This window comes from Ruegeria sp. BE1 (assembly GCF_056538885.1).
In genome coordinates this window covers 445,433-501,974 of the sequence record NZ_JBQFTY010000002.1, presented here as the reverse complement: position 1 = coordinate 501,974, position 56,542 = coordinate 445,433, and the positions used below count along the sequence as shown (strand labels likewise).

The 56,542-nt window shown below is 57.2% G+C and carries 56 protein-coding genes and 1 tRNA gene (2 of these 57 cut by a window edge); 26 read left to right on the top strand and 31 right to left on the bottom strand.

The features are described 5' to 3' along the window. Positions 1 to 476 carry the 5' portion of a cysteine hydrolase family protein gene (locus tag ACR0J5_RS08725; RefSeq protein WP_480652370.1) on the bottom strand. The gene continues 25 nt to the left of window position 1, outside the view, so the window shows 476 of its 501 coding nt (coding positions 1-476); the start codon lies at positions 474 to 476; its stop codon lies off the left edge, out of view. A gap of 729 nt (positions 477 to 1,205) precedes the next feature. On the opposite strand from ACR0J5_RS08725, the gene ACR0J5_RS08720 reads away from it, so the two are divergent. After that, a complete protein-coding gene (locus ACR0J5_RS08720; RefSeq protein WP_480652368.1) occupies positions 1,206 to 1,712 on the top strand; it encodes an antirestriction protein ArdA in 507 nt (168 codons plus the stop codon). A gap of 448 nt (positions 1,713 to 2,160) precedes the next feature. Here ACR0J5_RS08720 and ACR0J5_RS08715 read toward each other — a convergent pair whose 3' ends face one another. Then, positions 2,161 to 2,667, bottom strand: coding sequence for a hypothetical protein (locus tag ACR0J5_RS08715; protein ID WP_480652366.1), 507 nt, complete (start codon positions 2,665 to 2,667; stop codon positions 2,161 to 2,163). Positions 2,668 to 2,742: 75 nt separating this feature from the next. Here ACR0J5_RS08715 and ACR0J5_RS08710 point away from each other — a divergent pair, with 75 nt between their 5' ends. Then, complete coding sequence (locus ACR0J5_RS08710) at positions 2,743 to 5,517, top strand: DotA/TraY family protein (RefSeq protein ID WP_480652364.1); 2,775 nt, start codon at positions 2,743 to 2,745, stop codon at positions 5,515 to 5,517. Here ACR0J5_RS08710 and ACR0J5_RS08705 read toward each other — a convergent pair. Then, on the bottom strand, positions 5,514 to 5,972 hold the full coding sequence (locus ACR0J5_RS08705; RefSeq protein WP_480652363.1) for a hypothetical protein: 459 nt from the start codon (positions 5,970 to 5,972) through the stop codon (positions 5,514 to 5,516). The genes ACR0J5_RS08710 and ACR0J5_RS08705 overlap by 4 nt on opposite strands. A gap of 120 nt (positions 5,973 to 6,092) precedes the next feature. Between ACR0J5_RS08705 and ACR0J5_RS08700 the strand changes: the two genes are divergently transcribed. Then, entirely contained in the window at positions 6,093 to 6,836 is a 744-nt protein-coding gene (locus ACR0J5_RS08700) for a recombinase family protein (protein WP_480652361.1), read from the top strand. Here the strand turns inward: ACR0J5_RS08700 and ACR0J5_RS08695 are convergent, their stop codons facing one another. The 5 genes from ACR0J5_RS08695 to ACR0J5_RS08675 form a co-directional block, all read right to left on the bottom strand. After that, complete coding sequence (locus tag ACR0J5_RS08695) at positions 6,837 to 7,148, bottom strand: hypothetical protein (protein WP_480652359.1); 312 nt, start codon at positions 7,146 to 7,148, stop codon at positions 6,837 to 6,839. It lies immediately after the preceding gene. A 39-nt stretch (positions 7,149 to 7,187) separates the two neighbouring features. Further along, complete coding sequence (locus tag ACR0J5_RS08690; protein ID WP_480652357.1) at positions 7,188 to 7,769, bottom strand: DUF7678 domain-containing protein; 582 nt, start codon at positions 7,767 to 7,769, stop codon at positions 7,188 to 7,190. Beyond that, on the bottom strand, positions 7,762 to 9,531 hold the full coding sequence (locus tag ACR0J5_RS08685) for a type IV secretory system conjugative DNA transfer family protein (RefSeq protein ID WP_480652355.1): 1,770 nt from the start codon (positions 9,529 to 9,531) through the stop codon (positions 7,762 to 7,764). Before ACR0J5_RS08685 ends, ACR0J5_RS08690 begins: the two co-directional genes overlap by 8 nt. Positions 9,532 to 9,646: 115 nt before the next feature. Beyond that, entirely contained in the window at positions 9,647 to 10,015 is a 369-nt protein-coding gene (locus ACR0J5_RS08680; RefSeq protein WP_480652353.1) for a hypothetical protein, read from the bottom strand. Positions 10,016 to 10,080: 65 nt separating this feature from the next. Then, positions 10,081 to 10,245, bottom strand: a complete 165-nt coding sequence (locus ACR0J5_RS08675) for a hypothetical protein (protein ID WP_480652351.1) — start codon at positions 10,243 to 10,245, stop codon at positions 10,081 to 10,083. 152 nt (positions 10,246 to 10,397) lie between these two features. Here ACR0J5_RS08675 and ACR0J5_RS08670 point away from each other — a divergent pair, with 152 nt between their 5' ends. Next, positions 10,398 to 11,219, top strand: coding sequence for a hypothetical protein (locus ACR0J5_RS08670; RefSeq protein ID WP_480652349.1), 822 nt, complete (start codon positions 10,398 to 10,400; stop codon positions 11,217 to 11,219). A 33-nt stretch (positions 11,220 to 11,252) separates the two neighbouring features. Continuing rightward, entirely contained in the window at positions 11,253 to 11,555 is a 303-nt protein-coding gene (locus ACR0J5_RS08665) for a hypothetical protein (RefSeq protein ID WP_480652347.1), read from the top strand. A 58-nt stretch (positions 11,556 to 11,613) separates the two neighbouring features. Here ACR0J5_RS08665 and ACR0J5_RS08660 read toward each other — a convergent pair whose 3' ends face one another. Genes ACR0J5_RS08660 through ACR0J5_RS08650 form a run of 3 tightly spaced genes read right to left on the bottom strand, consistent with a single transcriptional unit; the run spans position 11,614 to position 13,528 of the window. Then, on the bottom strand, positions 11,614 to 12,879 hold the full coding sequence (locus ACR0J5_RS08660; protein WP_480652346.1) for a relaxase/mobilization nuclease domain-containing protein: 1,266 nt from the start codon (positions 12,877 to 12,879) through the stop codon (positions 11,614 to 11,616). Continuing rightward, complete coding sequence (locus ACR0J5_RS08655; RefSeq protein ID WP_480652344.1) at positions 12,876 to 13,232, bottom strand: hypothetical protein; 357 nt, start codon at positions 13,230 to 13,232, stop codon at positions 12,876 to 12,878. The genes ACR0J5_RS08660 and ACR0J5_RS08655 overlap by 4 nt, the downstream gene beginning before the upstream one ends. After that, a complete protein-coding gene (locus ACR0J5_RS08650; RefSeq protein ID WP_480652342.1) occupies positions 13,229 to 13,528 on the bottom strand; it encodes a hypothetical protein in 300 nt (99 codons plus the stop codon). The genes ACR0J5_RS08655 and ACR0J5_RS08650 overlap by 4 nt, the downstream gene beginning before the upstream one ends. 42 nt (positions 13,529 to 13,570) lie before the next feature. Between ACR0J5_RS08650 and ACR0J5_RS08645 the strand changes: the two genes are divergently transcribed. Then, positions 13,571 to 13,656 (top strand) — tRNA-Leu (locus ACR0J5_RS08645). A gap of 73 nt (positions 13,657 to 13,729) precedes the next feature. Here ACR0J5_RS08645 and ACR0J5_RS08640 read toward each other — a convergent pair. Both ACR0J5_RS08640 and ACR0J5_RS08635 read right to left on the bottom strand, forming a co-directional pair. Then, positions 13,730 to 14,227, bottom strand: a complete 498-nt coding sequence (locus ACR0J5_RS08640) for a hypothetical protein (protein WP_480652340.1) — start codon at positions 14,225 to 14,227, stop codon at positions 13,730 to 13,732. After that, positions 14,220 to 14,987, bottom strand: a complete 768-nt coding sequence (locus ACR0J5_RS08635) for a helix-turn-helix transcriptional regulator (RefSeq protein ID WP_480652338.1) — start codon at positions 14,985 to 14,987, stop codon at positions 14,220 to 14,222. The genes ACR0J5_RS08640 and ACR0J5_RS08635 overlap by 8 nt, the downstream gene beginning before the upstream one ends. A 604-nt stretch (positions 14,988 to 15,591) precedes the next feature. On the opposite strand from ACR0J5_RS08635, the gene ACR0J5_RS08630 reads away from it, so the two are divergent. The 5 genes from ACR0J5_RS08630 to ACR0J5_RS08610 all read left to right on the top strand — a co-directional run bounded on the left by ACR0J5_RS08630 (position 15,592) and on the right by ACR0J5_RS08610 (position 24,129). Next, positions 15,592 to 17,943, top strand: coding sequence for a hypothetical protein (locus ACR0J5_RS08630; RefSeq protein ID WP_480652336.1), 2,352 nt, complete (start codon positions 15,592 to 15,594; stop codon positions 17,941 to 17,943). A 132-nt stretch (positions 17,944 to 18,075) separates the two neighbouring features. Continuing rightward, positions 18,076 to 20,031 (top strand): type I secretion protein, encoded by a 1,956-nt coding sequence (locus tag ACR0J5_RS08625; protein WP_480652334.1) that lies wholly within the window; start codon positions 18,076 to 18,078, stop codon positions 20,029 to 20,031. Between the two features lie 121 nt (positions 20,032 to 20,152). Further along, positions 20,153 to 22,303: a type I secretion system permease/ATPase gene (locus ACR0J5_RS08620; protein ID WP_480652332.1), complete on the top strand. Its 2,151-nt coding sequence runs from the start codon at positions 20,153 to 20,155 to the stop codon at positions 22,301 to 22,303. 15 nt (positions 22,304 to 22,318) lie between these two features. Further along, positions 22,319 to 23,671 carry an HlyD family type I secretion periplasmic adaptor subunit gene (locus ACR0J5_RS08615; RefSeq protein ID WP_480652330.1) on the top strand — a complete coding sequence of 451 codons (1,353 nt, stop codon included), beginning with the start codon at positions 22,319 to 22,321 and terminating at the stop codon, positions 23,669 to 23,671. An 80-nt stretch (positions 23,672 to 23,751) separates the two neighbouring features. Then, positions 23,752 to 24,129 carry a rhodanese-like domain-containing protein gene (locus ACR0J5_RS08610; RefSeq protein ID WP_480652328.1) on the top strand — a complete coding sequence of 126 codons (378 nt, stop codon included), beginning with the start codon at positions 23,752 to 23,754 and terminating at the stop codon, positions 24,127 to 24,129. Here the strand turns inward: ACR0J5_RS08610 and ACR0J5_RS08605 are convergent. After that, on the bottom strand, positions 24,126 to 24,926 hold the full coding sequence (locus ACR0J5_RS08605) for an alpha/beta fold hydrolase (protein WP_480652326.1): 801 nt from the start codon (positions 24,924 to 24,926) through the stop codon (positions 24,126 to 24,128). The two genes, ACR0J5_RS08610 and ACR0J5_RS08605, sit on opposite strands and share 4 nt — an antisense overlap. A 49-nt stretch (positions 24,927 to 24,975) precedes the next feature. Between ACR0J5_RS08605 and ACR0J5_RS08600 the strand changes: the two genes are divergently transcribed. Next, positions 24,976 to 25,350: a hypothetical protein gene (locus ACR0J5_RS08600; protein ID WP_480652324.1), complete on the top strand. Its 375-nt coding sequence runs from the start codon at positions 24,976 to 24,978 to the stop codon at positions 25,348 to 25,350. A gap of 63 nt (positions 25,351 to 25,413) precedes the next feature. On the opposite strand, the gene glyA is transcribed toward ACR0J5_RS08600, so the two are convergent. Then, a complete protein-coding gene (glyA, locus tag ACR0J5_RS08595) occupies positions 25,414 to 26,709 on the bottom strand; it encodes a serine hydroxymethyltransferase (RefSeq protein WP_480652322.1) in 1,296 nt (431 codons plus the stop codon). A 167-nt stretch (positions 26,710 to 26,876) separates the two neighbouring features. Here glyA and ACR0J5_RS08590 point away from each other — a divergent pair, with 167 nt between their 5' ends. Beyond that, positions 26,877 to 27,638, top strand: a complete 762-nt coding sequence (locus ACR0J5_RS08590) for an NAD kinase (RefSeq protein ID WP_480652320.1) — start codon at positions 26,877 to 26,879, stop codon at positions 27,636 to 27,638. Between the two features lie 260 nt (positions 27,639 to 27,898). Here ACR0J5_RS08590 and ACR0J5_RS08585 read toward each other — a convergent pair whose 3' ends face one another. The 3 genes from ACR0J5_RS08585 to ACR0J5_RS08575 form a co-directional block, all read right to left on the bottom strand. After that, positions 27,899 to 29,335, bottom strand: a complete 1,437-nt coding sequence (locus ACR0J5_RS08585) for an amidase family protein (RefSeq protein WP_480652318.1) — start codon at positions 29,333 to 29,335, stop codon at positions 27,899 to 27,901. A gap of 89 nt (positions 29,336 to 29,424) precedes the next feature. Continuing rightward, entirely contained in the window at positions 29,425 to 31,314 is a 1,890-nt protein-coding gene (gene prpE / locus ACR0J5_RS08580; RefSeq protein WP_480652316.1) for a propionate-CoA ligase PrpE, read from the bottom strand. A gap of 264 nt (positions 31,315 to 31,578) precedes the next feature. Further along, positions 31,579 to 33,852: an NADP-dependent malic enzyme gene (locus ACR0J5_RS08575; protein ID WP_480652314.1), complete on the bottom strand. Its 2,274-nt coding sequence runs from the start codon at positions 33,850 to 33,852 to the stop codon at positions 31,579 to 31,581. A gap of 181 nt (positions 33,853 to 34,033) precedes the next feature. Between ACR0J5_RS08575 and ACR0J5_RS08570 the strand changes: the two genes are divergently transcribed. The 7 genes from ACR0J5_RS08570 to upp all read left to right on the top strand — a co-directional run bounded on the left by ACR0J5_RS08570 (position 34,034) and on the right by upp (position 40,400). After that, the gene (locus tag ACR0J5_RS08570) at positions 34,034 to 34,726 is read left to right on the top strand and encodes a hypothetical protein (protein WP_480652312.1); all 693 of its coding nucleotides are present in this window, start codon (positions 34,034 to 34,036) and stop codon (positions 34,724 to 34,726) included. Then, positions 34,701 to 35,792 carry a cupin domain-containing protein gene (locus ACR0J5_RS08565; protein ID WP_480652310.1) on the top strand — a complete coding sequence of 364 codons (1,092 nt, stop codon included), beginning with the start codon at positions 34,701 to 34,703 and terminating at the stop codon, positions 35,790 to 35,792. Before ACR0J5_RS08570 ends, ACR0J5_RS08565 begins: the two co-directional genes overlap by 26 nt. 89 nt (positions 35,793 to 35,881) lie before the next feature. Beyond that, positions 35,882 to 36,268 carry a cytidine deaminase gene (locus ACR0J5_RS08560; protein ID WP_480652308.1) on the top strand — a complete coding sequence of 129 codons (387 nt, stop codon included), beginning with the start codon at positions 35,882 to 35,884 and terminating at the stop codon, positions 36,266 to 36,268. Between the two features lie 4 nt (positions 36,269 to 36,272). Then, complete coding sequence (locus ACR0J5_RS08555) at positions 36,273 to 37,580, top strand: thymidine phosphorylase (protein WP_480652306.1); 1,308 nt, start codon at positions 36,273 to 36,275, stop codon at positions 37,578 to 37,580. After that, complete coding sequence (locus ACR0J5_RS08550; RefSeq protein WP_480652304.1) at positions 37,577 to 38,788, top strand: phosphopentomutase; 1,212 nt, start codon at positions 37,577 to 37,579, stop codon at positions 38,786 to 38,788. Before ACR0J5_RS08555 ends, ACR0J5_RS08550 begins: the two co-directional genes overlap by 4 nt. After that, entirely contained in the window at positions 38,785 to 39,771 is a 987-nt protein-coding gene (locus ACR0J5_RS08545; protein ID WP_480652302.1) for an adenosine deaminase, read from the top strand. Before ACR0J5_RS08550 ends, ACR0J5_RS08545 begins: the two co-directional genes overlap by 4 nt. Continuing rightward, positions 39,768 to 40,400, top strand: coding sequence for a uracil phosphoribosyltransferase (gene upp, locus ACR0J5_RS08540; protein ID WP_170741068.1), 633 nt, complete (start codon positions 39,768 to 39,770; stop codon positions 40,398 to 40,400). The genes ACR0J5_RS08545 and upp overlap by 4 nt, the downstream gene beginning before the upstream one ends. Before the next feature lies 1 nt (position 40,401). On the opposite strand, the gene ACR0J5_RS08535 is transcribed toward upp, so the two are convergent. Beyond that, on the bottom strand, positions 40,402 to 41,418 hold the full coding sequence (locus tag ACR0J5_RS08535) for a hypothetical protein (RefSeq protein WP_480652300.1): 1,017 nt from the start codon (positions 41,416 to 41,418) through the stop codon (positions 40,402 to 40,404). Between the two features lie 148 nt (positions 41,419 to 41,566). On the opposite strand from ACR0J5_RS08535, the gene ACR0J5_RS08530 reads away from it, so the two are divergent. From ACR0J5_RS08530 to ACR0J5_RS08520, 3 genes are all read left to right on the top strand, one after another. Next, positions 41,567 to 42,484: a DMT family transporter gene (locus tag ACR0J5_RS08530; protein WP_480652299.1), complete on the top strand. Its 918-nt coding sequence runs from the start codon at positions 41,567 to 41,569 to the stop codon at positions 42,482 to 42,484. Continuing rightward, on the top strand, positions 42,481 to 43,143 hold the full coding sequence (locus ACR0J5_RS08525; protein ID WP_480652297.1) for a sulfotransferase family 2 domain-containing protein: 663 nt from the start codon (positions 42,481 to 42,483) through the stop codon (positions 43,141 to 43,143). The genes ACR0J5_RS08530 and ACR0J5_RS08525 overlap by 4 nt, the downstream gene beginning before the upstream one ends. Positions 43,144 to 43,313: 170 nt before the next feature. Next, entirely contained in the window at positions 43,314 to 44,075 is a 762-nt protein-coding gene (locus ACR0J5_RS08520; RefSeq protein WP_480652295.1) for a Hint domain-containing protein, read from the top strand. Positions 44,076 to 44,173: 98 nt separating this feature from the next. Here the strand turns inward: ACR0J5_RS08520 and ACR0J5_RS08515 are convergent, their stop codons facing one another. From ACR0J5_RS08515 to ACR0J5_RS08480, 8 genes are all read right to left on the bottom strand, one after another. Beyond that, positions 44,174 to 46,375 carry a 3-hydroxyacyl-CoA dehydrogenase NAD-binding domain-containing protein gene (locus ACR0J5_RS08515; protein WP_480652293.1) on the bottom strand — a complete coding sequence of 734 codons (2,202 nt, stop codon included), beginning with the start codon at positions 46,373 to 46,375 and terminating at the stop codon, positions 44,174 to 44,176. After that, positions 46,368 to 46,856, bottom strand: a complete 489-nt coding sequence (locus ACR0J5_RS08510) for a cupin domain-containing protein (protein ID WP_480652291.1) — start codon at positions 46,854 to 46,856, stop codon at positions 46,368 to 46,370. The genes ACR0J5_RS08515 and ACR0J5_RS08510 overlap by 8 nt, the downstream gene beginning before the upstream one ends. After that, positions 46,856 to 48,067, bottom strand: a complete 1,212-nt coding sequence (locus ACR0J5_RS08505; RefSeq protein ID WP_480652289.1) for an acetyl-CoA C-acetyltransferase — start codon at positions 48,065 to 48,067, stop codon at positions 46,856 to 46,858. The genes ACR0J5_RS08510 and ACR0J5_RS08505 overlap by 1 nt, the downstream gene beginning before the upstream one ends. An 11-nt stretch (positions 48,068 to 48,078) precedes the next feature. Then, entirely contained in the window at positions 48,079 to 48,717 is a 639-nt protein-coding gene (locus ACR0J5_RS08500; protein ID WP_480652287.1) for a glutathione S-transferase family protein, read from the bottom strand. Between the two features lie 315 nt (positions 48,718 to 49,032). Beyond that, positions 49,033 to 49,245, bottom strand: coding sequence for a hypothetical protein (locus ACR0J5_RS08495; protein WP_480652285.1), 213 nt, complete (start codon positions 49,243 to 49,245; stop codon positions 49,033 to 49,035). A gap of 54 nt (positions 49,246 to 49,299) precedes the next feature. Further along, complete coding sequence (locus ACR0J5_RS08490) at positions 49,300 to 51,081, bottom strand: acyl-CoA dehydrogenase C-terminal domain-containing protein (protein ID WP_480652283.1); 1,782 nt, start codon at positions 51,079 to 51,081, stop codon at positions 49,300 to 49,302. Positions 51,082 to 51,128: 47 nt separating this feature from the next. Further along, positions 51,129 to 51,530 (bottom strand): MerR family transcriptional regulator, encoded by a 402-nt coding sequence (locus ACR0J5_RS08485; RefSeq protein ID WP_068332361.1) that lies wholly within the window; start codon positions 51,528 to 51,530, stop codon positions 51,129 to 51,131. Between the two features lie 249 nt (positions 51,531 to 51,779). Beyond that, the gene (locus ACR0J5_RS08480) at positions 51,780 to 52,148 is read right to left on the bottom strand and encodes a MerR family transcriptional regulator (protein WP_480652281.1); all 369 of its coding nucleotides are present in this window, start codon (positions 52,146 to 52,148) and stop codon (positions 51,780 to 51,782) included. A gap of 113 nt (positions 52,149 to 52,261) precedes the next feature. On the opposite strand from ACR0J5_RS08480, the gene ACR0J5_RS08475 reads away from it, so the two are divergent. The 3 genes from ACR0J5_RS08475 to ACR0J5_RS08465 are packed head-to-tail and all read left to right on the top strand — an operon-like array spanning position 52,262 to position 54,522. After that, positions 52,262 to 52,681 (top strand): PaaI family thioesterase, encoded by a 420-nt coding sequence (locus ACR0J5_RS08475; RefSeq protein ID WP_480652279.1) that lies wholly within the window; start codon positions 52,262 to 52,264, stop codon positions 52,679 to 52,681. After that, a complete protein-coding gene (locus ACR0J5_RS08470; protein WP_480652277.1) occupies positions 52,681 to 53,199 on the top strand; it encodes a PaaI family thioesterase in 519 nt (172 codons plus the stop codon). The genes ACR0J5_RS08475 and ACR0J5_RS08470 overlap by 1 nt, the downstream gene beginning before the upstream one ends. Positions 53,200 to 53,205: 6 nt before the next feature. Next, a complete protein-coding gene (locus ACR0J5_RS08465) occupies positions 53,206 to 54,522 on the top strand; it encodes an MATE family efflux transporter (RefSeq protein ID WP_480652275.1) in 1,317 nt (438 codons plus the stop codon). Here ACR0J5_RS08465 and arsC read toward each other — a convergent pair. The 4 genes in view from arsC to ACR0J5_RS08445 are tightly spaced (each overlapping or abutting the next) and all read right to left on the bottom strand, a layout consistent with a single transcriptional unit that may run on beyond the window. Beyond that, positions 54,519 to 54,860 (bottom strand): arsenate reductase (glutaredoxin), encoded by a 342-nt coding sequence (arsC, locus tag ACR0J5_RS08460; RefSeq protein WP_480652894.1) that lies wholly within the window; start codon positions 54,858 to 54,860, stop codon positions 54,519 to 54,521. The genes ACR0J5_RS08465 and arsC overlap by 4 nt on opposite strands. Beyond that, positions 54,857 to 55,915 (bottom strand): quinone-dependent dihydroorotate dehydrogenase, encoded by a 1,059-nt coding sequence (locus ACR0J5_RS08455; RefSeq protein ID WP_480652273.1) that lies wholly within the window; start codon positions 55,913 to 55,915, stop codon positions 54,857 to 54,859. The genes arsC and ACR0J5_RS08455 overlap by 4 nt, the downstream gene beginning before the upstream one ends. After that, positions 55,912 to 56,343, bottom strand: a complete 432-nt coding sequence (locus tag ACR0J5_RS08450) for a DUF1330 domain-containing protein (RefSeq protein ID WP_480652271.1) — start codon at positions 56,341 to 56,343, stop codon at positions 55,912 to 55,914. Before ACR0J5_RS08450 ends, ACR0J5_RS08455 begins: the two co-directional genes overlap by 4 nt. Then, positions 56,340 to 56,542 carry the 3' portion of a DUF952 domain-containing protein gene (locus tag ACR0J5_RS08445; protein WP_480652269.1) on the bottom strand. The gene runs 136 nt beyond the window's last position, so 203 of the gene's 339 nt are visible here — the last part of the coding sequence; its start codon lies off the right edge, out of view; it ends in the stop codon at positions 56,340 to 56,342. Before ACR0J5_RS08445 ends, ACR0J5_RS08450 begins: the two co-directional genes overlap by 4 nt.

The following is a 56,542-nucleotide window of genomic DNA, read 5'->3' as shown; positions in this document are numbered from 1 at the left end:
AACCTAGCAAGCGTGCGGAGCGCATATTCATGGTGATCTCTACCAGCAGTGCTACCACAATAGTCTTTGAGCACAATTGGCTCGATTCCAGCCTCGAATAAGTCAACGGCGCATTTGGTTACACATATGTCGGTATCTATGCCGCATATATCTATAGTTTCTATCTCGTTCGCAGCTAAGTAGCTTAAGAAATCCTTCCCGACACAGGTGTAGATAGGTTTTTCTACTACAAGTGCATCCTTTCTGAGATCAAATGCTAGGTCGAATTCACCGCTGTCCCTTTGGAGACGATTCCACCCAATAAGCTTCCTGTAGAATGATCCTTCTTCGTTGAAAAACTGAGTGGCAACTACGTATTCGTAGGAATGCTGTAGCTGTTCCACTAGAGTGGGTATGTGCTTAGTCGAGCCGTTGACGAACCCATTCTGTACGTCAACAATCAACAAGGCGTCTGATGTGTTCACTTGGTCATTCATCGGTTGAAGTTTCTCAAATTCTTTGATGAAACTCAACAGCTTATGATACGACCGGCGTCTTGCTGCATGAGACGCCAATTCGAGTTGACTCAACCTCCTTCCGCTTTGTTTTCGACCGTAGTGTGTTCTGGGCCTGAAGTATCAGTGTGCGACTACGATGACCTGCTTTTGCTGTGGTTTATTTGGGCACTATACGGCATTGGTGAATACCGCAAGATGTGTGCGGTAGTACCGCACATCTTGGCAAGGGGGTCCGCTGCGCGCCCCCGTTGCATCCCCCTAGGCCGTGACTGGAGCAGGGCATTGAACCCTAAACCAGTCAGCAAACATATCGATGTTTGATCTCTCGTCGGGGAGAAGTCGTCTCTCCCCAACACCCCATAGATCAACCCTACGCGGATTGAATGCCGCCAGCTTGTCGAAGCTGAGCCCGAGCAGAGAGATTTCACTCTCCCTGCACCCATCGACTTGGGTGGCGTTCCTGCCCCCAAGACCCCAGACCATGTTCATGTAGACCAAACGGTTCATCCCGTTGGATTGCTGTCTTAGGGCTGCCGCCCCCAGCGCGGCACAAAGGGTGGGGCCTCGCCATGCTCGCTTCATGTGCATTGCAGCTGCGCGTGGCTCTGGTCCCGCGTAACCGCGCCTTTGTTCCTTGCACCCCCGCTCCTCGGCGGAAGCCAGACTGTTGCATGCGCAACCCGTCATAAATGAGAGGAGAAAAAGACAATGCCGCAACTATACGCACAACCATACGATATTTCCGCGAATGGGTTTTACTTTGAGAGCTTGGACGAATTCAGGGGGAAGGCGAGAGCAAATAAAAACGGCCACGGCGATGCTGTTGAGGAATATGAAATTCAATTCATTGATGGAGATCATATCGACTGTGATCTGGCTAAGGCATGGGGGATCAATCAGGCTAACATGGGGCCATACTTCGATGTCTGTGACGAATGGGAACCCTACCAGAAAATGATCTTTATCATCGCCGTAGGTGAGGTTGGATACAGCTTTGACCCTGATGACGTACATCCAGAGGAATTTGATGTGGAACTGTATCATGTGGACAGCATGAAGGAGCTAGCAGAACAAATGATGGATGAAGGGCTCTTTGGGGATATTCCGGATCATTTGCAGCGTTACATTGATATGGATGCTGTCGCCCAAGACCTATCCTATGATTACACAGAAACGGAGATTGCTGGGGAAGCTGTGATCTATAGGGCGGCCTAGGGCCGCTCTCACGTATTTATTCGATCAGCAACTTTAATGGACTTCCCTTGATTACGCTTTTCGCCACCCGAACAAACCCTTTATCTCAATTTTAGATCGGAAATCAGCACCACAATTAGTACACAAACTAATTCCGGAATATTCACAGTTCTCGCAGCCTAACATAGCACCATACCTGTTTGAATGGCTTGCAAGAATGCGTCCTCGTTCACAATTTCTGCATTTTCCACAGTTTTCGGGGCCATTAACGTAGTCACAACGTGGGCACTTTGCTCTCCACATCGTATCAAATCTCATTCAAGTATCCTATTCTAACCAAGACCTTACTATCAGATACACAAGCATCACGACCAAACAAAATCAAGATTTTTTGCTGCTTAAACATATAGCCCCTTGGGATTCGTCTTCGAAGCAAAAAACAGTAAGCAGAGCCTGAAGCAGTCCAAATCTACTTTGCACGGTTACGCGCAGCATTATAGAGCCGCAGCTTGTCCTTAAGCCCTTTGTAGTAAGAAGGGTATGGCAACAAATCTCCTTCTTTCACACCCAGCATCGCCAGTTCGCGGGTGTTCAAATCCTTCTTGTTGGGAAGGTCCAGCCAGTCCGGTAACTCGTTCTTGCGCAACCAGTTGTGCAACGCATGGTACAATCCGTGGTCCAGATGGCGCAGGTGGTGTCGACCCAACCCATTGCCAAGCCATGTGTGGTAGACCCGCGCTATGAACGCGACGCATGTTTCTTTGCGATCTTGCCGATCCTGATACAGCTCAGGTGCCTTGTCCGGTAAAGACACCGAATAAAGCTGATCAGGCCGCGCTTCGGGTAATAATAAATGCGTCAGACCCAATTCCTTTCCAAGGCAGGCATAAATATCTGCTTTTTCTGCCCCATTTACGTTGTTTGGCAGAGCCTCTAATAATTCATCAACTATTGCGTAAAGTTCATTTTCAGTCATAATCGGAATCCATTATTAACGAATTATTATAAAATTTATAGTAAATTAAAATAAAAAGCATTTAATGAGGGTGAATTGAGCACGCAAACAGAGCAGCGCAAAATAGGATTTAATTCAAACACGGCCAAGGCGGTTATGCGTTATGCAATGCTGCCTGATATTATTCCAAGAATACGTGCCTTGGGCTTTCATTTTGGTCACTTTGCGTACTTGATAGCACTGGTACTCCGCTCAGCTCGCCTCATCCCCGAAAATCACCTCGCACTGAACCCGGCCAATATAGGTCAGTTTGGTGTTCGACAGGTTCTGGCGATAGCTGCCAACAATATCACTTGGTCAACGCGCAATATCGATCAGATTGCTATTTTCACGGCAATTGTCTCCGGCCTGATCATGATCGCCATCCAAGCCGTGCTGATTGCTTTCTACGCGTTTTTAGGGGTCGCCCATGCTCAAGCACCGGGAGGTGCATCAGGTTTCTTTACGACACCAACAGCGAACGTACCAACAGATGCGGCGTTAGTAATGCTGGAACAAGTATTCGGGGCCAATCTGAACGTTTTTGGAGCCGCCTCTCAGCCAACCGGAACACCCGTATATCAAGGTCTACAAGCTGTGCTTGGTTTTTATAGTATGGCAATGATGGTCATCGCGGTGATCATTGTCCTCTACTACATCATGACGGTTGTTGGTGAAGCTGCCAAAACTGGCACGCCTTTTGGTAGACGCTTTGACTCTTTGTGGGCACCCATCAGACTGGTCATTGCGCTTGGCCTTCTTGTGCCGTTGGGGAGCGGGTTGAACTCAGCGCAATACATCACCCTTTGGGTGGCAAAGATGGGGTCAGGACTGGGAACACAGGTTTGGACGGTGTTCGTCGGAGAATTTACGGCGGCTTCCAACATCGTTACTCGCCCCGAGAACAAGAGTACCATTGAACTGGTACGACGCATTTTCTTGAACGAAGTTTGTGCGGCCTCATTTAATCAAATAAATGCAAACACGCCCCGCATTCAAATCTTACAAAAGCTTGGAAATTCATCGCAAGTAGCAGATTTCTCCAGCGTTCCGAACATGATTGCCATCGCTGGAATCGCAGGTGAAACATCCGTCGACATCTCTTGGAGTAACGCCAATCCGGGTGATCAAGCCGATGATTACACCTGTGGGCAGGTTTCTGTAAGTCTTGCAGAGTTCGATCTGCACACGAATGGACAATTGGTAAACACGACCAACCCCGGGTTTTGGAGTTTTGTGTTTGGTGGTCCAAATGTTGCCAATAGAATTGGGCAACTCCACACGGACATCAAAGCCGCATATGTTGCTGAGATTGAAACGATAGCAAACGCGGTGAGACCAGCCGCCGAAGCCATCGCCAGAGTAAAAATTTCGGTTGGCGCAGCGCCAGAATACGGAGATTTTACAACACTGACCTTCATCCCCGCTTTGTTGAGGCAGGTCGCCGAAGCCTCAAACCAGCGCGTCAATCTGGAAATTGACACAAGCTTTCAAAGTCTCTCCGGTTCGACGTTTGCGCGCTCTACGGTAAGCGACGACATGACACGACGCGGATGGGCTGCTGCCGGTCTTTGGTATGCAAATATTGGGAAGATAAATCAGAAGTTTAACGATGCGATTTCCGCCGCCGCGCCAACACTCGATTCATTGTTTAGTGCAGAAGAAATGACGCAGGATAACCGTAGCGCATGGGCAAGATTATGGAACAACCGATTTGGTGGGTCTGCCGCATCAGCAAATGAGATTACAGGTGCAATCATATTTGCAAGCGATGAGTATGGTGATCATATCGCCTCTGGGGTGCCTCAGAACAGTCCACTTTATCAAGATGCCAGAGACCAAGAGGCCGCGTCGAATTCAACAAACAGATTTTCGCGGTTCGTTTTCAGAATTTTTGGTGCCAAAGAACTCTATGACCTGAGCAATACACCAAACCTTGACCCGATGTCGCGAATGGTCAGCGCGGGCCACAATATGGTGACAAGCTCAATGATCGCATTTGGTGTCGGAGGCGTGTCCAAAGTTGCATCCTTCTTTGTTGCTGAGGATGTCTTGAAGCCGCTGGCAACACTGGCATTTACGATTGGGATTGTTGGGTTCGTTGCTGGTGTGTTTTTGGCTTACGTATTGCCGTTGTTGCCGTTTATTTACTTCTCATTCGCGGTTATTGGCTGGGTTCTTGAGATTTTTGAAGCCATTGTGGCGATGCCGCTTTGGGCACTGGCACACTTGCGGATTGACGGAGATGGCATGCCAGGGCCGATGGCCATTCAAGGTTATCAGCTACTTCTTATGATTTTGATCCGTCCTGCCTTGATCATTATGGGGCTTATCGGTGGCTACATCGTATTCGGGGCGGCGATGTACTACTTCATCTCATTGTTCGGATCAGCAGTGTCGATAACACGAGCCGACTATGTGGGGGATTCAACCGGCTTCGTTGGAGTTATTGTTTACACAGTCATCTTTGTGTTCTTGGCTTACAACATTGCCCTGATGTGCTTCAAATTGATCGATGATGTGCCCAAAGGCATATTAAGATGGATGGGAAGTAGCGCGCAGCCGTTCAGTGACAGTAGAGGCGATCCAATCAATGGGTCTCGTGAAGCCGTTATTGGAGCAGTTGCGGGGGGTGGAAAGCTTGCTGCTGCCGGAGGTGGTGCGGTTGATGGCCTTGCAAGTGGCATCAGAAGAGTTTCTTCATCCCGAGCAGCAGCCAGAGGTGGAATGAGCCGAGCTGACGCTCGCAAAATGAAAGACATTGGCGAAGCCGCTGCCAAGCTGGACATTAAGAAAGGCGGTCCAACCAGTGATCTACCTAAGTCAACCTAGCGGCGGATAAACTGAAAGCCTTCGCGATCATCGATATACGCTTTATACAAAGCAAAAGGGATCGCCAAAACAGCCCAAAACGCGGGAAATAGGATCAAAAAACTAATGAGTGCTAGTGGGCCGATATCTACGTCATGATACATGGCTGCGTAGGCAGTTCCCGCGGCGGCACAGACGAGTAAAAAACACCCAAATATCCGAATGCCAGCGCGTCGGTCGGTATTTTGTAGTTTCCAGATAGAAAATGCCAATGCATAGAGCGCAAGAAACCCAACCCCGCTAACAACAACAATTAGCATCAGTGTTGGTAGAGCAAGCTGCAAAATGATGTCGGAAACATGGGCAGCGTGCGCCATTCCAATGCTCTCGCGGTACTCGATGTATCTGGTCCAAACCCACGCAATCGACAGCAGGTTCAGCGAAGCTAAAATGCTAAGAACGTGAATACGTCTCATGGCCTAGACCTTCCGTTTGAACTTTGCGGAGGGCCTGCGGCAAAAGGGGTCCCTTTAGGATAACTTTACCACAAGACGGTTCGAAGAACGCAAGTGGTAGGTTTTCCACAAGTTTTTCCATTGGCCGTAACACGTGAAATCAGCGGTCAGCCTGCCTTGAAAAGGGACCCCTTTAGACAAGGACTTTTTGCCATGAAAACCGCTTGTTCTATGGATTTCACCTGCCACACTGGGGAGGTGAAGCAGCATAAACCGAAGAAAGATGAGTCCAATCAAATAGACGCCCGCGAAGGCCGGAAGATCGGCTATATCCGCGTGTCCGATGCAGACCAATCCGAAGCGTTACAGATAGATGCACTCAAGGATGCGGGGTGCATCAAACTCTACACCGACCACGGCGTTTCAGGCGCAAAAACGGCTCGGCCCGCGCTTGATCAGATGCTCAAAGACTTGAAAGAAGGCGACACGCTCACGGTCTGGAAACTGGACAGACTGGGGCGATCCACAATCCATCTGTTGTCCATAATGGACGACTTATTGGATCGCGGCATCCACTTTCAGGCCATCACTCAAGGCATCGACACGTCAACTGCAGTGGGGCGAATGATCTTTGGCCAACTAGCAGTCTTCGCGGAGTATGAGCGCAGCCTGATCAGCGAACGCACCAAAGCAGGCATGAAGGCTGCCAAAGAGCGCGGTGTGCATGTGGGGCGGCCTAAATTATCTGCTACAATGGAACGCGCCCTTGATGAGTTAGCTAAAATTGATGTTGCATATTCGGTTTCAGACGAAGAGTTGGAACGCCATGTCGATAGGGCGGGATTTACTGCACATTCGCTCACGACCAACAAAACAAAGCACTAGCTAGTCGACGACCCTATGTGGGTTAATAAAAAGTGGCACGTCTTCACCCGCGCGATGACGACGTGCCTCATCCTGAACAAGAGCCATTTCCAGATAGGCTGTGAGACTGATCTTAAATCCCTTGTGGCTGTGGCGCTCGATGTCGAGCGCCTTCAACCATTCGTCCATGTCTTTGTCGTTGGCTTCGAGCCAGTCATAGTGTTTCCAATGCGTGCTTGGCAACGTGACAGGTTCTTCCACACCAAAGGCATTTTTGACCATCCGACCAACCCATTGTTTGTCAGGCACAAAGGTGTCGTTGATAATATTCATGCTGAATTATGTCATAAATACTGACATAATTGCAAGAACTTATCTATCAATATCATGATCTTTGGACTGAGATACCGACCGTTCGACATCAGGTTTTTCGATCCCATTGTCCAGTTCAATAGCGTCCATGACGGCCTGTTTTTCCAAGAATGTCTCTGGTTCCTTGAGCCATTCACCGTGGTCAAAGTGGGCAAGGATTTCTTCCTTGCCCAGTTCACCTTTGGTTATGGTCATTCGTGATATGTGACCACCGTCAATGCCACGTTCGGACATCTCTTCTTCCCGTTTCACAAGGACGTTCAAGCCTTCGTCTTGATATTCAAGGTTCACGTCAGTGCGATCCAGATTGACTTCGATTAGTTGGTCAGGAGTTTCCTCCGATGTGACGGTAATGTGCACATCGCGGCGACCCTTTACCGCAACCGTGCCAGTGGGAGACATTGATCTGGTGTTGTTGGACATGGTGTTTGCAGGTTTGTATCTCCGCTGGGTACCATCTCGGTCCGCGACCGTTCTCTGACCTTTTTCCTCTGTCGAGGTTTTCCTGAATTGAATCTTGTCGGAGTGGTTTTCACCGCGAAAGTTGACTTTCTTGCCGGGGGTTTTGTCGTCTTTAGACACTCGAAACATCCTTGTTCAAAATATCATCCGCTGAGCGTGGAGTGGCGGTGCTGTCAGGTTCGTGAAGGTTCACGCCGAAATGCTTGAGTTCAGGATCGTCGAACCACGCGACTTTCTTGGCGAGCATCGGGTACATATTGTCGATGAACGCAATTTGTGTGTCACTTTGCAGCCGCATCAATTCATCAGGGAAAGCAAGTTTACGCTGCGTGGGTGCGAGGTTGTCATTGTTTGTTGTCGTCGTTGATGAGGATTCACCTCCTTGACCACTACTTGAGCTAAACGCCCGAGAAAACGCATAGGACAGGTTCCATACAGTTTCCTCACCACACAGGCTCGAAAAGTAGTCTGCCGTCATTTTGTCGGCTGAACCAAAATAATTGATCATGCCTGCGTTGGAGACGAAGCTCTGCCAGCCCTTATCATAAATGCGGTCCAGTTGGTTGAGGTCTTGTACGATACCCCAAAGTTGCATTCCATAGCCCGCCATGAGGCCATAAGCTTGCTCAACCATGCTGAGACGCCCCAACGCCGCAAATTCATCAAGAAGGAACAGCACGGACTTTTCTGGTTTCGTTTCGATGTTTCGAGCATTCACGGTGATGGCTTGTTGGACCAGCAGACGCAACCAACGCCCGAACGTGTTCAACCGATCCGCAGGTAAAACCAGATAGATCGTTGTTGGTTTGGCTTTCAAATCGCCAAACCCAAAGCTGGATGTGATCAGGTTTGATCGCAAGCGCTGACTGTCCAGAAAATGCGTTTGTGCCTGTGCCGATGCGATGACGTTTGAGAGCAGTTTTTCGTCCTTCTGAAGGCAGCGACGGCCCGTACTGGAAATGATGTGATGACCGGACTTGGCCATTCTCTGGAAGGTTTCTTGTTGCTCGGGCCCGCTGCTCACCAGAATATCGCGAACACGACCCAAGTGCCGGTGGCCATCTTCTTCTTTGGCCGAGGCAACATAGAGCAATAACCCTTGAAGCAGTGCCTTTGCCTCTTCTTCCCAAAAGCTGTCCGAATGGCTGTCGCCGACGACCAAGGCGTCTGCCAAGATCATCGAGTTTTCGGTGATGTCTGGATCGTGCTTGTCCAACCAATCCAATGGATTGAAGGATGAGGTCTCAATGCCTTCAACATCCACGATTCCCCAAGGATCGACAATGTGCACGTCTTGTCCCATCTCAGATCTCCGCTTTGCGGTGACTAGGGCGTTCTCACCTTTGGGGTCGATCACCACTGCCGAACCTTCGTAGCACAACAAATTTGGAATAATCTGAGTTGTCCCTTTCCCGGAACGGGTCGGTGCAACCGTCAGAAGGTGGCGATCTCCTTTGTACGAAATTGCCTCATATTGCCCGTTAGCCATCTGGTATTCACCCAGCCGAATTCCAGTCGCGTCAAATAGCTTGTTCTTTTTTAGGTCTTCTTCCTCAGCCCACCGGCTTGAGCCAAATGTTGTTGGCTTTTCGAAGAACCCAGAGGAAATGCCCCGGAACCAAAATCCGATGCCAGCGCAAAACCCGATCAAGGCAACAAGAGCGGCTGCGTTCCACCCGATAAAGTTGTTCAGGAAGATTGCGGCCAAGACTAAAGCACCAGCCAAAACGATCAGGGCGATCTTTCGAAAGCCTGCCGAATGAGGCGAGAACAACCACCCCAGCGCAAAGCCAAGACCTGATGCTACGACGATCAAAACAATGCGTGCCATCATAGACATGAAGGCGTAATCGTAGCCATATCCATAGTTCTGTTCGAACATGAAATTACATTCCTTTTTGTTTAAAGAGAGAGGCTTAAGTTCCGTTTGCGGGTAGGTGTAGTGTCTCGATTTGGCAGTGTTTGGTGCTAGATTGATCAGTGGATTTAAGATTTGATCATTGTGCGGCACCCATGCGGACGCCAAGCCACACGCCGAGGCACGAAATTGCGATCATGATTAGAAGGTCGATGGTTGTGAAGCCGCGTTCCCCGATGATCAAGGCCATCACAATTGGCGACCAAAGACCCATGATCAGAAACGACACGCCAGCGACCACAGGCGTTTGAAAGGCGTAGGCTGCGAACAAGTTACCTAGGCCAGACAGCGGCACGATCACAATCAACATGCGTTGCCACCATTGCGGAAAGGCATCATAGAATCCTGCCAAAAGGTCTTTGGCGAAGTGGCCGCCTATGACTAAGGTTGCCATTTGGAATAGCACGAGAGCCATCGCGACCGACCCGACGGTCATTAGGTGCGGCATTGCGTTCACCAGAGTTGGTAAGGTAGTTTGCGGTGCGGCAGGTAAGCAGCCGCACCATAGTTGGATCACTTCCCGCCGTGGATTTTTCCATCAGAGGTTTGCACTTGGCCATTGCCGATGTTGGTGCCCTGATGGACAGTGCCACCTACATTGACGTAGCCAGTGCCTCCCGTGACGCGAGTTTCACCGTTGTTGACGGGCAGGACAGTGCCAGAACCTTGATTGCTCATTGATTTTACTCCGCTTTGAGCACGCACAATACGTGCCCTTCACGAATCGAATATCGCATGTCAAAAGAGACATGAGGGGACAAAGGCGTGACATTGTATTGCCAAATGGTGTCCGGTTTTGTCCCGCCTATGTCCGTCTTTGGGTGATATCTATGAGCTATACAGGCGTTCCTAAGCAGAGGGAGATGCTCCAGAAGGCTATGCAAGAATTGCACGATGAACGTGGTGTTCGAGATGCCGAAGTCATCCATGCTATCAAGCTTTGGAAGCAAGGTCACAATGATATGTGGCCGGATATGTCTTCCAAAACTTATAGACGTTACAGGGAAACTGGGATCAAGAACTTTGAGAAGGGTAATCTGATTTATACGTTTCTCAGCAAAGGGCCTGCACGTTTCAAAGTAATTTCGTCGGGCCTTTCAGGCAGGCGGGCTTCTACAGAAGATCAGATGTTTGTCGATAGTCTGATGGAGAAGTTTTCTGCCTCTGACGGTGGGTATGAATACGATCAGATAGAGAGCATGAGATTTTCATATGCTCTGTACAGACGTTCTTGGCGTGTTCCAGACGGTGCTCATTTTGTCAGGTCACTGCTTCGAATAGAGAAAGAGGGTGGTGTCTATCGTCTAACTGAGGTGCAAGATTTTGAAGCTAGAGGACGGCACAGATATGAAGTTGATAAGGGTTGGATATTGCCGTACTCAACAAATTTTTTTGGAATGACGAACTCGCCTTATTGTATGAAGTTTTATGACTTCCACGATCTTGATCCCGTTCCAGGGGAAGATGTTGCCGTCGATGATATGGTGGGTAATTTGATTGCCGTTGCGGGTAAGGGACCGCATCCGAGCTTTAGAATTTGGGCGCGTAGATCCCAAACAGGAGCAGTGAATTTAGGCCATTTCCATATCGATGAATTCAAGGATGATGACAGCATGACTGACATTCTCGACTATATAATGAAATTTAGTTGACTAAAATTGTCGGAATTTGATATGCTTCCCTAAATGAAGAAGGAAGCAATAGCACTTTTTGACCTAACACTTACGAAACCTGATCTCGCAACCCTTGTCGAGTTCATAGAAGAGGGTTCTGTTCGCTCAACGGAGGATGTCCCAAACATCTTTGAAGGCATGACGATGAACCAGCTATTCTTCTGTCTATCAAAATCCGAGATAATCGCACCAGAGCATCGTGGAACGTTTGCTGAGATGGCAAAAATTGCCGCCCAAGCGTGCGATGTTGAAGAAGAGTTGGATCACGATACCCGTGAAGCTGTTTCTCGACGCTTGCGGTCAATCCATTTGTAAACTCCGATTTTCCTGAAACTATTGCCACTCACTGTTGATTTTAAAGTGTTACAAAGGCTTATAGAGATAAATTGAGGTGTCGCGCAGTTCCGCGAACATGCTGTGGTGATGTTGAATTCAAATTTCGCGATAGCCTTATGCTAGTAGCAAGAAGTCGCCGTTCATCCGATTGCTTTCGTTGAAGCTTTTGAATTTCGCGCTGTAAGGCACGGTGCTCCTTTGTCTGTTCGAAAACCATGAAGTCACGCTGCTTTTGATCGCGGCGCGCGCAGGTACGCGCATCTTTTTCGTTTTGAGAGCGAATGAATTTGGCTTTGCCCGTTAGGCGATCAAACAGACCGCGCAGCCCCTTGTTGAGCCTATCGGACCGAGTCTTGGTTTCTTCGATCCAGCGTTTCTCTTGACCGTCCCTTAGCTTCTGCCGCTCTTTCTGATGGGCACGTTTGAGGTTCGTTTGTTCATCACCTAGTGCATCAAGTTCGCGGGACTGACGATCTTTGGTTTGAGAGATGAAGTCTCGCATTTGGCTCGTGACTTTGCTTCGAATGTCAGACAGCGTGTCTGCAACTGACGGTAAGCTCTCCGGTGAACCTAGCTTGGCCCGAACCTCTTTGGCTCTGAGACCAGTCCATTTGGGAATGGCGTAGATATTCCCATCGACATCTAACGCGACGAAGCCGCGCCGATCACCTTTGGCCAAGAAGTACCCCCGATCTTCAAGGGCGTTCCTGAAGCCGATCTGGCTATCGCTGCGTTCCCATGCTTGCTGGAACGCTTGCTTGATCTCGCGCGGGTCAAGATTCTGACGTTTGGCCTGTTGCCATTCTTCTAATGTGAAGTTCAGGGGGGACTTGTTTCCATAGGTCGCTTGGCCTTCTGGTAGTTGCCACCCATGATCCAGAAATAGATCGCGAGACACATCTCGCAGTTTGTTTTTGAAATGAGGCAGATTGATCGCCTTCATGTCGTCGGCATCGATGCGCGACCACACCACGTGGGCGTGGCGACGGCCTTCTTTCTCATGGAGGATAATAGCGCGGGGTTGATCACTCAGGCCAAGCTGTTCTTCAGCGCGATCCGCCGCGTCGATAAACGCATCCTCAGTGACGTCATGCCCAGTAGGTGGGTTTAAACTCAGTGAAAACATAAATTGCTTGCATTGGGTTGCTTTAGAAATCGCGTGTGTCTCGGACAAGGCACCATGAAGTTGTTCAGATAGAAATCCCCTCAACTCTAAGCAAAAGACGTGATCATTGTCACGGTCGTTCATCAGATGATCGGCCAGAGCTTTAGCGCCACCGCGTTGGGAGCCTTTGAGGATCAAGACTTGATTCCCAATGCTTCAATCAGCGTGGCCCGCAGCCATGCGACCTCAGCGACGGCGCGTTTGAGGTCAGCTTCTAATTCATCATCAAGAATCAGGGTCCCTTGATTCAGATGTTTGGCGATCTGGTTGAGATTGCTCGACGTGCGAGTCTGACCAAGACGTGCCAGTACCTCAGCCAAGAGCTGTTGCTCTGCAACAGGTGGTTTTTTCCGCCTACGGTATTTGGGGGCCTCGTCGGCAAAAACCACGGACTTGATGTATGACGCCAACGGCATGGAGCCAGCTTGGGATTCCAGTCGCTTGCGCTCATCGTCGGTCAATCTGAGAGAAAATGGTGCAGGGCGTGTCATGGGCGCGGCCCCCGCAGAAACGATTTATCGTGATCTTTCAGGATGTCATGCCAACGCTCTAGCTCGTTGAATATCTCATCCAGATCAGGTGTGTTTACGTCAGCAGAGCAGTTCGAACTCGCTCTTTCCGAGCGCACCATTTCACGACAAATTGGAAGCTTGTCATCTTCGCTGTGTGGCTTGATATGCGGACTCCATGCTTGTGCTAAACCTAGACAGTTAGCGGTGTTTGCTCCGATGTTGAACGCATCAGGTAGACAGTGGCCAAATTCATTCGCAAAGCGCATTGTATTCATTGCCTTGTGCCCTTAGTGATTTCGTCAGGCCCAAAGTGCTTTGCCCGCGTGGTGGAATGGTAGACACAGGAGACTTAAAATCTCCAGGCGGAAACGCCGTGCCGGTTCGAGTCCGGCCGCGGGTACCAAACCTATCTTGTTTGGATGGGGGGCAGCGCCGTCGGGCGGGTAGGGTAGGGCCCTGAAATACCGCCCGCCGTCTTAAACCGGAAAGCCCAGTTTTTTGATCAGGTTCCAGATGTCTCGGTTTGCCGCCGAAAGCTGGGAAACGATGTTCTCAATTTCCTGTATTGCCTGTTCGTCGACGGTATCCTCGCGGCCCAGCTTTATGTCCGTTTTCCGATCCGCGATTCGCATCAGAATGGTCTTTGGATTTCCGCTGTCGGCATCGAAGGAATAGATACAATGGTTGTACCGGTTCCGGATCGACGACAGCTTGCTGAGCCGCTGGGTGTGTTCAAGGATTGGGTCACGAATCTCTGCCGGGCGCCCCTCCATCTTGGCCAGCCGTTCGACCAGATCGATCCGGGCGCGCGTGGTGTTCAGCGTCAGAAAGATGATGACGGCCACATCTTTATTGGTGTTGCTGAGCCCTGCAATCAGGTGGATCAACAGGCTTTCCGTGTTGGTCCACATGTAGTTCAGCCTGCCGACCAGCAGGATGAGACGGTCAAACCGGGTTTCAAGCGTCTCAGTCAACGGTCTGACCCGTCTGTTCGTTTGAGGTGACTTCGAAATAGAACTGCGCCGCCGCCGTTCTGTTGCTGACCCCAATCTTTCCCGCCACATTGTGCATGTGCAGCTTTACCGTGTGTTCGGTAATACCAAGGTTTGACGCTATGATCTTGTTACTTTGCCCTTTCGAGACAAGTTGAAGGACCTGCTTCTCCCGCTTTGTCAGCCGCTCATAGGCCGGATGCGACGCCCTTGGTTCAGATGTCGCGCCAAAGTTGGAGCCGTCGAGCGTGCGCGGTTTGGTCTGCGGGCGCGTGTCGGGCACGCAGTCTGCCAGGAAACTGGGCAGGTACAGCTCTTCGTGCATTAGCAGCCTCAGAATCGAACGCCATACATCCGGCGCCACATTCATCGGTAGGTAGCCGATATCGCCATACAGACGACGGTCCCATGCCTTGAAAAGCGATCGTGCTGCACTGTCTTTGCGATAGGCAAAGGCCAGGCAACCAGCGCCGGCGAGTTCGGAATAGACCTCGGGGCGGGTCAGCAGATCATCCAGCATGATCTGATCGACGACCACGACCTGACCGGCGCCGAATCCCGAGGTGCCCGCCGCTTTCATTTGGGCGATGTCATCAAAGCGATGCGCGGACACGCCAAACTCTGACTGCACACTACGAAGAGTTGGATTTGAAAAGAAGAGTTCCTTGCCGATGAAATTGATCGAGAAATCTTCGGGACTTACATGAATTTGGGCAACACTATCCTGCAGCGGACTGCTCATTACTTCCCCCTATAAACCACACCGCACAAAAAAAGCGGCGAAATCGTAAACAACACGCGGAGCGTAAATTAACGGTAAATTAACTGTTATTGCCTGAGCACTATACCGGAAAGTCTAAATCTCATCAACAATTCGTGTTGTCCTGCCAATTGGAACTAGAACTTTCGGTTAGGTATTTTGCGCCGAATTTGGCAAAAAAGCAGCAATATTATGGCGTTAACAATTTTGCCGAAATCTTGCCTTATTTTTATGGGCCGATCCTGAAAGTTACCAAGATAGTGGTTAATAATTGTTTAAAAACAACAGCATGGCTTGTCTAATGCTTTAGGGCAGCTATTCAGGTCACTTTCCTGCTGCGACCATGATCCTGCTTCAATTTGAGAAGCGTGGTTACTGACTTGCCTGCGAATCGCGAATTAGCGCGTTCATCAAAACCGCAGGCCTCGCATCGGCTTTAGCCGGGAAAGGGAGGTGGGCACGAAGTCACAGAAAACGACCGCGTCATGCGCGTTTTGCGCCTGATCGCAAAAATTTTGTTTCAACCGCGCGAGTAGCCGTTTTGTAGATGAATGACGGTCGAGCGCTTAGTAAGTGGAATTTTCTTATGTCTAGCAGACGCTCTCAACCAAATAATGATATTACAGCAATCGGCGAAGTGAACGTCGACAAGGTCTATGCACCTGTCGATGCCGATGTGAAAGTTGGCTATGCCGACGTCGATATCGATGCTGATGTAAATGAGCAGGATAACGACAACGAGAATAAGAACGACAACGATGTCGACAACGAGAATAAGAACGACAACGAAGTTAAGAATGACAACGACGTCGATAACGACGTTGATAACAAGAACGACAACGACGTTGCTAATATTAACGGTCAGCAGCAGAAGAACGGCGGCGACGACAGCAACGACAACTCCAACTCCAACAAGGTCAACATCGACTTTGGCGGTGGCGAGTGGATCCCGCGCGATGACGATCTGGTAGATGTCGACGTCAGCAAAGGCGGTTCGGTCGAAGACGTTATCACTGTCGGCAACGACTTTGACTACGATCCCGGCGACGACATGAACCTGGATATTTCGCTGAACGGCGAAGGCAATGACATGCTGGCCATCAACAGCCAGCTGGCCGAGCTGAACGACGCGGACCATCTTGGTGACGCAACTGTCCGCAACGACGGTCGTTTTGACCAGTCGGGCGACGCGCGTGGCGGAACCGCAACCTCTGCTGAAGGCATCTCTTCGCAGTCTGTCGGTGGCGACACCGGTGACGGCGGCTACAACTATGGTGGCGACGCAGCAGCTTACACCAAGGGCAGCACAGCAATTGCAGCCGGTGGTGAAGCAGGTGATGCTGACGCCGACGCAGACGCTGGTAACGGCGGTGCTTCGGGCGATGCAACCACGCTTGGCCTGAATGTGGGCAAAGGCTACGCTGACTCGGATGGATCCGGTGACGGTGGCAACAGTGGTCACGCGGACGCGGATTCGGATGCCGACAATGACGGTCATTCCGATGCATCGGACGCCGACAGCAACGGTGGCGACGGCGGCAATGCCGGTTCGATCGGTCTGGGCCTGGGCCTGGGTGTGTCGGGCGCTGGCAATGACGGCGAATCCGAAGGCGGCGACAACGCAAGCATTGCTGCTGCTAAAGGCGGCGCGCTGGCGGACAATGACGCTTCGGCTGACGACGCAAATGGCGGCGACAGCGGCGCTGGCAACATTGGTCTGGCCAAGAACGACGCCGAAAGCGATGCAGACGCTGGTGACACCTCTTCGGGTGGCAACATCGGTCTGGGCAAAGCAGCAAGCGCAGCTGGCGCAGACGCAGATGCTGATGGCGGCCGTGGTGACGGTGGCAACGGTGACGGTGCTCGCGGTGACGGCGCCAAAGGCGTTGGCGGCGACAGCACCGGTGGCGGTGGCGAAGGCGGCGATGCCGGCCAGATCGACACAGCCGTTGCAGGTGCCAAGCAGCTGAATGGCCTGAGCGGTCTGAACCACAACGACGCAGATGCTGATGCTGGCGGATACGACAAAGCCTATGGCGGCGACGTGAACGCTGATGGCGCTGATGGCGGCGACGGTACCGGTGGTAAAGGTATCGGTGGTGACGGCACTGGCGGCAACGGCCCGGGTGGCGACGCTGACGGTGGTCGTGCCGAAGCAGACTCTTCTGCGAAGGGTGTAGGCGATCAGGACGCAACAGGTCCTGAGGTATCGCCGACTGCTGGTGATGTGTACGGTAAAGCCGGCAACGATCAGGATGCAGATTCTGATGGTGGCAACGGTGGAACCAACGACACCGACGGTCATGCTGACGCCGAGGGTACCGGTACTGCGAAAGCAGACGGCTTCGGTGGCGGTGGTGGTGCTGTTGATCAGGATGCAACGTCTGATGCACGTGGCACCGGATCTGCTGACGCCGACAACGATGCCGGAAACGCCGGAGACGCCGAAGTATTCGCAGTGGCTGACACTGACGGCTCTGCCGACAGCTTGGCCCAAGCGATCTCGGGTTATGCTGGCGCAGGGAGCTCGGACAACGATGCGACTGCAACCGGTTACGGTACGTCGCACGGTACGGCTGACTCCGGCTTCGGCGGCGGCGGTGGTGCTGCGATGGCCACAGGTGGCGAGGGTGGTAACGCCCACGGTTACCTGGACATCGGTGACGTCAAAGGCGGCGCTCAGGAAGGCGGAAACGCATCTGGTGCCAACTCGGGCGACGGTGGTAACGGCGGAAACGCGGGTACCTGGGGCGCGAACAATGCTGGTGACAGCATCGTGTCCGGCGAGTCGAACGCATCTGCAGCAGCAGTTGTCGACACCGCGGCCTTCAACCAGTCGATTGTCATGGGCGCCAACGTCCTGGGCAACTCGGTCGACACGACCATGGTTGGTGGCAACATGTCGTCCAGCTACTCGAGCGACGACACCGACACCTAATAGAAGAACCAGAGCCCGCTCTTACGCGGGCTCTGACTCCTTCCAAGACAACTCCGGGGGCGCACAACGTGGCCTCGGTCCAACCGAACCTAAGCCGGAAATTTTAGGCCGGCGCGGGGAAAGGAAACCCAGATGTCGCTTGACAGTATTTCTGAACAGATTGCACATTTTGTTGGTACATTTGCCCTGACCATTGAACAGGCACGCTGGCGCGACCAGTACGAAGAATTCACGGCGTTGCGCCGCAAAGCCGAACTTGAAGAGCTTGAAGATCCTACACGTATTTCTGTGAAAGCCGACCTCAAGCCGATTTCCGGTGAATATGATCCGCTTCCGTATAAATTCGCAGCGCCTCAGGTAAGCTATCCCGCCAACCCCTCGGTACAGGTTCAGCTGAGTGACCCGGAAACCTTCTCGGGTCCGGCAGTCCAAGCCAATATCTACTTGCCTGAAACCCTGGCCACAGGCGCGACGCTGACACAAATTAACATCATCCTTGAACCGGTTTACATCAACGAACTGATTGGCTCAGCCGTTACGCATACGGTTCAGAAGGTCTATCTGAACGACAACGATACTGTTGGCGAAGGCGACTTCCGCGATGTCGAGGTCCTGATGGCGCAGGGCGCGGCCCTCGCTGAAGGCGCGACCCAACTGCACGCGATCTCGACGCTGTCAGTCCATATTCAGGACTATCAGTCCGGCGAAGCGATCGAGATGCTGATCGAACAGATTGAATCGCCGATCAATGTCGAAATCGAAGGTGTGACTGTTTATCAGTTCCACGGCGAGGATGCGACCGGGATGATCGTCAACGGCGAACAAGTCGACGAGATTCCCAATTTTCTGGACCTGCAGCCGGACCATCACCAGGACGACGACGAGGAAGACGGCGAAGAGGATACCTTTGCCGAAGCTCTGCCGGCCGAGTGGGATCAATCAGACGACTATGAGTTCGAAGATGGCCACTCGATCGTTGCAGGTGGAAACCTGGCGATCAACGAAGTGTCGATCAGCGTTGGTTGGGTGGATGCGCCCAACATCGTTGTTGGCGGACAGGCCGTTAACCTGACAGTTGTCAGCCAGGTTGCCATCGTCTCGGATACCGACCAAGGCGAAGACGGCGTGCAGAGCGAAACCAAGGTTGTTCAGGCCGCCGCGATCAATGTGGAAGGCAACGAGGCGGCTTGGGTCGAAGACAACGTTCTGGAAGATCCCGAAACACAGGAAACCTTCGTCACGGTCGACTGGATCAGCGGTGACCTGTTGGTGACCAACTTTATCGAACAAGTTATCGACGCGACGGATATCGACCAGATTTCGACCGATATCACGGCCAGCTCGACAGCCTATACGCTGGGCGACAACACGTTGATCAACGTGACCAATATCATCCAGCTGGGCAGCTTCTATGATGTGATCATCATCGGCGGCGATATGGTTTCCATCGATGTCGTGTCGCAGACCATCGTTCTGCTCGACAATGATGTGGTCCATGGCGCGCAGCCGACCGATGCCGAAGACAATCTGGTGATGAATCAGGTGTCGGTATCGACTCAGGGCGAAGACACCCATGAGGCCCTGAGCGACAATTTGGCCAGCACCGTTGATCTCCAGGAAGTGGACACTGATGCGTTAGAGGACGCATTGTTGAACGATCCTGAATTCGCGGGCGCCGAGTTGATCCGTGTTCTCAAGATCGAAGGCGATTTACTTCAAATTAATGTGATCGATCAGGTCACCATTCTGCAGGACGACGATGATGTGTATGTCGAAGGGCCGGGTGGTGAAGAGACTTCGGCCCTTGGTGCCGGAAATGCCATCCTGAACGCAGCCAACGTCACCAAAATTGGTGTGGATTCGGTCGTAAGGGCACAAGAGGAAGAGTATTCTGACGTGATGTTGCATCAGGCCAGCCTGATCGACAGCCCCGAAGAAGAAAATGCTGAACTGGTAAACGAAGCAATTGCTCTTCTGATGGAAGAAGCCGATGCCGGAAATGACGCTGACGGTATGGCTGGCAACTCGAATCTTACGTCTTCTGAAATGGCCACCATCGACGACGGCCTGCAAACTATGCTAGCATAGTAACCCTGTTTGTTACGAGTGACCTGAAAGTTTTGACATGTCGATTGTTTTTCCGTCTCGTCCGAGGCGATTCCCAAGCCCATTGGATCGCAACGGCGGCGGCGTATCTAAGCCGCCGAAAATGAGCAAGGTAGAAGATAAGCCCAACAAGACCCCCGGATTGCGCCTGAGCGAGGATTTTCGCGTTCGCAATTCGAAAGACGGTGAACAAGAGGCTGTCGCTGATAGCGATGCGAGCGCCAATGAAACCGTGAAAGCGCAACCTGTAAATTCTGATCAGAATGAGGAGCCGCAATTGCGCGCCGGTGCTTCTGCCCGACGCGATCAGCCGCAGCCTGCCGAAGACAGTGACCAACAGGGCAGCGGCGATGGGGTGGCCGATGCCAAGGGGCCCGATCCTGAAACCGTCAACAAAACGAGCGACCGTATACCCCCCGCGTCGCGCTCGAAAGGCGGTGAACGCATGGGCACCACTATCGAGGCCAAGGCGAATGAGCCATTGCTGCGTAGCAACTCAGGCGGCGGCGATGGCAAAGGGCCACCCCAAACTTTCCACAAACGCACTCCGCCCGAAGATTTCCAAAAGACGCTGCGCACCTCGCTGCGGGCGATCTATCGCAATCTGGCCTTTGTGCTGGTGTTGACTTGTGCGACCAATATTCTGGTTCTGGCGATCCCGATCTATCTGTTCCAGATCAGTGACCGCGTTCTGACCAGCCGGTCGCTGGACACGCTGATCATGCTGACGGCTATCGTGGCCGGAGCGGTCGTCTTTCAATCGGCCTTTGACGCGGTCCGTCGCTTTATGCTGATGCGCACCGGGGTCGAGGTTGCCGCGCGTCTGGGCGCGCCGGTGTTAAGTGCGGCGGCGCATGCCTCGCTGCACGGTAACGGGCGCGAGTATCAGACGCTGGGTGATCTGCAGCAAGTGCGCGGATTTCTGGTGTCAGGTACTCTGATCTCTTTCCTTGATGTGCCCTTTGCACCTCTGTTCATCCTGATGATCTTTCTGGTGCATCCACAGCTGGGCATGATCGTGATCGTCACGGCACTGCTGCTGATGCTGATTGCCTTCATCAACCAGCGCATGACCGCCAAACCCTTTGCCGAGGCGAACAAGGCGCAGTCCATGGCGAACATGCACCTGGATTCGATGGCGCGGAACAGCCAGATCATCAACGCGCTGGCCATGATCCCCGAGGCCGTGCGCATCTGGGGTCGCGATACCGCGCAGTCGCTGACCTGGCAGGTCAAGGCGCAGGATCGCAACGTGATCTTTGCCGCCATTTCGCGAGGTGTGCGCCTGCTGACGCAGATCACCATTCTGGGTTGGGGTGCGTTCTTGTCCCTGCAGGGTGAAATCACCGGCGGTATGGTGATTGCGGCCTCGATCATCGCGGGCCGGGCCTTTGCCCCGATCGAAGGTTCAATCGAAGGCTGGAACAGCTTCCTGCTGACCCGGGGTGCCTATGCCCGGATTAATCAGCTACTGTCGAACTCGGCCCTGCAATTCGAAAAACTTCGCCTGCCGCGCCCCGAAGGCCGGCTGGATGTGGAACGCTTGCTTTACGTGCCCGGCGGTACCAAACGTGTTGTACTGAACGGGATCAGCTTTTCACTTAACCCGGGTGAGACGCTGGCGATCATCGGCAACTCTGGCGCGGGCAAGACCACGCTGGGCAAGACGCTGGTGGGGTCAATCCTGCCGACATCGGGCAGCGTGCGGCTGGACCTGATGGATATCCGTAACTGGGACCCGCGTCAGTTCGGCGAAAGCATCGGTTATCTGCCGCAGGACGTGCAGCTGTTCCCGGGCACCATTAAGGACAATATCGGCCGGATGCGTAATGACGCGACGGACGAGCAAATCCATGATGCCGCGGTTCTGGCTGACGTGCACAACATGATCGCGACCCTGCCGCAAGGCTATGAGACGGTGGTGGCCGCCGATGGATCGCCCCTGTCGGGGGGGCAGAAACAGCGTATCGCGCTGGCCCGGGCGTTCTTTGGCAATCCGCGCATGGTGGTGCTGGACGAGCCGAACTCGAACCTGGACGTGGCTGGCGACAAGGCGCTGGCCAAGGCCATCGAACAAGCCAAGGCCAACAAGATTACGGTGGTTGTTATCACGCAAAAGCCAACCCTGTTGAACGCGGTCGACAAGATCATGCTGCTGACGGACGGCCGTGTGGCGCTGTTTGGTCATCGCGAACAGGTATTGCAACAATTGAACGGGCCGCGGAACAACCAGCCCGGCATTCAAAAGCAGTAATTTGGGGGAAGTAAGATGAATGAACTTGTACCCGTTAACAACGATCCCCAGGACCCGGCGGTTTGGTACGCCGAGGTTCCACGCTCGATCAGCCGATTGGTGGTTGTCGGGATGATCATGCTGGTGGTCTGCTTCGGCGGGTTTGGCCTTTGGTCGTTCAGTGCACCGCTGGCTGCCGCGGTCATTGCGCAGGGAAGTTTTGTGGCCACTGGCCGCAACAAGATCGTGCAGCATCTGGAGGGTGGCATCATCCAGGAAATCCAGGTCGCTGAAGGCCAGTCTGTCCAGGCAGGACAGATCATGATGACCCTCGACCAAACCTCGGCCGAAGCAAATGAGCGCGAGCTTTTCATCCGCAAAATCCGTTTGCAGGCGATGTCGGAACGTCTGAACGCAGAATATGATGAAAAGCAGCGGCTGGAGTTTTCGCCCAACCTGCTTGAGGCCTCGGATGACATCGAAGTCCTCAGCATTCTGGACGGTCAAAAGATCACCTTTGATCTGTCCCGCAAGACATTGCTGAACGACATCGCGCTGCTTGAGCGCAACATGGAAGCCCTGCGTATCCGCTCCAGCGGGTTTGAGGCGCAGCTGGACAGCATGAAACGACGGTCAGACATTCTGCAGGAAGAGTTTGAAACCAAACAGACCCTGTTCGAAAAAGGCCTTGTCCGTAAGGGTGAGCTGAATACGATCCGTCGTGTTCAGGCCGAAGCGGAGGGCCAGCAGGCTCGCCTGCAGGCCGAAGCGTCCGAGATCAGCCAGATGCTGCTGAAATTTGACGAACAGATTGATCGCACCCGCGCCGCCTATCGCGAAGCAGCGCTGGATGAGCTGGGCGTGATCGAGGCGGATCTTGAAAGTGTCCGCGAAAAAGCGCGTCAGGCGCGCAGCGTTCTGGACCGCGCGGTTGTGCGGGCCCCGGTGACGGGTACGGTGGTGCGGCTGCATTACCACACGCCCGGCGGTGTGATCGAAACCGGTGAACCCATTGCCGAGATTCTGCCCGCTGACGCCCCTCTGATCATCGAGGCGCAAATCCCCCGGACCGAGATCGACAGTGTTGTGACCGGGCAGGACGCGACCGTCCGTCTGGTGGGCCTGAACCAGCGAACAACGCCCGTGCTGAACGGGCAGGTGTTTTACCTGTCGGCGGATGCGGTGGTCGAGGACACGCATGGCGCCCCGCAAGAGGTCTATCTGGCCCGTATCTCGCTGGAACCAGAAGAGCTGGAACGCGTGCGTGGCTTTATACCAACCCCCGGCATGCCCGCCGAGATCATGATTCAGACCGAAGAGCGCACATTTGCCGCCTATATCGCCAAACCGGTGACCGACAGTATGTCGCGCGCGTTTCGCGAACAATAAACGGGCTGGCCTCTGGGGCCGGTCTACACCTTCCAATTCTCGCATGTTATCCTCCGGTGATCATCACCGGAGGTTCACTTATGGCGCTTAGCGTAAAAGACATGATGGAAGCGGCAAATGCCGTTGTCGAACGTATCGACACCGAGACGGCCAAGGGGCTGCTGGCGCAGGGCGGTTTGCTGCTGGATGTGCGGGATGGCGCAGAAGTGCAGCAAACCGGCACAGCGGAAAACGCCCTGCACATCTCTCGGGGGGTGTTGGAATTCAGCGCCGACGAAGCCCTGAAATCTCATAATCCCGAACTGCGCAAAGATCGGCCGATTGTCTTGTATTGCGCCGCTGGTGGCCGTGCAGCTCTGGCAGGTAAGGTTTTGAAAGATATGGGGTATGCGCAGGTCTATAACCTTGGTGGCTTTGCCGATTGGGTTAATGCAGGCGGTGCCGTTTCCAAAGCTTAGGCATTCAGGAACGTCCGAACCGCGGCCTCAAATTCGCGGGGCTTTTCGGCATGCAGCCAATGCCCCGCACCGGGGATTTTGGCGAATTTAGCGGCCGGAAAAAGCGCGCGGATTTGGGCGCGATGTTCAGGCAGGACATAATCCGACTCGGCGCCCGACAGGAACAGGGTCGGGCCATCCCAATGGCCGCTTATGTCGGGAAAGCCCATGATTCTGGGCATCTCGGCGGCCAGCACATCCAGGTTCAGCAACCAGCGTTGGTCCTGCACATCCAGAGACTGGGTGAAAAAGCTTTGCAGTGTTTTGTCGACCCCCAGCGCGGCCAGCTGTTCGGACGCGTCCGAGCGACGCGTGACCTTTGTCAGATCAACGGCGCGCATCGCCTCGATATACTGAATCTGGCTACGAGAATACGCAACCGGCGCAATGTCAGCCACCACCAGCTTGCGGACCAGATCACCATGCTGCAAGGCCAGCATCATCGCAGCCTTGCCACCCATGGAATGGCCCACCACGTCGGCTTTCCCTCCGAAGTGCTTGATGACCTCGGCCAGATCATTGGCCATGTCGGGATAGCTGTGCTGATCGGTCCATTGGCTATAGGCATGGTTGCGCATATCGACGGCGATCACCTGCCGTTCATCCGCAAGCCGCCGCGCGATCACCCCCCAGTTCCGCGCCGAGCCATATAGCCCATGTGCAATCAAAAGAGGGGGGCTATCGGTCGGTTCGCCATGAAGGATCGTGTTCAGCATAAAGATGTGATACCTGCCGCAAAAAGAAACGACCAGCCCCATTGTCGCCCCGCCAGCCGGTGACTAAGCTGTGGGGCTTGGAGGCCCGGAAATGTCCGAAAACACAGAAATTCAAAGCCAGATTGCGCAGACGCTGATGCTGTTGCGCAAGAAGCTGGGGGTAAAGGACAAGACGCTCACAGCTTCGATCCGCAAGGCCAAACGGCGACTGCCACGCCGCATCTACAAACAGGCATTGTTATTGGCGCAGGCCGAGCCGATGGCCTCGCATCCCAAACTCCGGTTGGTTTTGGACAACCCCCGGCTGCTGCGTGCGTCCGAAGAGGTGCAAGAGCATCTGGGCGGCATCAATCTGGCAGATCGGCGTCTGGGATGGTTTCTGGGGATGCTGGGTGGTCTGGCCTTTAACCTGCTGGCCGTGATCGTGCTGCTGTTGGTTGTCCTGTGGTGGCAGGGATTTATCTGAGCCACTAGACACAAAAAAACGGCGCCCGATGGACGCCGCTTAGCTTGTAAGTTTTTGATCCGATTACAGGTTCGGGTAAATCGGGAAGCGGGCGCACAGCTCGGCCACTTCGGCTTTGACCTTGGCTTCGACAGCGCCGTTGCCCTCTTCGCCATTGGCGGCCAGACCGTCGACCACTTCGATGATCCAATCCGCGATCTGGCGGAATTCGACCTCGCCAAACCCACGGGTGGTTCCGGCGGGTGAGCCCAGACGGATACCGCTGGTGATGGTTGGCTTTTCCGGATCAAACGGCACGCCGTTCTTGTTGCAGGTGATATGCGCGCGGCCGAGGGCCTTTTCGGTCGCGTTGCCTTTGACGCCTTTGGGGCGCAGGTCGACCAGAACCACATGGGTGTCCGTGCCGTGGGTCACGGTATCCAGACCGCCCTTGATCAGCTGATCCGACAGCGCCTGCGCGTTGGTGATGACCTGCTGAATATAGGTCTTGAACTCGGGGCGCAGGGCCTCGCCGAACGCAACGGCTTTGCCGGCGATCACGTGCATCAGCGGGCCGCCCTGAATGCCGGGGAAGATTGCCGAGTTCACTTTCTTGGCGATCGCCTCGTCATTGGTCAGGATCATGCCGCCGCGCGGGCCGCGCAGGGTCTTGTGGGTGGTGGTGGTCGCAACATGTGCGTGCGGGAAGGGGCTGGGGTGTTCACCCGCCGCAACCAGACCGGCGAAATGCGCCATATCGACGTGCAGATAGGCGCCGACCATATCGGCAATCTCACGCATGCGGGCAAAGTCGATCTGGCGCGGGATGGCCGAACCGCCTGCGATGATCAGCTTGGGTTGATGCTCTTTTGCCAGCGCTTCAACCTGATCGTAGTCCAGCATGTTGTCCTGCTGACGCACGCCATACTGAACGGCCTTGAACCACTTACCCGACTGGTTAGGGGCCGCGCCGTGGGTCAGGTGGCCACCTGCGTCCAGGCTCATGCCCAGAATGGTGTCGCCGGGCTGGATCAGCGCCTGGAACACACCCTGGTTGGCTTGGCTGCCCGAGTTTGGCTGTACATTGGCGAAACCGCAGCCGAACAGTTCTTTGGCACGGTCGATGGCCAGATTCTCGGCAACGTCGACGAACTGGCAGCCGCCATAGTAACGGCGACCGGGATAGCCCTCGGCATATTTGTTGGTCATGACCGAGCCCTGCGCTTCCATCACGGCGGCAGAGACGATGTTCTCGGACGCGATCAGCTCGATCTCGTCGCGCTGGCGGCCCAGCTCGGATGTGATCGAGCCGAACAGCTCGGGGTCACGATCCGCAAGGGACTGGGTGAAAAAACCGGTATCACGAAGATTGGCGTTCATGGAGGGCTCCGCATGGCTGCAATAAACTTGCGGATTTCCTATCGGAAACTGCGCAGGCACAAAAGCATTAAAGCGACGATTTGGTATTCTGGGGCGTCAAGACTGGCCTATCGGGGAAAGGTATGTTTGTTTCGGAACCAAATGCGCAGCACTGGAAACCGGAATAAATGAAAAAGAGAATCGCCTTTCTGGCCAGCGACGTCCAAGTTGCGCAAGCTTCGCGGGACAGCCTTGTTCGCCGCTATGGAAACGCGGCTCCGCGTGATGCGGATGTGGTGGTTGCATTGGGCGGGGACGGGTTCATGTTGCACACGCTGCACAATATGCAGCATCTGGATACGCCGGTTTACGGTATGAACCGTGGCACCATCGGTTTCCTTATGAATGAGTTCCACGAAGACGACCTTCTGGAACGTCTTGAAGCCGCCGAGGAAGAGGTGATCAATCCGCTTGCGATGCAGGCCATGGATCAGGCCGGGAAACTGCACGAAGCACTGGCGATCAACGAAGTCTCGCTCTTGCGTGCGGGCCCTCAGGCCGCGCGGCTGAAGATCAGTGTGGATGGCCGGGTGCGCATGGCGGAACTGGTTTGTGACGGCGCGTTGCTGTCCACGCCTGCGGGATCGACCGCGTATAATTATTCGGCGCATGGGCCGATTCTGCCCATCGGCTCTGACGTGCTGGCGCTGACGGCGATTGCGGCGTTTCGGCCCCGAAGGTGGCGCGGGGCGTTGCTGCCCAAGATCGCTAAGGTGCGATTCGATGTGCTGGACGCCGATAAGCGGCCCGTGATGGCAGACGCGGATTCGGTGTCGTTTCCCGATATCGACTGGGTGGAAATCCGCTCGGAACCCTCAATCCAGCACCGAATTCTGTTTGATCCGGGCCATGGGCTGGAAGAACGCCTGATCTCGGAACAATTTACCTGAGTTATCAAAAAAATCGCGTTTTCTCTCTCTTGTGTGATCCAGTTCACAGGCGCGCGATTTACCGTTTGTTAATGTGAACTTGCCCGGACAACACGTCGAGGTGGGAGTGAGTGGCCACCAACCGGCGTTGTCGAACAGTGCGCAGTTTTCGCGCCGGCGAGGGTAGGTGGTGCTACGCTCGTTGTCAGACTTCCGGGCTTATTTTAGAAAGCGGACCCCGGGTACAATAGCCCGGGGTCAATTTCTTTGGTGGGGCCGGTTCAGGCCCCGTTCATCTTGTCCCAGAGCGGCAGACACATCTGGCCCACGCGGGCCTCAATCGCGGCGGCGGCGTCAACGGCCATATCCTCGCGCCAGCGACGGGCGGCGATCTGCACGTTGATGGGCTGCGGCCCTTGCGGCAGATCGGCCAGACGGGCCGGAACACAGGCGGCGGGCAGGCCCAGAAAGTTCATCGCATAAGAATAGACGGCGCAGCCCAGAACCTCGTGCACGCCTTCTGCGCCTTCGGTATCGCGGTCCGGCTTGAAGAACGGCTGCGGCATGAACGGGGACAGGACCAGCGGATAGTCCTGCAGGAACAGTGCCCATTCCCGCGCGTAGTGCGTGCGTTTGGCCATCATCTGCACCAGTTCGGTGCCTGTGATGGGGGGGAACTCCTGAAAATAGACCTCGAATATCTGGCGGATGGTGTCTGAACCTGCCGCTTCGATGTCGCCTTTCAGCAGGGTCAGAACCTCGCCCATCAAGCTGCGATAGCCTGTGCGCCCGCATTCGTACACATCGGGCAGACGGACCTCTTCCACCTGATAGCCTGCATCGTTTAGCGCGTCGCGGGCGGTGTCCAGCGCCTTGTCGACCTCGGGGTGGAGGGCATAGCCATAGGTTTCCTTGGTGAACGCCACTTTGATCGGGTCATCAGGCGCATCGCCGCGCCACGGCATAGGCACATGGAACGGATCGCGCGGGTCTGCGGCGATCAGGCTGGGCATCGACAGATGCAGATCGGCGGCCGAGCGCGTGATCAGACCCTGCACCGACATGGATTGAGCCAGCAGCCCACGTTCCACCTGCTGGCTTGGGTTCCACGCAGGCACCCGGCCCAGACCGGGTTTCACCGTGACCGCACCATTGGCCGCAGCCGGAAAGCGCAGGCTGCCGCCAATATCATTGCCATGCGCCAAAGCGCCGATCCCCGCCATCACGGCAGAACCGGCCCCACCGGACGATCCGCCGGGCGAGATATGGCGACCCCACGGATTATGCGTGCGACCGTGCAGAGGGTTGTCGGTATCCGCGCGAAACGAAAACTCGGGCGTGTTGGTTCGTCCGATCACCACGGCGCCCGCGTTCTGCAGGTTGCGCACGACGGGGGCGTCGTCCGGCGCGATGACATCTTTCAGCGCGACAACGCCGTTTGATGTGGCGTGCCCCGCTTGATCCACGTTGATCTTGATGGTGACCGGTACGCCGTGAAGGGCGCTGAGCGGGGCGCCCTGTGCGCGGGCCTTGTCCAGGTGTTGGGCGCGGTCCAGCGCCTGCGCGCTCAGATCCTCGACCACGGCGTTCAGGTCTGGATTGACCTGTTGCATGCGGTCGATTGAGCTGCGCACGGCGTCCTCGGCGCTCAGCTCGCCGTTGCGGGTCAGATCGGTCAGCTCAGTGGCGCTCAAACGCCAGATGTCGGAATGTGTCATGGGCCCTCGCTGTCTGAAACCGACAGTAGGGGCCTTGGGTCTGGTTGCAAGTGAAAGGCGCGGGCGATCCGTGACCGCCCGCCTTGCGTTTATTGGGCGTAACCCAAGGTTTTCAGGGCCACGGTGATCTCGTCCAGAATGGCCGGATCATCGATGGTTGCGGGCATCTTGTAGTCCTGACTGTCCGCAATCGACACCATCGTGCCGCGCAGGATCTTGCCCGAGCGTGTCTTGGGCAGACGATCCACGACGACAGCCTGTTTGAAGGCCGCAACCGGGCCGATCTTTTCGCGCACCAGCTTGACGACATCCTGCACGACTTCGCCGTGATCCCGATCACACCCGGCGTTCAGGCACAGGAAGCCAACGGGCATTTGCCCTTTCAACTGATCGGTCACGCCGATCACGGCGCATTCGGCGACATCGGGGTGGGCGGCCAGAACCTCTTCCATCCCGCCGGTGGAAAGGCGGTGACCCGCGACGTTGATCACGTCATCGGTGCGCGCCATGATGTAAAGGTATCCGTCCTCATCAATCATGCCCGCATCGCCGGTTTCATAGTATCCGGGGAAGTGGTTCAGGTAAGAGCTTTTGAACCGCTCTTCGGCGTTCCACAGCGTCGACAGAGTGCCCGGCGGCAGCGGCAGTTTGACGGCAATCGCGCCCAGCTCACCGGGTTTCATCGGGTGGCCGCCTTCGTCCAGAATCTGCACGTCATAGCCCGGCATCGGCTTGGCCGGAGAGCCCAGCTTGATCGGCAGTTCCTCGATCCCCAGCGGGTTGCCCGCGATGGCCCAGCCGGTTTCGGTCTGCCACCAGTGGTCGACCACCGGAACATTCAGCGCCTTCTGGGCCCATTCAATCGTATCCGGGTCGGCACGTTCACCGGCCAGGAACAGGGCGCGCAGGTTGGACAGGTCGTATTTGCCGATCATCTCGCCCTTGGGGTCTTCGCGCTTTACCGCGCGGATCGCGGTGGGGGCGGTGAAAAAGCTTTTGACGTTGTGCTCATCGATCACGCGCCAGAAGGTGCCTGCATCGGGGGTGCCGACGGGTTTGCCCTCGAACACGATGGTGGTGCTGCCGTTGATCAGCGGTGCGTAGCAGATATAGGAATGCCCCACGACCCAGCCCACATCGGACGCGGCCCAGAACACATCGCCTGCATCCACGTCATAGATGTTTTTCATCGTCCAGTTCAGCGCAACCAGATGGCCTGCGGTGGGGCGCACAACCCCTTTGGGCGATCCCGTGGTGCCCGAAGTGTACAGGATATAGGCCGGGTCATTGCCATCGACCGGAACGCAATCGGCAGGTTCGACACCGTATTGGAACCCGTGCCAGTTATAGTCGCGTCCTTCGACCAACTGGGCCACTTCCTGTTCGCGCTGGAAGATCACGCAGAAATCGGGCTTGTGGGTCGCCAGATCAATCGCGCCGTCCAGCAGGGGTTTGTAATGCACCACGCGACCCGGCTCCATCCCGCAAGAGGCGGCGATGATGGCCTTGGGTTTGGCATCGTCGATGCGCACCGCCAGTTCGTTGCTGGCAAAACCGCCAAACACGACCGAGTGCACGGCCCCCAGACGGGCACAGGCCAGCATCGCCTCAAGGGCTTCGGGGATCATCGGCATATAGATGATAACGCGGTCGCCCTTTTCGACCCCTTTGTCCCGCAGAGCCCCGGCCAGTGTGGCCACGCGGTTGCGCAGCTCGACATAAGAAATCTCACGCTTGGTGTGGGTGATGGGGCTGTCATATATGATGGCGGTCTGTTCACCCCGGCCGTTTTCCACGTGGCGGTCGACAGCATTCCAGCAGGTGTTGACCCGCGCATCGCTATACCATTCGTACAGAGGGGCCTTGTCGCCAAACAGCGCTTTGGACGGAGGGCGGACCCAATCGATGCCCTGCGCGGCCTCCATCCAGAATGCCTCCGGGTCGGATTTCCAGCTGTCGTAAACGTCCTGATAAGCCACGTTGGTCTCCTCCTAAATCTCCTTGCAAACTGTGTAAGGGGGGCAGAGGGGCGCACACAAGCGAGGGACCTAACGGAGCGTCACTTTATCGCAAAATATTTGCAAGCTTCGCTAAAGTGACCTGCAAATTTTTGCAAAGTGAATTTAGGGGGCAAATTTTAGGGGATAATTTACCGGTTTTTGCAAATCTGCAAAGTTTCCGCGCGGGGAATCAGGGTATTGCCCTCGGGCGTCTATTCAAGCGCCCGAGGGTTTATTGATCGTTTATCCGTAATGTGTCACTGGCGTTCCGGCGATGGCGGCCATATTCAGCAGACCACGTGCCGTGATCGACGGTGTCACGATATGCGCCTTGTTGCCCATGCCCATCAGGATCGGTCCGACCTCAAGACCGTCTGCCTTCATCTTCAGGATATTGCGCACGCCGCTTGCGGCATCTGCATGGGCAAAGATCAGGACATTCGCAGCACCGGTCAGGCGTGAATTCGGGAAGATCCGCGACCGCAGTTCCGGGTCCAGCGCCACATCCAGATTCATTTCCCCTTCGTAGGTGAAGTCGCGCGGCTCGGAATCGAGGATTTCCAGCGCGGCGCGCAGGCGTTTACCGGAGCCTTCGGCCTGATTGCCGAACTGGGACTGCGAACAGAAGGCGATCTTTGGCTCAATCCCGAACCGGCGCACGTGGCGCGCGGCACCGATTGTGGATTCGGCCAGTTCCTCGGGTGTTGGCAACTGCCGCACATGGGTATCGGCAATGAACAAGGGGCCGTCCTCAAGGATCATCAGGGACAACGCGCCGTGCGGGCGCAGGTCGCCATCGGCCAGAACCTGCTGCACATAATTCAGATGCCAGCGGTATTCGCCGAACGTACCGCAGATCATGCTGTCGGCCTCGCCACGCTGGACCATGATTGCGGCAATTGCCGTGTTATTGGTGCGCATGATGGCCTTTGCCAGATCGGGGCTGACGCCCCGGCGTTGCATGATCTCGTGGTACGAGTTCCAATAATCGTAATAGCGCGGGTCATTGTGAGGGTTCACGATCTGGAAATCCTCGCCGGGTCGGACTGTCAGGCCCAAACGTTCACACCGGGCGCTGATCACGTCCGGACGGCCAATCAGGATGGGGGTTTCCGGGGTTTCTTCCAGAATGGCCTGCGCGGCGCGCAGAACGCGTTCATCCTCGCCCTCGGCAAAGACGATCCGGCGGGCGGCGGCGGCGGCGGCCTCGAACACGGGTCGCATCAGCAGGGCCGACTTGAACACGGTCTGGTTCAGACGTTCTTTATAGACCTCGATGTCTTCGATCGGGCGTTTGGCCACGCCGCTTTCCATCGCCGCCTTGGCCACAGCCGAGGAGACGACGCCCACCAAACGCGGGTCGAATGGTTTGGGAATAAGGTAATCTCGCCCAAAGGTCAGCTGCTCACCCTTATAGGCGGCTGCCGCCTCGGCGCTGGTGGTGGCGCGGGCCATTTCGGCGATGCCGTCCACACAGGCAATCTGCATCTCATCATTGATCTCGGTCGCGCCCACGTCCAGCGCACCCCGGAAGATGAAGGGGAAGCACAGAACGTTGTTGACCTGATTGGGAAAGTCACTGCGTCCGGTGGCGATGATCGCATCCGGCGCAACCTCACGCGCGGCCTGAGGCAGAATTTCGGGTGTCGGATTTGCCAGCGCAAAGATGATCGGGCGGCTGGCCATCTTTGCCACCATCTCGGGCTTGAGCACATTGGGGCCGCTGAGGCCAAGGAACAGGTCGGCCCCGTCAATTACGTCATCCAAAGTGCGCAAATCCGATTTCTGCGCAAACTGATCCTTGTGGGGGTTCATATCTTCGGTGCGGCCCTCATAGACCAGACCTTCAATGTCGCACAGCCAGATATTCTCGCGCTTGACGCCCAGTTTCATAAGCATGCTGAGACAGGCGATACCTGCCGCGCCGCCACCGGTTGAGACGACTTTGATATCTTCGAATTTCTTGCCTGCCACGTGCAGCGCGTTCTTTGCAGCCGCCCCCACGACAATGGCGGTGCCGTGCTGGTCATCGTGAAAGACCGGGATGTTCATCCGCTCACGGCACAGTTTTTCTACTATGAAACAGTCAGGGGCTTTGATGTCTTCCAGATTGATCGCCCCAAAGGTTGGCTCCAGCGCGCAGACAATATCGGCCAGCTTTTCCGGGTCGGGCTGGTCGACCTCGATATCGAAACAGTCGATCCCGGCGAATTTCTTGAACAGGACGGCCTTGCCCTCCATCACCGGTTTTGAGGCCAGCGCCCCGATATTGCCCAGCCCCAGAACCGCCGTGCCGTTCGACACAACCGCCACAAGATTGCCCCGTGCCGTATAGCGTTCGGCATTGTCGGCGTCTGCCTTGATCTCAAGGCTGGCCTCAGCCACGCCCGGAGAATACGCGCGCGCCAGATCGCGACCGTTTGCCATGGGCTTGGTCGCCTTGATCTCAAGCTTTCCGGGTTTTGGATGGGCGTGATAGTCAAGCGCGGCCTGCCGCAGGCTGGGTGTATCCGACATTGTCGTTTCAGCTCCTTTTGGAATTTGATTTAGCCTTAAACTAAATTTTCAGACTTGGCTACGTTGCGTCACTTGTGGGCGGGAAACCGGCTGATTTGTCGCTGCGGTTGATTTCTATCACAAAAGATTTATGGTCCCGCGACCTTCTATCCCACAGTTGTTTCGCTCCGAGAAGACCGGCATGAACCCCAAAGAAAACCTTCGAACAGGTGCAAACCTGCCTGCGTCCACACCGAGTTTCGGTACGGATCGGTTCGCTTTTCGGACAGCTATTGTGGCTGCGGTTATTGTACTGTGTGCCATCTCGATCTGGCCGATGCAGGCGGCGGTGTTCAATCAGGAAGGCGGGTTGATCGAGACAGCATCAGCGGCGGCTTTGCTGGTTGCCGGACTGGCAGCGTTGTACCGCTATCGCGGCCTAAGCCGCCTGTATATCGGTGTGGTTCTGTTGCTGCTGGCTGAGCGAGAGCTTGAGGCGGACATCTATGCTGTGGACACGGTGCCGTACCAAGTCCTGAATGGTTTGGACGGTTTGCTGGACATGACACTCGTGCGTGTCGTGCTGGCGGTGATCGTGTTGGGCGGGGTCGCGTGGCACGGTGTGCCAACCGCATGGCGCGCGTTGAAAGAGCGTGCGCCGTTCCTGCTGGTGTTCTTCATTGCGGGCATGTGCGCCGTGGTCGCGCAAGGGCTTGAGGAAATCAGCAGCGCGTTGAGCGATACCATGTCTGCGACTATGGCGACCCGGCTTTTCGTTTTGGAAGAAACGCTTGAGATGTTCTTTTCGATTGGCATTTTGGCCGCTGTTCTGATCGGATGGCCAAAATCCAAGACCGAAGAGACTTCGAATGACCCAAAGCCAGACCCAAGCTGAGATTCGCCTGCCTACGCAGGAACTGCGCGACGACATCCCGTTCTATACCAAGGTGCTGGGGATGCGCATGGATATGATCTATCCGGCGGATGACCCGCGGGTCGCAGTCTTTTCGGGTCATGGGCTGCGCTTGCGGATAGAAAAAGATGCACCCGAGACCCCCGGCACGCTGCGCATTCTGACCGATAACCCGGATGATTTCGCGGACGGTCAGCGCAGCCTTGTTGCGCCGAACGGGACGCGGGTGGAAATTGATGAACTGAACCCGCCCATGGTCATGCCCGATACGGTGCATTCCTTTGTTGTGCGCAGGCTCAAGGATCAGGCCCCATGGATCATTGGCCGCGCCGGGATGCACTATCGCGATCTGGTGCCGGACCGGCTGGGCGGGTCGATCATCGCCAGCCACATTCGCATCCCCGATGGCGGGCCGGTGCCGGATATGGTGCATTTTCATAGGGTCGGGTTTCAGCTTATCTTCTGCATCCACGGCTGGGTCGATGTGGTCTACGAGGATCAGGGCGACAAGATGCGCCTGACTGCAGGCGATTGCTTTATCCAACCGCCGGAAATCCGCCACCGCGTGCTGGAAGCATCGGACAATGTGCAGGTGATCGAGATCGGAGTGCCCGCCGAACATGTCACCGAGATCGATCACGACATGGCCCTGCCGACCCCACATTATCGCCCCGATCGCGAATGGCAGGGGCAGCGGTTCGTCTTCAATCAGGCCAAGGGTGCGGATTGGGTGCCCTTCCGCCTGCCGGGCTATGTCTGCCGTGACACGACCATCGCTGCGAACACCAAGGGCGTGGCTGGGGTGCAGGTCGTGCGCAAAGGGCAGGGCGACCCGCAATGGGCCGCACATGACACCGATATTCACTTTACCTTTGTCATGGACGGGCAGGTCACGCTTGAGGGCGAGGGCCGCGATCCGTTCCGGTTGGAGCAGGGCGACGCCTTTGTGATCCCGCCGGGCATGCGGACGCGGCTGTCCGATCCGTCGGACGATGTCGAATTGCTTGAGGTCACGCTGCCCGGTACGTTCAACACGACGCTGGGGTAAGAAAACTTCGGTCCGGGGCTTCAACTCGGGGGTCAGTTTCCGCTAGTGTGCAAATTTCTGACCATATGATCAAAAATTGGGGAATCGCCATGAGCCTGAAAGACGCCGCCCTGTCCGTTCGTGAAAACGCCTATGCGCCCTATTCGAAATTCAAGGTCGGGGCCGCGATCCGGTCGGAAACGGGCGTGGTTTATTCCGGCTGCAATGTCGAAAACGTGGCTTATCCCGAAGGCACCTGTGCCGAGGCCGGCGCCATCGCCGCCATGGTTGCCGCCGGTGAGCAGGCGCTGACCGAGGTCTATGTGGTCGCCTCTTCCCCGCAACCGGTGCCGCCTTGTGGCGGGTGCCGGCAGAAACTGGCCGAATTCGGCAAGCGTGACGTCAAGGTGACGCTGGCCACAGTGGATGGGTCGGAATTCGAAACAACCATCGGTGATCTTCTGCCGGGCGCTTTTGACGCCTCACATATGGAGTGAGCAGATGGACGCCCGCTCGATCATCGCGAAGCTGCGCCGGGGGCAGGTGCCCTTGGGCGAGGAGCTTACGTGGTTCGCCCAAGGTTTGGCCGATGGTGGCGTGAGCGATGCGCAGGCCGGGGCCTTTGCCATGGCGGTCTGCATGGGCGGGCTGGGTGCGCAGGGCCGCGCCGACCTGACCCTTGCCATGCGCGACAGCGGCGACGTTCTGACATGGGACGTCGATGGCCCGGTGATCGACAAACACTCGACCGGAGGGGTGGGGGACAGTGTCAGCCTCGTGCTCGCCCCCGCGCTGGCTGAACTTGGGGCCTATATCCCGATGATCTCGGGGCGCGGGCTGGGCCATACAGGTGGGACGCTGGACAAGCTTGAGGCGATCCCCGGTGTGACCACTCAGGTCAGTGAAGATCGTCTGGCGCAGATTCTGCACGACACTGGGGCAGCGATTGTCGGTGCGACGGGTCAGATCGCCCCGGCGGATAAGCGTCTCTATGCGATCCGCGATGTCACGGCGACGGTCGAAAGCCTGGATTTGATCACCGCCTCGATCCTGTCCAAGAAACTGGCCGCCAGCCCTCAGGCGTTGGTGCTGGATGTCAAAGTGGGCTCTGGCGCGTTCATGAAAACCCATGAGGATGCGCGCAATCTGGCGCAGGCCCTGACCCAGACGGCAAACGCCGCCGGATGCCGGACCTCGACAGTGATTACCGACATGAACCAGCCTCTGGCCCCCGCGCTGGGCAACGCGCTAGAGATCTGCGAGGTGATGAAGGTGCTCACCAGCGGCCAAAACGCGCCATTGGCCGAGATTTCCGCAGAATTGGGCGGCGTTGTGTTGGCTGACGCCGGTATGGTTGCAACGGTGGACGAAGGCCGCGACAAGGTGGCCGAGGTGATCCGCGACGGTCGCGCGGCCGAGCGGTTCGGCCGCATGTTGGCCGCCGTGGGCGCACCGCTGCAATTTGTCGACAACTGGTCACGCTATCTGCCCGAAGCCAGTGTCATCCTTGAGGTTCCCGCACCAAGCGAAGGCTATGTGACCGCGATGGATGGCGAAGCGCTGGGTCTGGCCGTCGTCGCGCTGGGCGGCGGACGACAGGTCGAGGATGACGTGATCGATCCGGCCGTGGGGATTTCCGATATCGTGCGGCTGGGCGACAAGTTGGACAAAGGCGCGCCCTTGGCCGTGATCCACGCGGCGCGCGAGGATGCGGCGCAGCAGGCGGCGCAGGCGGTCCAACAAGCGATCAGCCTCGGGCCCGAAAGCCCGTCTCTGCCCGGGATCGTGCATGAAAGGATCACCGCATGACCCGTGCGTTTTTGGTGGTGATGGATTCAGTCGGCATCGGCGGCGCGCCGGATGCAGATCGTTTTTTCAACGGGGATGTGCCCGACACCGGGGCCAACACGCTGGCTCATATTGCGCAGGCCTGTGCCGAAGGGCGGGCAGAGGATGGTCGTTCCGGCCCGCTGCACCTGCCGCATCTGGACGCGTTGGGATTGGGGGCGGCCACCCGTCTGGCCTCTGGCGCGGACACGCCGGGGCTGGGGGCGGATGCATCGGGCCTGTGGGGCTGTGCGCGGGAACATTCGCCGGGCAAGGACACACCCTCGGGCCATTGGGAACTGGCCGGGCTGCCGGTGCCGTGGGACTGGTATTACTTTCCCGACGCCAAGCCATCCTTCCCCGCTGATCTGAGCCGCGCCGCGGCGCTGGCGGCTGGTACGGACGGTATTCTGGGCGATTGTCACGCCTCAGGCACCGCGATCATCGCCGACCTTGGGGCCGAGCATATGCGGACCGGCTGGCCCATCTGCTATACCTCGGCGGACAGCGTCTTTCAGATCGCCGCGCATGAGGAACACTTTGGCCTCGACCGTCTGCTGGATATGTGCCGCACGCTGGCCCCAAGCCTGCACGCGATGAAAGTGGGTCGGGTGATCGCGCGGCCTTTCGTGGGAACGCAGGAAAAGGGCTTCACCCGCACCAGCAATCGCAAGGATTTCGCCATCCTGCCGCCCGCGCCGGTTCTGACCAACTGGGTGCAGGACGCCGGGCGGCGCGTTCATGCGGTGGGCAAGATCGGTGACATCTTTTCGATGCAGGGGATCGACACGCTGCGCAAAGGCTCGGATGCCGAGCTGATGGGGCACCTATCTGATCTGGTCGATGGGGCCGAAGAGGGCAGCCTGACCTTCGCCAATTTCGTGGAATTCGACAGCCTCTATGGTCACCGTCGCGACATCAGCGGCTATGCACGTGCGTTGGAATGGTTCGACCGGGAAATCGGGAAGATCATCGCTCGCCTACGCCCCGGCGACCTGATGCTGCTAACCGCGGACCATGGCAACGATCCCAGCTGGATCGGCACCGACCATACGCGTGAACAAGTGCCGGTGCTGATCGCAGGTCAAGGCACGGGCCAATTCGGTGCGGTCAATTTCGCCGACATCGCCGCCAGCATTGCGCATCACCTGAGCATTCCGGCGCAAGGACCGGGAAAGAGTTTTTTATGAACGTCGCAGACCTGCCCAAGATCGAATTGCACCTGCATCACGAAGGCGCGGCCCCGCCCGCGTTCATCCGGCAGTTGGCCCATGAAAAGCGCATCGACCTGAGCGGGATTTTCAAACCCGACGGCAGCTATGATTTCCGCGATTTCGCCCATTTCCTCAGCGTGTACGAGGCCGCCTGCGAAGTGCTGAAATCGCCCGAGGATTTCCGCCGCCTGACACTGGCCATTCTTGAGGAAAGTGCAGCGAATGGGGTGGTCTATTCGGAGACCTTCCTCAGCCCCGATTTCTGCGGCGGCGGCGACCTGCATGCGTGGCGCGATTACCTGACCGCCATTCAGGACGCGGCGGACGAGGCCGAGCGTAAATTCGACATCACCCTGCGTGGCGTTGTCACCTGCGTGCGCCATTTCGGCCCCGAGCAGGCCAAGATCAGCGCCCGCTGCGCGGCGGAAACGGCGGGCGACTGGATTACCGGTTTTGGCATGGGCGGCAATGAGGCTACGGGCGCGCAGGGCGACTATAAATGGGCCTTTGATTGTGCGCGCGAGGCCGGATTGCGCCTGACTACCCACGCCGGAGAGTTCGGCGGCCCCGAAAGCGTGCGCGATGCGATCCGCGATCTGGGGGTGGAGCGTGTGGGCCACGGTGTGCGCGCCATCGAAGACCCCGACCTGATCCGCGAAATTGTCGACCGCGACATCACGCTTGAGGTTTGCCCCGGCTCGAACGTGGTGCTGGGGCTCTACCCGGATTTCACGGCCCATCCCATCGCGAAACTGCGCGATGCGGGGGTCAAGGTCACGGTCTCAACTGATGACCCGCCGTTTTTCCATACCACTATGCGGCGTGAATATGAGATGTTGGCGCAAGCCTTCGGCTGGGAGGCCGAAGACTTTGCCGCCCTGAACGAAACCGCCCTGAACGCGGCCTTTTGCGATGACAAGACCCGCGCGCGGGTCAAGACAAGACTGGAGAGATCATGAGCGAACACCTGACCGTCGTTGACCACCCGCTGGTGCAGCACAAACTGACGCTCATGCGGGACAAGGGCACCTCGACCGCCGTGTTCCGGCAATTGCTGCGCGAGATTACCCTGCTGCTGGCCTATGAGGTCACGCGTGAGCTGAAGCTGACCACCCGCCATATCGAAACCCCGATGGAGGAAATGGACGCCCCCATACTGGCGGGCAAGAAACTGGCGCTGGTGTCGATCCTGCGGGCCGGGAATGGCATGCTGGACGGGGTGCTGGAACTGATCCCCTCGGCCCGTGTGGGTTTTGTCGGCCTCTACCGGGATGAGGAAACGCTGAAACCCGTTCAGTATTATTTCAAAGCGCCCGAGGGGCTGAAGGACCGTCTGGTGATTGCCGTGGATCCGATGCTGGCCACGGGTAACAGCTCGGCCGCGGCGATTGATCTGCTGAAAGAGGCGGGGGCGACCGACATTCGATTCCTGTGCCTGCTGGCCGCGCCCGAAGGGGTGGCGCGCATGAAAGAAGCCCACCCGGATGTGAAAATCGTCACCGCCGCACTGGATCGCGAGCTGAATTCCAAGGGCTATATCATGCCCGGCCTTGGCGATGCGGGCGACCGGATGTTCGGAACCAAATAGCCTATTCGCCGCAGATGTTTTGCAGCCGGACCCAATCGCGGTCCGGCAAAACCTGCTGCATCGGACGGCCCGCCATCGGGTCGGCCTCGATCAGGCCCAGCACTGTTTCGCCGGTGACATCCATGGCATAGGCAAACGGCGTTGACGGCAGGGCCGCCTGCGCAAAGACCTGCAGCAAATCATCATCGGGCAGCGAAGGGCGGGGTTCTGACAGAACCTGTTCGGTATAGGTGTCGATGATTTCGGGCGTCAGCTCTCCGGTGGTCAGCAGACGGAAGGCGGTGGCCGATCCGGTGCGATCCAGCAAATCCTCAAGCGGGTCCTGCGCCTCGGACCGGGCGCGCTCGGCGATGATATAACCTGCGGCGACCGAGGGGTCCTCATGATCCTCGACCAGAGCGCGGTTCAGCAAAAAAATCCCGCCCGGCAGGCTGAGGCTGCTTTGCACACCGGCGGGCAGGATGATGACTTCGCGAACTCCGGTGCGCGCGGCCAGTTGATCCAACGCGGGTTTTGCATCTTCCGAGGTGCAGGCGCGGCCCGAAACCCGCTCGATCCGTTGCAGGATCGTGTTGCCGATATCCTGGCGCTTGATCTCGGGCACCACGGTCACAACATGCTTCTGCAGGGCAGCAGGCATCCACAGCAACAACAGCACAACCACCGCCGCCACAACGCCCGCCACGCTGACCCATCGCAACCGGCCCGGATGGGGTCGCGCCTTGTCGATGGCGCGCTGCAGGCGGTCTATGGCCTCGATCATAGTGGTTTCGGTTTCTTCCAACTCCAGCGTTTCGTCCGGGTCACCGTCGGGATTGAAAATGGCAGGAAAACTGCCCGGATTCTGGCGCACCAGCGCGGCCAGCGACCAATGGGTCAGCGCCTGTTCGTTGAAGTCCGAAATGGTCAACGTCGCCTCACCCAGAGACGCCACAACCTCGCGCCGCTGAACATCGGGCGAGGGGCGCCACAGACCGGTGGCTTCGATCCGCTGGTACTGTTTAAGGGCCGTCTTCAAGATGAGATATGCTCGTGATTATTTTGACTTAGCTTAGCATGGGAATTTCCGGCGGCGCAAACCTGTTGCGCCCCGATTGGGAAATGTGCTGGATAAAACCAGACACGGCAATTCCGCCGGTGTCCAATACTCTAAGACCGGGGCCGGAATGCAGGCGGATACTCAGACCTCACCGATTTTGGCCTCGGCGCTGATGGTGGGCGCTATGGCGATCATCGGGGTGATCGATAACGTTGTCATCCTGCTGGCCGAAACAATTGGCCTATGGCAATTCCATTTAAGCCGCGCTGTTCTGATGTTGCCGTTGATTGCGTGTCTGTCGGTTTTGGGAATGGGTACGATGCGCCCGCGACGGCTGGGGCCCGTGATCCTGCGCAGCGTGCTGATCACGGTGGCGATGCTGTTTTACTTTGCGTCTCTGGCGCTGATGCCGATTGCGCAGGCGCTGGCGGGGCTGTTCACGTCTCCGATCTTCGTGCTGCTGGTTTCAGCCGTCGCGATGGGGCAGAGGATTGGCCCCTGGCGCATTCTGGCAGTTGTGATCGGGTTCACCGGGACCTTGTGTGTGCTGCAGCCCAACCCCTATGAGTTCGATGCCCGAACCCTGCTGCCGGTGGCCGGAGGGTTCTTTTACGCGCTCAGCTCGATCATCACCCGCAGCCACTGTGCGCAGGAAAGCACTGTGGCGCTGCTGGCGGCAATGGTCACCACGCTGGGATTGGCCGGCGCAATCGGTCTGACTGCGTTTTCCCTTGTGCCCCATTCCTTTGCCGACGGATTCGTTACGCGGGGGGTGGTATGGCAGATGCAACCGGCGCTGCCCTGGATCATCGTACAGGCGGTTGGTTCGACGATTGCGGTCTTTATGCTGATCAAATCTTATCAGGTGGGCGAGACCTCGTACGTGGCCGTATTCGAATACTCGGTCATGATCTTTGGGCCGCTTTTTGCCTGGGTTGCTTTGGGTCAGGCCATCGGTGTGATGCAGATCGCTGGTATCGGCCTGATTGCGGCGGCTGGTGCCTTGTTGGGCTGGCGCGCGTCTGTGGCGAAGGTGGTCGCATGATCATTTCGCGCGGGCGTAACTATGTGTTTGTTCATATCCCCAAGACGGGGGGAACGTCGTTGGCCCAAGCGCTGGAAACACGGGCGATGAAAGACGACATCCTGCTGGGCGACACGCCCAAGGCTCTCAGGCGACGCAAGCGGGCCAAGGCGCTGACGGGCAGGGGACGGTTGTGGAAACATTCAACACTGACTGATATCGACGGCGTTCTGTCGCTGTCCGAACTGGAAGAGATGACCGTATTCACCATGGTGCGAAACCCCTGGGACCGGATCGTCAGCTATTATCACTGGCTGCTCGAACAAAGCTTTGATCACCCCATGGTGACGCTCGCAAAATCCCTGTCCTTCAAGGGCTTTGTACAACACTCGGATGTTCTGCGGTCTTTTCGGCGCAGCCCTGCGCGCCATTATGTGACGCGGGCCGACGGGGCCGAGCAATGCCAGTTCTTCATAAGGTTGGAGTGGTTTGAAGAGGATGCGGGCCCGCTATTCGATCTGCTTGGGTTTGACGTTGCTTTGCCGCACCTCAATCGTTCGAGCCGCGACGCGGATTGTCGCGGCTATTTTGACGACAGGGCTGCCGAGCTGGTGGCCGATGCCTGTGCCGAGGATATCGCCAGATTCGGCTACACGTTTGATCAGAAGACTGTGCGATAGTTTCCAATATTTAATCAATATTGATTTAAGTTGCGGTTTTGTTTGTGATTTTTGCCAAAAAATGGCTCAGATTAACCCAAATTGGGCCACAATATGTCAAAAATAAGCCCTCTCACTAAAACCTGTGCTAAAGCTCAATTGTAGTTTTTTATGAGTAACAAGTGGGTTCTGTGGTGTTGAAAGTAGACAGTGTTATTGATTTTGCAGAGCGTTCCGAATTCCAGGGCAATGCAGAGCAGCATTCCGCGTTGAACGCGCGCCGTGGCGGTCTGGTTCACGGAACCAAAGTCTCAACCAAAAGCGGCTGGAAACTTGTCGAAGAGATCGAGGCCGGTGACCTCATTCGCACCATGGACAATGGGTTCCAACCCGTTAGCCGCGTCGCGATTGATGGAATCACGGTTCCGCCGGGCGAGACGAAGTCCGAAAACATGCCGATCCGGGTGCCGACGCATGCAGCGTATAACGGTCGCCCCGTCTGGCTGATGCCCGAACAGGGCGTGGCGCTGGACAACACCAAGCTTGGCCATGATCCCATCAAACTGCCGGTCAGCCTGCCTGTTGTGTCGGCCCGGTTGCTAAGCGGTATGTTCCGGATCACATCGGATGTGCCCGCGTCCTATTTCGACATCAGCACCCTGTTTTTCGAACAGGATGAGGTGATCTATATCGAGGGCGGCTTCCGCGCCTTTTGCCCCTCGGGCCGGTTTGGATCGCGCAATACACCCGGTCGCGCCTCGTATGAGGTTGTGGCCGCAGAGTCGGCGACCGAACTGATGTATCTGACGGCTCGGCGCAACGATATCGCGGTTCTGGCGAATTCGCTGGGATCCCTGCCTGCGCCGGTTTTCGATCATCCGATTGTGCCGATCAGGCCGGTAAAAGGCGCGCGGCGTCCCGGTCGCCCCGGTCGTCCGACCATGATGATCTGATTAAAGCGTCTCAAGTTTAACCCGAAACGCTTGCTAGGGACCTATCTGTACCTACAAAGAAACGCTGGCGCATGGGGGCATGCGCCAGCGTTTTGTCTTTAGGCTGCTTTGGCTTCGGGGTCGAACCTACCGTAAAAGCTCTGCCCTTTGTCGGCCATTTCACGCAGCAGCGTTGGGCAGGCAAAACGTTCGCCGTATTTTTCCGACAGTTGATCGCAGCGCTCGGCCGCGTAGGGCGTGCCGATGATGTCCAGCCAGCTCAGCGGGCCACCGGACCATGGCGCAAAGCCCCAGCCCAGAATTGCACCCACATCGCCTTCGCGGATATCCTCCAGCACGCCTTCCTCCAGCGCGCGGACCGCTTCCAGTACCTGTGCGAACATCAGGCGTTCCTGCACTTCGATCAGATCGGGCTGATCTTCGGCATGGGGGTACTTTTCGGCCAGACCTTTCCAATATTCGACGCGCTTGCCCTTGTCATCATAGTCAAAGAACCCGGCATTGGCCTTGCGGCCAAGACGGCCCTCAGCCTCCATCCAGAAGATCAGATCATCCGCAGGGCTTTCGGGATAGGCGTCGCCCATGGCGGCTTTGGTCGCACGTGCGATCTTGGCCCCCAGATCAATCGAGGTTTCGTCATTCAACTGGATCGGCCCCACGGGGAAGCCAAGCTGACGCGCGGCATTGTCGATCAACACAGGGCTGACGCCTTCGGTGATCATCCGCAGACCTTCGTTGATATACGGAATGATGCAGCGGTTGGCGTAGAAGAACCGCGCATCGTTGACCACGATCGGCGTCTTGCGGATCTGGCGCACATAGTCCAGCGCCTTGGCCACCGCGCGATCTCCGGTTTCGCGGCCTTTGATGATCTCAACCAGGAACATCTTCTCAACCGGTGAGAAGAAGTGGATGCCGATGAACTGATCCGAACGCACGCTCGCCTTGGCCAGATCGGTGATTGGCAGGGTCGAGGTGTTCGAGGCAAAGATGCAATCCTCGGGGATGATCGCCTCAACCTTTTTGGTCATCTCGGCCTTGACACCCATATCCTCGAACACCGCTTCGATGATCAGGTCGCAGCCCTTCAGGTGATCCAGATCGGGCGTCGCGGTGATGCGCGCCAGCATGGCCTGTTTCTTGTCTTCGGTGACTTTGCCGCGCTTCATGCCTTTGTCCAGATAGGCTTCGGTATAGGCTTTGCCCTTGTCCGCTGCTGCCTGATCCCGGTCGACCAGAACAACCTCCATCCCGGCCTGGGCCGAGACCAACGCGATGCCCGCACCCATCATGCCCGCGCCCAGAACGCCGATCTTCTTGACCGACTGATCCGGTACACCGGCAGGACGCACCGCACCTTTTTCCAGCGCTTCCTTGTTCAGGAACAGCGACCGGATCATCGCGCCCGAGGAGGGGTTCATCAGGACGGATGTGAACCATCGCGCCTCGATCTTCAGCGCAGTGTCGAAATCGACCAGCGCGCCTTCATAGACCGCGCTCAGCAACGCTTTGGCCGCGGGGAAGGCACCTTGGGTCTTGCCGTTGACCATGGCCGAGGCCCCGACGAAGTTCATGAACCCTGCGGGGTGGTACGGAGCACCACCGGGCATTTTATAGCCCTTGGCGTCCCACGGCTTGACCAGATCCGCGTCTTTCGCGTTCAGCACCCATTCCTTTGCGGCGGCAACCGGATCGGCGGCGATCTCGTCGATGTAACCTGCGCCCTTTGCTTTCTTGACGTCCAGCATCTTGCCTTCCAGCAGCAGCGGAGCCGCAGCAATCGCGCCCACCTTGCGGACCATCCGTGTGGTGCCGCCCGCGCCGGGGAAGATGCCGACCATGATCTCGGGCAGGCCATATTTTGCCTTGGGGTTCTCGGCGGCAAAGATGCGGTGCGTGGACAGCGGCAACTCCATCCCGATGCCTGCGGCGGTGCCGGGCAGGGCGGTCGCGATGGGCTTGCCACCTTTCTTGGTCTTTGGGTCCATGCCCGCCAGTTCGATCTTGCGCAGCAGGGCGTGCATTTGCATCGTGCCCTCAAACAGGCCCTTGGCCGGATTGTCGCCCGCCTGTTCCTTCATCACGGCCAGGAGGTTCAGGTCCATGCCGCCCGCAAACGACCCCTCTTTGCCCGAGGTCAGGACGATGCCCTTGACCCCCTCATCTGCCAGCGCCTTATCGATCAGGTCGCTCAGCTGGGCCAGCCCGTCAAAGGACATTACGTTCATCGTTTTGCCCGGAACGTCCCAGGTGATCGTGGCGACGCCGTCTGCGTCTTTGCTGAGGGTGAATTCAGTCATTGTCATCTCCAATCTGGTCAGCCGTCAGCGGGCTGCCATCCTTGCGAGTGAAGGAGAATCCGTTCTCGTCATCCTTCACCATCATGTCTAGGTCGCTGTAAAAAGCAGTTTCCGTCGGGGTCCGAGTGCCCACCACCAGAAAGGTCGCGGGCGCATCGGTTTTGTTCACAAGGTGATGGCCGTTGGGCTCACCCGCGGGCCAGGCGGCGCAATCGCCGGGCTGCATCTCATGCTCACCATCGTCATCAATCAGCACGCAGGTGCCGCTGAGCATGATTGCAAACTCGTCCTGCTCCATATGGTAATGGCGCAGCGAAGACATTCCCTGCGGTTCCAGCCGCACGATGTTGACCCCGTATTGGGTCAGCCCGCCCGCATCACCGATACGCTGAACAAAACGACCCGCGGTCGCCTCGGCCAGTTTGCCGGGATAGGACGAGCCGCCCTGAAACGGGATCTGAGAGAGATCCAGCTTGGGCATCAGACCCGCTCGATAATCGTTGCAGCCCCCATGCCAGACGCAATGCACAGCGTGGCCAGACCGGTTTCCTTGTCCTGACGCTCCAGCTCATCCAGCAGGGTGCCAATGATCATCGCGCCGGTTGCGCCCAGCGGATGGCCCATCGCAATCGAGCCGCCGTTCACGTTTACCAGTTCGGGGTCCACATCAAACGCCTGCTGGAACCGCAGCACGACCGAGGCGAAGGCTTCGTTCACCTCGAACAAGTCCAGATCACTGATCTTCATGCCATTGTCGGCCAGAATTTTCTCGGTTACCGGAACCGGGCCGGTCAGCATGATGGTCGGGTCGGTACCGATCTTGGCAGTTGCTTTGATGCGCGCGCGCGGTTTGAGGCCGTATTTCTCACCAAACTCCTTGTTGCCGATCAGCACAGCGGCCGCCCCATCCACGATGCCCGAGCTGTTGCCCGCGTGGTGGATGTGGTTGATCCGTTCCAGATGCGGGTATTTCAGCATTGCAACTTTGTCAAAACCCGGCATCTGCTCACCCATCATCGCAAAGGACGGGTTCAGCGCGCCAAGGCTTTGCATGTCGGTGCCCGGACGCATGTATTCATCGCGGTCCAGAATGGTCAGGCCGTTCTGGTCGGTGACTTTGATGAGCGATTTCTCGAACCGGTTCTCTTCCCACGCCTTGGCTGCGCGCTTTTGCGATTCAACCGCCAGCGCATCCGCCTGATCGCGGTCAAAGCCATATTCGGTCGCGATGATGTCCGCCGAGATACCCTGAGGGACAAAATAGGTGTCCATCGCCAGCGAGGGGTCCACGGCAATCGCCGCACCATCGCTGCCCATGGCAACGCGGCCCATCATCTCAACGCCGCCTGCGATATACGCCTCACCAGCGCCACCTTTGACCTGGTTCGCTGCCAGGTTCACGGCCTCCATACCCGAGGCGCAGAAGCGGTTGATCGCCAGACCGGGAATCGACTGATCCAGGTCAGATGCCAAAACGGCCGAGCGTGCAAGACAACCGCCTTGTTCCATCACCTGCGTGACGTTGCCCCAGATCACGTCCTCGACGGCGTGACCTTCCAGGTTGTTGCGCTCTTTCATCGCGTTCAGGGTCACGGCGGACAGCCGCACCGAGGTCACCTCGTGTAGGCTGCCATCCTTGCGGCCTTTGCCACGCGGGGTGCGCAGGGCGTCATAAATATAGGCTTCGGTCATGGGTCTTCTCCTCAAGCTCGATCCGACGGGTTGCCGGGCATCAGGTCATAGGGGTGTTTCCATCCGGGCTGCTCGGACAGGCGTTGCAGCCAGGCGTCGATATGGGGCCAGTCGGCACGGTCAAAGCCGAATGGTTCCGGGTAATAGAGGTAGCCGCAGCAGCTGAGATCGGCATTGGTCACGCCGTCTCCCACGATCCAGTCGCGGCCTTCCAGATGAGTGTTCAGAATGTCATAAGCCGCTTTCAGGCGCCCTTGATTGAACGCGATAACATCCGGGTTGCGGTGCTCCTCGGGCAGGAAATTGCACAAAAACCGCGTCATCCCTGCATTCGAGCTAAGCTTGTGATTGTCCCACAGCACCCAGCGCAGAATGTCATAATTCTCTTCTCGGGTCTTGCCGCCAAACTTGCCGGATTTTTCGGTGACGTAAGCCTGAATGGCTCCCGATTGAGTGATGCGGAAATCGCCATCCGTCAGCACGGGCGCTTCACCCATCGCATTGACTTCACTGCGATACTCGGGCGTGCGGGACGCGCCGTTGAAGAAATCCACAAAAATCGGTTCCCAATCCAACCCCGACATCTCAAGCGCCAGCGCCGCCTTGTAGGAATTCCCGCTTTCTCCGAAGCAGTGCAATGTGATGGTCATGCGAACGCCCCTCCCGTGGCGTGTGTGGTTAGGTCGGAATTTCCGTATTTGGAACGAGAAGAAGATGAGGGCCTTTCTCTCTTCCGTAAGGGTTCGTTAACGTTAATCGGGTCTTGTGTTGTGCGCGGTACAGGCTGCCGAGCCGATGACCGCACGAGGAGAAGCCCCGCCGTCCCGGCTGAGTGCCACCTGGTGAGATCAGTTCCCGGATGGCGGGGTGGACGCGCGCCGGCGCCTTCTTCTCGTTCCAAATACGGCCGCCGGAGGCGGATGCAGCGGCTGCCACTCGCTCTCCGGATTTTGAAGGCACAATCGTCACCGTTTGCGGGCCTCAAGCTCGGAGTTGAAGCTGCGCAGGCGGCGGGTGAGTTTGTCCTCGTGAATGATGCTGTTGAAGTTCTCAAAAAGAAAAGACAGGGCCTCTCCCTCGTCCAGACCGGCCTCATGGGCGAAGCCGCGCAGTTTGCGATAGCCTTCTTCTGTCATTGCGACTGGAAAGCGGCGGGTCAGGCGAAAGCGTTTGGGCATTGTCTTTCCTCCGAAGAACCGGCGCTGGGGCAGGGCACCAGCGCCGGGCAGTGATCAGAAGTTCGCGGCCTCAAGGGCCATGACCGTATCCGCGCCGGTTTGAATGCGTGCCAGATGCAATGCCGTGGCAGGCAGGCGACGTGCCATGTAGAAGCGGCCGGTGTTGATCTTGGTCTCGTAGAACTCTTTGTCCGAGGTCCCACCGTCCAGCGCGTCTTGCGCAGCCTTTGCCATCTGCGCCCACATCAGTCCCAGGCAGACATGGCCGAACATGTGCATGAAGTCATAGGACCCCGACAGCGCGTTGTTTGGGTTCTTCATGCCTTCCTGCATGAAATACATCCCTGCGGCCTGCAGATCCTTGGAGGCGGCTTTCAACGGTTCGATGAAGGCCTTGTCAAAGGCCTCATCCTTACCGCCGTTTTCTTTGCAGAAGGATTTGACCATCTCGAAAAAGGCCATGACGTGCTTGCCGCCATCCTGCGCCAGCTTGCGGCCCACGAGGTCCAGCGCCTGAACGCCGTTCGCCCCTTCGTAGATCATCGCGATGCGGGCGTCGCGGGTGTATTGCGACATGCCCCATTCCTCGATGTAGCCGTGGCCGCCGTAAACCTGCTGTGCCTGAACGGTCATGTCGTATCCCTGATCGGTCAGGAAGCCTTTGATGACCGGCGTCAGCAGCGAGATCAGCCCGTCCGCATCCTTGTCACCCGAGCGATGCGCCTTGTCGATCATGGTCGCGCCCCACAGGATGAAGGCACGCGCGCCCTCGGTAAAGCTTTTCTGATCCATCAGGTTGCGGCGGATGTCCGGGTGCACGATCAGTGGATCGGCGGGGCCGTCAGGGTTTTTCACGCCGGTCACGTCGCGGCCCTGCAGACGATCCTTGGCGTATTCCAGTGCGTTCTGGAACGCGGCCTCGGCTTGCGCCAGACCCTGCATGCCCACACCCAGGCGCGCCTCGTTCATCATGGTGAACATGGCACGCATGCCTTTGTGCTCTTCGCCCAGCAGCCAGCCGGTCGCCTCGTCATAGTTCATGACGCAGGTCGAATTGCCGTGGATGCCCATTTTCTCTTCGATCTTGCCGACCGAGACGCCGTTGCGCTCACCCGGTGTGCCGTCTTCGTTGACGATGAACTTGGGCACGATGAACAGCGACACGCCCTTGATACCATCGGGTCCGCCGGGGATTTTGGCCAGCACCAGATGGATGATGTTATCGGCCATGTCGTGGTCGCCGGACGAGATGAAAATCTTCTGACCGGTGATCTTGTAACTGCCGTCGCCTTGCGGTTCGGCCTTGGTGCGCATCAGGCCCAGATCGGTGCCGCAATGCGGTTCGGTCAGGTTCATGGTGCCGGTCCATTCACAGCTGACCATGTTCGGCAGGTAGGTGTTCTTCTGTGCGTCGGTGCCGTGCGCCAGGATGGCCGAGGCCGCGCCGTGGGTCAGGCCCTGATACATCACAAATGCCTGGTTCGCGCCCGAGAACATCTCGCCCACGGCGGTGCCGATCACGTAAGGCATGTTCTGGCCGCCATACTCTTCGGGCATGTCGAGGCCAGTCCAGCCACCTTCTTTCATCTGCTCGAAGGCGTCTTTAAAACCTGTAGGCGTGTAAACGATGCCATTTTCCAAACGGCACCCTTCGGTGTCGCCCACCACGTTCAGCGGATGCAGCACGTTGGTTGCAACCTTGCCGGCTTCCTCCAGCACGGCGCCGGTAAATTCGGTTTCCAGTTCGCTATACCCCGGAGTATCGGAGTCCGAGATTTTCAACACGTCATGCAGGATGAACTGAGTGTCTTTGGTTGGCGCGTTGTAAACGGGCATATGAAGCTCCCTTAAATTCAGATGTCCGGGGGATGGGGCCGACGGGGTTACTCGGCGGCCTTTTTCTCATTTTTCATCGAGGCGATGACTTTTTCGCCCCAGCGCAATTGCTCTTTCAGATCGTCAATGGCCTGGGTCAGTTCCTCGCGGCGGGCTTCCATGTCGGCCAGACGTTCGCGCGCAATTTCAAAGGTGCGCGTCATCTGGGTCATTTGCTGGTCGCCCACATGGTAGAGGTCCAGCAGTTGCCGGATTTCTTCCAGGCTAAAGCCGAAACGCTTGCCGCGCAGGATCAGTTTCAGGCGCGCGCGGTCACGTTTGGTGAACAGGCGTTTCTGGCCCTCGCGGATCGGAAACAAAAGCTCTTTGGCCTCGTAAAATCGCAAAGTGCGCGGCGTGACATCATAAGTCTCGCACATTTCACGGATGGTCATCAGATCTTCGGTCATGGTCTCAGCACTCTCGTCACTGGCGTCTGTCTAAGTCATTTGCGCAGTCGATGCGCAGGTTACAACACGTAGATGACGTTCACGTAATGCAAACGCTACGTCACATTGAAAGTTGACGTAGCATCAACCTGCGTCAAGTCATGGATTGCGTAGGATTTGACAGGTGACGTAACGGAATTTTGAGGACAGCCCGCGCAAATGCCGGGAAAGCGGCCCGCTGTTAACAGAGGGGGGCAGCCCGAATAGGGATCAGCGCAGCGACTTGGCGGTCTGGTCGCGCAGGCGCTGAAGTTCATCCATGGCTTCATCCAGTTGCTGGCGCTGCTTTTGCAGTTCGGGCATCTGCCGATCGGCAAGCTTGATGAACTCGGCCATCTGGGCCTGATCGCCCTGATCTTCGTAGATCAGCAACCACTGGCGAATCTCTTCCAGTGAGAAGCCAAACAAACGACCACGCATGATCAGCTTCATCCGCGCGCATTCGCGGGGGCCGTAGAACCGGGTCCGACCTTCACGCTCGGGCTGGAGCAGCTCGATATATTCGTAGTAGCGCAATGTGCGCTTGGTTACGTCGAACTCTTCGCACATTTCGTTTAAGGACAAACGGTTGTCAGTCATTTGTGGTCTCCCTGGCTGCAAACTATGCCTTCGTGGCGGCAAGCGCAACAGGCGGTCTTGCTCTTTTGGCGGGCTCAGGCTCATAAAGAGGGAAACCACGGGGGCACGGCGACATGGTCGATAAAGTAGAAATAGCGCGGCGGTTCATCGAGGCGATTCCGCACGCCAAGGCGCTGGGCCTGACGCTCAATACGATCAGCGATGGTGAGGCCGTGATCGCGATGCCCTACAATGCCGATTTGATTGGCGATCCCAGAACGGGGGTCATCCACGGCGGGGCGGTGTTTGCCGCGCTGGACACCTGTTGCGGGGCGGCCGTGATGTGCCATCCTGCGGCCCCGGGCGGAACCGCAACCATTGATCTGCGGATCGACTATATGCGCGCGGCGACGCCCGGGCAGACGATCACGGCCCATGCCACCTGCTATCACATCACGCGCAATGTGGCCTTTGTCCGGGCCACTGCGATGGACGAAAACCAGGACTTGCCGGTGGCGACCGCCGCAGGATCATTCACGGTGGAGGGTCTGTGATGGCGCGTCCTCGTCCTGAACCGATGCAGGTGGTCAAGCAACGCCGCGATGCGGCCCTGAAAGCCCTTGTCGAAGGGGTGCCCTATATCCGATTTCTCGACATCACATTCGACCGGCGCGGGGATGAGCTGACCGGGGTGCTGCATTTTGACGACAAGCTGATCGGCAACCCGCTGTTGCCTGCCTTGCATGGCGGCGTCACGGCGGCGTTTCTTGAGGTGACAGCCGTCATCACCCTGAGTTGGGAGTATTTCTTTCCCAAGATCGAAAGCGGTGAGATTGACGCGGATGAGCTGTTCAAGGCAGACACCCTGCGATTTCCCAAAACGGTGGATTTTACCGTCGATTACCTGCGCTCTGGCTTGCCGCGCGATGCCTATGCGCGCGCTTTCGTCAGCCGGTCCGGGCGGCGTTATGCCTCGGTCCGGGTTGAGGCGTGGCAGGACAATCACGCGCGTCCCATTGCGCAGGCGACCGGGCATTTCCTGATGCCGCAGAACACGCCGCCCAAAGGGTAGATCAACGTGCAGACCGCCTCGGCACCACTCACCCATAAACGGGTGCTCAAGATCGCGGTGCCGATCGTGCTGTCCAATGCCACGGTGCCCATTCTGGGTGCCGTCGATACCGGGGTGGTCGGGCAGTTGGGGCAGGCGGCGCCCATTGGGGCCGTCGGCATGGGCGCAGTGATCCTGGCGGCGATCTACTGGATTTTCGGATTCTTGCGCATGGGCACCACGGGTCTGGCTGCACAGGCGCGCGGGGCAGGCGATACTGCGGAAACCAGTGCCCTGCTGATGCGGGGGCTGTTGTTGGGCGGGGCGGCGGGCCTGTTCTTTATCCTCATACAAATCTGGGTGTTCTGGGGGGCGTTTGCCCTGTCCCCCGCCAGCCCCGAGGTCGAGGCGCTGACCCGTAGCTATCTGCAAATCCGCATCTGGGGGGCTCCGGCGACCATTGCCCTATATGCCGTCACCGGTTGGCTGATCGCGGTCGAACGCACGCGCGGCGTGTTCTTGTTGCAGGTATGGATGAACGGGCTGAATATCCTGCTGGACCTGTGGTTCGTGCTGGGGCTGGGCTGGGGCGTTGAAGGCGTCGCCATCGCCACGCTGATTGCGGAATGGACGGGATTGGCGTTGGGTCTTTGGCTGTGCCGGGATGCGTTCTTTGGCAACCAATGGCGCGACTGGCCCCGGATTTTCGATGCGGCCCGGCTGAAACGGATGATGCAGGTGAACGGAGACATCATGATCCGCTCGGTCCTGCTGACCGGGTCGTTCACCACGTTTCTGTTCGTGGGCTCGGATCTGGGCGACGTGAACCTTGCCGCCAATCAGGTGCTTTTGCAGTTTCTTGAGATCACGGCCTTTGCCCTTGATGGTTTTGCCTTCTCAGCCGAGGCTCTGGTCGGCAGTGCCGTCGGCGCGCGGCAAAGGCATCAGGTCCGGCGCGCCTCGATCATGGCGTCGCAATGGGGCGTGGGCGGAGCATTCGCACTGGGGTTGGTGTTTTATCTGGCCGGACCGACCCTGATCGACCTGATGTCCACCTCGCCCGAGGTGCGGCTGGCCGCGCGGGACTATCTGATCTGGGCCGCGCTGGCCCCGGTGATCGGGGTTGCCAGCTGGATGTTCGACGGCATCTATATCGGGGCCACATGGACCCGCGCCATGCGCAATGCGATGATCCAGTCTGTTGCGATTTACGTCGTCGCGTTGCTCGTGCTGGTGCCCACGCTGGGCAACCACGGGCTGTGGGCCGCGCTGATGGTTCTGAACATCGCGCGCGGCGTCACGCTGGGTTGGCGCTATCCCCGGCTTGAGGCGCAGATCGCTTAAAGCAACGCCAACAGGTTTTCGGGCGGACGGCCAATCGCGGCTTTGCCGCCTGCGATAGCCAGCGGGCGTTCGATCAGGATCGGGTTTTCGGCCATGGCGGCGATCAGGTCATCTGCTGGTGTGGCCTTGGTCAGACCCAGCTCCTTGAATCGTTTCTCGCCAGTCCGCATCATGTCGATTGCATCGATCCCCAACAGGTTCAAAACTGTGCGGATTTCATCGGCCGAGGGCGCATCCTCAAGGTATTTGCGCAGTTCGACCTGCGCGCCGTTTTCTTCCAACAGAGCCAGCCCGGCGCGGGATTTTGAGCAGCGCGGGTTGTGCCAATATGCGATCACAGCCAATCCTCTCTCTTACTTCCGACGGCTTGCGCGACCGACGTGAACCCATCCCGAGCCAGCAGGTCATCCAGCCCCCGCGCAATCTTGGCGGCCAAGGAAATCCCGCCGTAGACCAATGCAGTATAAAGCTGCACAGCAGATGCACCGGCGCAAATCTTGGCATAGGCCTGATCCGCATTGCTGACCCCGCCAACACCGATCAGGGGGATGTTGCTGTCGGTCAGCTGGCTGAGCCGGGCCAGAACATGCGTTGATTTCTCGAACAGGGGCTCACCGGACAGACCGCCGGTTTCGCCCTTGTGCTGGCTGCGCAGCCCATCGCGCGACAGGGTGGTGTTGGTGGCAATCACCGCGTCCACGCCCGTTTCCTGTGCGACCTCGGCAATGTCCTGCAACTCGGCCTCGGTCAGGTCAGGGGCGATTTTCAGGAAAACCGGGATCGGGCGGGGCAAGCCGTTTCGCGTTTCAATCACACCGGACAAAAGCGCGGCAAGCGCCGCCTTGCCCTGCAAATCCCGCAGCTTTTCGGTGTTAGGGGATGAGACATTGACGGTGGCGAAGTCCAGATGTGCCGCGCAATGGGCCAGCACTTTGGCGAAGTCGCCGGGGCGGTCGTCGCTGTCTTTGTTTGCCCCCAGATTCAGGCCGATCACCGCGTCTTTGGGGCGGTCGGCCAGACGGCGGCCCATGACCTCCATGCCTTCGTTGTTGAAACCAAAGCGGTTGATGGCGGCGCGGTCCTGGGACAGGCGGAACAGGCGCGGTTTGGGGTTGCCGGGTTGTGGGCGCGGGGTGACGGCCCCCACCTCGATAAAGCCGAAGCCGGTGCGCGACAGGGGCGTCAGCACCTCTCCGTTCTTGTCGAAGCCTGCGGCCAGACCGACCGGGTTGGGCAGGTTTAGCCCGGCCACCTTTGTTTTCAACCGCTCGGACGTCACCGGGCCGGGCATCGGGGCCAAACCCGCTTTCAATGCCTTGATCGACAGACCATGGGCGACCTCCGGGTCCATCTTGTGCAGGACGGCAAGCCCCAGTTTCTCGGTCAGTTTCATCCGAACGTCTCTCCACCTGTGGCTGGTGCGCACCGGATCAGGCGCGAGGTTTCAACCGCGGCCTGACGATGCACGACGGCGGCCTGATAGGCCGGGTCCGTCAGCATTTCCAAAAACGCATGCGCTGTGGGATAGCGGGCAATGAAAACCTCATCCCATACCTCGTCCTGCGGGCCAATCAGCGTGGTCTGGTAAGACCCGCGCCACGGGATCGACGCCCCAAGCCGTGCGATGATCGGGGCGGTTTCCGCGCCATAATTTCGGTAGGCCTGCGCGCCGGTCAGACCTGCATCGGCCAAAGCGTGCCCAGCAGGGTAATCAGCCCTGTCGCGGAACTGCACCAGATTGAGCATTTCAATCGGATGGTCGCGATCCAATGCCTTAAACGCCTCGAACTGGGCACGGTCGGGGTCGATGAAGGTGGTCATTCCATCTCCTGCGGGAATTGGTGCGCTTGCCCGTCAAAGGGCAAGGGGCGCGACCAGACCACATCCGCCATGCGAATCTGGCGGTAGAGATGCGGGAACAGAGCCCCGCCGCGCGAAACCTCCCACTTCAGGTCATCGCCCATCGCGTCGGCGTCGCAGGCCAGCAGGGTCAGACCGTCGAACCCGGCGAAATGCTTGG

Coding starts and splice junctions, on each gene's coding strand:
- ACR0J5_RS08720 (WP_480652368.1), top strand. CDS start 1,206: ATGCCGCAACTATACGCACAACCATACGATATTTCCGCGAATGGGTTT.
- ACR0J5_RS08715 (WP_480652366.1), bottom strand. CDS start 2,667: ATGACTGAAAATGAACTTTACGCAATAGTTGATGAATTATTAGAGGCT.
- ACR0J5_RS08705 (WP_480652363.1), bottom strand. CDS start 5,972: ATGAGACGTATTCACGTTCTTAGCATTTTAGCTTCGCTGAACCTGCTG.
- ACR0J5_RS08695 (WP_480652359.1), bottom strand. CDS start 7,148: ATGAATATTATCAACGACACCTTTGTGCCTGACAAACAATGGGTTGGT.
- ACR0J5_RS08685 (WP_480652355.1), bottom strand. CDS start 9,531: ATGTTCGAACAGAACTATGGATATGGCTACGATTACGCCTTCATGTCT.
- ACR0J5_RS08680 (WP_480652353.1), bottom strand. CDS start 10,015: ATGCCGCACCTAATGACCGTCGGGTCGGTCGCGATGGCTCTCGTGCTA.
- ACR0J5_RS08675 (WP_480652351.1), bottom strand. CDS start 10,245: ATGAGCAATCAAGGTTCTGGCACTGTCCTGCCCGTCAACAACGGTGAA.
- ACR0J5_RS08670 (WP_480652349.1), top strand. CDS start 10,398: ATGAGCTATACAGGCGTTCCTAAGCAGAGGGAGATGCTCCAGAAGGCT.
- ACR0J5_RS08665 (WP_480652347.1), top strand. CDS start 11,253: ATGAAGAAGGAAGCAATAGCACTTTTTGACCTAACACTTACGAAACCT.
- ACR0J5_RS08655 (WP_480652344.1), bottom strand. CDS start 13,232: ATGACACGCCCTGCACCATTTTCTCTCAGATTGACCGACGATGAGCGC.
- ACR0J5_RS08650 (WP_480652342.1), bottom strand. CDS start 13,528: ATGAATACAATGCGCTTTGCGAATGAATTTGGCCACTGTCTACCTGAT.
- ACR0J5_RS08635 (WP_480652338.1), bottom strand. CDS start 14,987: ATGAGCAGTCCGCTGCAGGATAGTGTTGCCCAAATTCATGTAAGTCCC.
- ACR0J5_RS08630 (WP_480652336.1), top strand. CDS start 15,592: ATGTCTAGCAGACGCTCTCAACCAAATAATGATATTACAGCAATCGGC.
- ACR0J5_RS08625 (WP_480652334.1), top strand. CDS start 18,076: ATGTCGCTTGACAGTATTTCTGAACAGATTGCACATTTTGTTGGTACA.
- ACR0J5_RS08620 (WP_480652332.1), top strand. CDS start 20,153: ATGAGCAAGGTAGAAGATAAGCCCAACAAGACCCCCGGATTGCGCCTG.
- ACR0J5_RS08615 (WP_480652330.1), top strand. CDS start 22,319: ATGAATGAACTTGTACCCGTTAACAACGATCCCCAGGACCCGGCGGTT.
- ACR0J5_RS08610 (WP_480652328.1), top strand. CDS start 23,752: ATGGCGCTTAGCGTAAAAGACATGATGGAAGCGGCAAATGCCGTTGTC.
- ACR0J5_RS08605 (WP_480652326.1), bottom strand. CDS start 24,926: ATGGGGCTGGTCGTTTCTTTTTGCGGCAGGTATCACATCTTTATGCTG.
- ACR0J5_RS08600 (WP_480652324.1), top strand. CDS start 24,976: ATGTCCGAAAACACAGAAATTCAAAGCCAGATTGCGCAGACGCTGATG.
- glyA (WP_480652322.1), bottom strand. CDS start 26,709: ATGAACGCCAATCTTCGTGATACCGGTTTTTTCACCCAGTCCCTTGCG.
- ACR0J5_RS08590 (WP_480652320.1), top strand. CDS start 26,877: ATGAAAAAGAGAATCGCCTTTCTGGCCAGCGACGTCCAAGTTGCGCAA.
- ACR0J5_RS08585 (WP_480652318.1), bottom strand. CDS start 29,335: ATGACACATTCCGACATCTGGCGTTTGAGCGCCACTGAGCTGACCGAT.
- ACR0J5_RS08575 (WP_480652314.1), bottom strand. CDS start 33,852: ATGTCGGATACACCCAGCCTGCGGCAGGCCGCGCTTGACTATCACGCC.
- ACR0J5_RS08570 (WP_480652312.1), top strand. CDS start 34,034: ATGAACCCCAAAGAAAACCTTCGAACAGGTGCAAACCTGCCTGCGTCC.
- ACR0J5_RS08565 (WP_480652310.1), top strand. CDS start 34,701: ATGACCCAAAGCCAGACCCAAGCTGAGATTCGCCTGCCTACGCAGGAA.
- ACR0J5_RS08560 (WP_480652308.1), top strand. CDS start 35,882: ATGAGCCTGAAAGACGCCGCCCTGTCCGTTCGTGAAAACGCCTATGCG.
- ACR0J5_RS08555 (WP_480652306.1), top strand. CDS start 36,273: ATGGACGCCCGCTCGATCATCGCGAAGCTGCGCCGGGGGCAGGTGCCC.
- ACR0J5_RS08550 (WP_480652304.1), top strand. CDS start 37,577: ATGACCCGTGCGTTTTTGGTGGTGATGGATTCAGTCGGCATCGGCGGC.
- ACR0J5_RS08545 (WP_480652302.1), top strand. CDS start 38,785: ATGAACGTCGCAGACCTGCCCAAGATCGAATTGCACCTGCATCACGAA.
- upp (WP_170741068.1), top strand. CDS start 39,768: ATGAGCGAACACCTGACCGTCGTTGACCACCCGCTGGTGCAGCACAAA.
- ACR0J5_RS08530 (WP_480652299.1), top strand. CDS start 41,567: ATGCAGGCGGATACTCAGACCTCACCGATTTTGGCCTCGGCGCTGATG.
- ACR0J5_RS08525 (WP_480652297.1), top strand. CDS start 42,481: ATGATCATTTCGCGCGGGCGTAACTATGTGTTTGTTCATATCCCCAAG.
- ACR0J5_RS08515 (WP_480652293.1), bottom strand. CDS start 46,375: ATGACTGAATTCACCCTCAGCAAAGACGCAGACGGCGTCGCCACGATC.
- ACR0J5_RS08510 (WP_480652291.1), bottom strand. CDS start 46,856: ATGCCCAAGCTGGATCTCTCTCAGATCCCGTTTCAGGGCGGCTCGTCC.
- ACR0J5_RS08505 (WP_480652289.1), bottom strand. CDS start 48,067: ATGACCGAAGCCTATATTTATGACGCCCTGCGCACCCCGCGTGGCAAA.
- ACR0J5_RS08500 (WP_480652287.1), bottom strand. CDS start 48,717: ATGACCATCACATTGCACTGCTTCGGAGAAAGCGGGAATTCCTACAAG.
- ACR0J5_RS08495 (WP_480652285.1), bottom strand. CDS start 49,245: ATGCCCAAACGCTTTCGCCTGACCCGCCGCTTTCCAGTCGCAATGACA.
- ACR0J5_RS08490 (WP_480652283.1), bottom strand. CDS start 51,081: ATGCCCGTTTACAACGCGCCAACCAAAGACACTCAGTTCATCCTGCAT.
- ACR0J5_RS08485 (WP_068332361.1), bottom strand. CDS start 51,530: ATGACCGAAGATCTGATGACCATCCGTGAAATGTGCGAGACTTATGAT.
- ACR0J5_RS08480 (WP_480652281.1), bottom strand. CDS start 52,148: ATGACTGACAACCGTTTGTCCTTAAACGAAATGTGCGAAGAGTTCGAC.
- ACR0J5_RS08475 (WP_480652279.1), top strand. CDS start 52,262: ATGGTCGATAAAGTAGAAATAGCGCGGCGGTTCATCGAGGCGATTCCG.
- ACR0J5_RS08470 (WP_480652277.1), top strand. CDS start 52,681: ATGGCGCGTCCTCGTCCTGAACCGATGCAGGTGGTCAAGCAACGCCGC.
- ACR0J5_RS08455 (WP_480652273.1), bottom strand. CDS start 55,915: ATGAAACTGACCGAGAAACTGGGGCTTGCCGTCCTGCACAAGATGGAC.
- ACR0J5_RS08450 (WP_480652271.1), bottom strand. CDS start 56,343: ATGACCACCTTCATCGACCCCGACCGTGCCCAGTTCGAGGCGTTTAAG.